62 protein-coding genes (2 of these 62 only partly in view) are annotated in these 56,878 nt (G+C 47.1%); 20 read left to right on the top strand and 42 right to left on the bottom strand.

The features are described from left to right. On the bottom strand, positions 1–687 hold the 5' portion of the coding sequence (locus L4D78_RS06655) for a CDP-glycerol glycerophosphotransferase family protein (RefSeq protein ID WP_428466181.1). 351 nt of this gene lie to the left of the window's left edge; the window shows 687 of its 1,038 coding nt (coding positions 1–687); its start codon is at positions 685–687; the stop codon falls past the left edge of the window. A 205-nt stretch (positions 688–892) separates the two neighbouring features. Between L4D78_RS06655 and waaA the strand changes: the two genes are divergently transcribed. Continuing rightward, on the top strand, positions 893–2,167 hold the full coding sequence (gene waaA, locus L4D78_RS06650) for a lipid IV(A) 3-deoxy-D-manno-octulosonic acid transferase (protein ID WP_428466180.1): 1,275 nt from the start codon (positions 893–895) through the stop codon (positions 2,165–2,167). Here the strand turns inward: waaA and L4D78_RS06645 are convergent. Next, positions 2,164–2,868 carry a 3-deoxy-D-manno-octulosonic acid kinase gene (locus L4D78_RS06645; protein WP_428466179.1) on the bottom strand — a complete coding sequence of 235 codons (705 nt, stop codon included), beginning with the start codon at positions 2,866–2,868 and terminating at the stop codon, positions 2,164–2,166. The two genes, waaA and L4D78_RS06645, sit on opposite strands and share 4 nt — an antisense overlap. 91 nt (positions 2,869–2,959) lie before the next feature. Between L4D78_RS06645 and L4D78_RS06640 the strand changes: the two genes are divergently transcribed. Then, positions 2,960–4,000, top strand: coding sequence for a glycosyltransferase family 9 protein (locus tag L4D78_RS06640; RefSeq protein ID WP_428466178.1), 1,041 nt, complete (start codon positions 2,960–2,962; stop codon positions 3,998–4,000). A gap of 24 nt (positions 4,001–4,024) precedes the next feature. Beyond that, positions 4,025–4,510 (top strand): pantetheine-phosphate adenylyltransferase, encoded by a 486-nt coding sequence (coaD, locus tag L4D78_RS06635; RefSeq protein WP_428466177.1) that lies wholly within the window; start codon positions 4,025–4,027, stop codon positions 4,508–4,510. 46 nt (positions 4,511–4,556) lie between these two features. Here coaD and L4D78_RS06630 read toward each other — a convergent pair whose 3' ends face one another. The 6 genes from L4D78_RS06630 to radC all read right to left on the bottom strand — a co-directional run bounded on the left by L4D78_RS06630 (position 4,557) and on the right by radC (position 8,529). Further along, positions 4,557–5,561, bottom strand: coding sequence for an NAD-dependent epimerase (locus tag L4D78_RS06630; RefSeq protein ID WP_428466268.1), 1,005 nt, complete (start codon positions 5,559–5,561; stop codon positions 4,557–4,559). Between the two features lie 154 nt (positions 5,562–5,715). Beyond that, on the bottom strand, positions 5,716–6,525 hold the full coding sequence (gene mutM, locus L4D78_RS06625; protein WP_428466176.1) for a bifunctional DNA-formamidopyrimidine glycosylase/DNA-(apurinic or apyrimidinic site) lyase: 810 nt from the start codon (positions 6,523–6,525) through the stop codon (positions 5,716–5,718). 50 nt (positions 6,526–6,575) lie between these two features. Further along, positions 6,576–7,070 carry a hypothetical protein gene (locus L4D78_RS06620; protein ID WP_428466175.1) on the bottom strand — a complete coding sequence of 165 codons (495 nt, stop codon included), beginning with the start codon at positions 7,068–7,070 and terminating at the stop codon, positions 6,576–6,578. 194 nt (positions 7,071–7,264) lie between these two features. Then, the gene (gene rpmG / locus L4D78_RS06615) at positions 7,265–7,432 is read right to left on the bottom strand and encodes a 50S ribosomal protein L33 (protein ID WP_004405486.1); all 168 of its coding nucleotides are present in this window, start codon (positions 7,430–7,432) and stop codon (positions 7,265–7,267) included. Between the two features lie 13 nt (positions 7,433–7,445). Further along, positions 7,446–7,682: a 50S ribosomal protein L28 gene (rpmB, locus tag L4D78_RS06610; RefSeq protein WP_045039707.1), complete on the bottom strand. Its 237-nt coding sequence runs from the start codon at positions 7,680–7,682 to the stop codon at positions 7,446–7,448. Positions 7,683–7,854: 172 nt separating this feature from the next. Then, positions 7,855–8,529 (bottom strand): RadC family protein, encoded by a 675-nt coding sequence (radC, locus tag L4D78_RS06605; protein ID WP_428466174.1) that lies wholly within the window; start codon positions 8,527–8,529, stop codon positions 7,855–7,857. A 279-nt stretch (positions 8,530–8,808) separates the two neighbouring features. Between radC and coaBC the strand changes: the two genes are divergently transcribed. Together coaBC and slmA are read left to right on the top strand one after the other, a co-directional pair. Beyond that, positions 8,809–10,023 carry a bifunctional phosphopantothenoylcysteine decarboxylase/phosphopantothenate--cysteine ligase CoaBC gene (gene coaBC / locus L4D78_RS06600; protein WP_428466173.1) on the top strand — a complete coding sequence of 405 codons (1,215 nt, stop codon included), beginning with the start codon at positions 8,809–8,811 and terminating at the stop codon, positions 10,021–10,023. Positions 10,024–10,229: 206 nt separating this feature from the next. Beyond that, positions 10,230–10,820 (top strand): nucleoid occlusion factor SlmA, encoded by a 591-nt coding sequence (gene slmA / locus L4D78_RS06595; protein ID WP_428456585.1) that lies wholly within the window; start codon positions 10,230–10,232, stop codon positions 10,818–10,820. Between the two features lie 129 nt (positions 10,821–10,949). On the opposite strand, the gene pyrE is transcribed toward slmA, so the two are convergent. Then, positions 10,950–11,591, bottom strand: a complete 642-nt coding sequence (pyrE, locus tag L4D78_RS06590) for an orotate phosphoribosyltransferase (RefSeq protein ID WP_428466172.1) — start codon at positions 11,589–11,591, stop codon at positions 10,950–10,952. Between the two features lie 117 nt (positions 11,592–11,708). Continuing rightward, positions 11,709–12,425, bottom strand: a complete 717-nt coding sequence (gene rph, locus L4D78_RS06585) for a ribonuclease PH (RefSeq protein ID WP_428466171.1) — start codon at positions 12,423–12,425, stop codon at positions 11,709–11,711. A gap of 275 nt (positions 12,426–12,700) precedes the next feature. On the opposite strand from rph, the gene L4D78_RS06580 reads away from it, so the two are divergent. From L4D78_RS06580 to recG, 6 genes are all read left to right on the top strand, one after another. After that, entirely contained in the window at positions 12,701–13,564 is an 864-nt protein-coding gene (locus L4D78_RS06580) for a YicC/YloC family endoribonuclease (RefSeq protein ID WP_428466170.1), read from the top strand. 207 nt (positions 13,565–13,771) lie between these two features. Then, the gene (gene gmk / locus L4D78_RS06575) at positions 13,772–14,398 is read left to right on the top strand and encodes a guanylate kinase (protein ID WP_428466169.1); all 627 of its coding nucleotides are present in this window, start codon (positions 13,772–13,774) and stop codon (positions 14,396–14,398) included. A gap of 53 nt (positions 14,399–14,451) precedes the next feature. After that, positions 14,452–14,727 carry a DNA-directed RNA polymerase subunit omega gene (rpoZ, locus tag L4D78_RS06570; RefSeq protein WP_036821454.1) on the top strand — a complete coding sequence of 92 codons (276 nt, stop codon included), beginning with the start codon at positions 14,452–14,454 and terminating at the stop codon, positions 14,725–14,727. 18 nt (positions 14,728–14,745) lie between these two features. Next, on the top strand, positions 14,746–16,848 hold the full coding sequence (gene spoT / locus L4D78_RS06565; protein WP_428466168.1) for a bifunctional GTP diphosphokinase/guanosine-3',5'-bis pyrophosphate 3'-pyrophosphohydrolase: 2,103 nt from the start codon (positions 14,746–14,748) through the stop codon (positions 16,846–16,848). 84 nt (positions 16,849–16,932) lie between these two features. Continuing rightward, on the top strand, positions 16,933–17,646 hold the full coding sequence (gene trmH, locus L4D78_RS06560; protein WP_428466267.1) for a tRNA (guanosine(18)-2'-O)-methyltransferase TrmH: 714 nt from the start codon (positions 16,933–16,935) through the stop codon (positions 17,644–17,646). Between the two features lie 12 nt (positions 17,647–17,658). Then, positions 17,659–19,740: an ATP-dependent DNA helicase RecG gene (gene recG, locus L4D78_RS06555; protein ID WP_428466167.1), complete on the top strand. Its 2,082-nt coding sequence runs from the start codon at positions 17,659–17,661 to the stop codon at positions 19,738–19,740. 101 nt (positions 19,741–19,841) lie between these two features. Here recG and envZ read toward each other — a convergent pair whose 3' ends face one another. Both envZ and ompR read right to left on the bottom strand, forming a co-directional pair. Continuing rightward, positions 19,842–21,206: a two-component system sensor histidine kinase EnvZ gene (gene envZ / locus L4D78_RS06550; protein ID WP_428466166.1), complete on the bottom strand. Its 1,365-nt coding sequence runs from the start codon at positions 21,204–21,206 to the stop codon at positions 19,842–19,844. Between the two features lie 3 nt (positions 21,207–21,209). Further along, complete coding sequence (gene ompR, locus L4D78_RS06545; protein ID WP_428456577.1) at positions 21,210–21,929, bottom strand: osmolarity response regulator transcription factor OmpR; 720 nt, start codon at positions 21,927–21,929, stop codon at positions 21,210–21,212. Positions 21,930–22,265: 336 nt separating this feature from the next. Between ompR and greB the strand changes: the two genes are divergently transcribed. Together greB and L4D78_RS06535 are read left to right on the top strand one after the other, a co-directional pair. Further along, positions 22,266–22,751, top strand: a complete 486-nt coding sequence (gene greB / locus L4D78_RS06540; RefSeq protein WP_428466165.1) for a transcription elongation factor GreB — start codon at positions 22,266–22,268, stop codon at positions 22,749–22,751. Positions 22,752–22,876: 125 nt separating this feature from the next. Continuing rightward, positions 22,877–25,198, top strand: coding sequence for a Tex family protein (locus L4D78_RS06535; RefSeq protein WP_428466164.1), 2,322 nt, complete (start codon positions 22,877–22,879; stop codon positions 25,196–25,198). A gap of 104 nt (positions 25,199–25,302) precedes the next feature. Here L4D78_RS06535 and L4D78_RS06530 read toward each other — a convergent pair whose 3' ends face one another. The 3 genes from L4D78_RS06530 to bioH all read right to left on the bottom strand — a co-directional run bounded on the left by L4D78_RS06530 (position 25,303) and on the right by bioH (position 27,040). Beyond that, positions 25,303–25,764 (bottom strand): ATP-dependent Lon protease, encoded by a 462-nt coding sequence (locus L4D78_RS06530; protein WP_428466163.1) that lies wholly within the window; start codon positions 25,762–25,764, stop codon positions 25,303–25,305. Positions 25,765–25,804: 40 nt separating this feature from the next. Next, positions 25,805–26,164 carry a hypothetical protein gene (locus L4D78_RS06525; RefSeq protein ID WP_428466162.1) on the bottom strand — a complete coding sequence of 120 codons (360 nt, stop codon included), beginning with the start codon at positions 26,162–26,164 and terminating at the stop codon, positions 25,805–25,807. A gap of 111 nt (positions 26,165–26,275) precedes the next feature. Beyond that, on the bottom strand, positions 26,276–27,040 hold the full coding sequence (gene bioH / locus L4D78_RS06520) for a pimeloyl-ACP methyl ester esterase BioH (RefSeq protein WP_428466161.1): 765 nt from the start codon (positions 27,038–27,040) through the stop codon (positions 26,276–26,278). A gap of 35 nt (positions 27,041–27,075) precedes the next feature. On the opposite strand from bioH, the gene L4D78_RS06515 reads away from it, so the two are divergent. Both L4D78_RS06515 and nfuA read left to right on the top strand, forming a co-directional pair. Next, positions 27,076–27,798, top strand: a complete 723-nt coding sequence (locus L4D78_RS06515) for a ComF family protein (RefSeq protein WP_428466160.1) — start codon at positions 27,076–27,078, stop codon at positions 27,796–27,798. A gap of 94 nt (positions 27,799–27,892) precedes the next feature. Continuing rightward, positions 27,893–28,471: a Fe-S biogenesis protein NfuA gene (nfuA, locus tag L4D78_RS06510; RefSeq protein ID WP_428456692.1), complete on the top strand. Its 579-nt coding sequence runs from the start codon at positions 27,893–27,895 to the stop codon at positions 28,469–28,471. A 160-nt stretch (positions 28,472–28,631) separates the two neighbouring features. On the opposite strand, the gene L4D78_RS06505 is transcribed toward nfuA, so the two are convergent. The 6 genes from L4D78_RS06505 to L4D78_RS06480 form a co-directional block, all read right to left on the bottom strand. Further along, the gene (locus L4D78_RS06505) at positions 28,632–29,024 is read right to left on the bottom strand and encodes a 3D domain-containing protein (RefSeq protein ID WP_428456570.1); all 393 of its coding nucleotides are present in this window, start codon (positions 29,022–29,024) and stop codon (positions 28,632–28,634) included. A gap of 104 nt (positions 29,025–29,128) precedes the next feature. Continuing rightward, positions 29,129–30,478, bottom strand: a complete 1,350-nt coding sequence (gene dinF, locus L4D78_RS06500) for an MATE family efflux transporter DinF (RefSeq protein ID WP_428466159.1) — start codon at positions 30,476–30,478, stop codon at positions 29,129–29,131. 128 nt (positions 30,479–30,606) lie between these two features. Then, positions 30,607–31,539, bottom strand: a complete 933-nt coding sequence (gene cyoE / locus L4D78_RS06495) for a heme o synthase (RefSeq protein WP_428466158.1) — start codon at positions 31,537–31,539, stop codon at positions 30,607–30,609. Between the two features lie 3 nt (positions 31,540–31,542). Next, positions 31,543–32,583: a COX15/CtaA family protein gene (locus L4D78_RS06490; RefSeq protein ID WP_428466157.1), complete on the bottom strand. Its 1,041-nt coding sequence runs from the start codon at positions 32,581–32,583 to the stop codon at positions 31,543–31,545. A 12-nt stretch (positions 32,584–32,595) separates the two neighbouring features. Continuing rightward, positions 32,596–33,144 (bottom strand): cytochrome oxidase, encoded by a 549-nt coding sequence (locus L4D78_RS06485; RefSeq protein WP_428466156.1) that lies wholly within the window; start codon positions 33,142–33,144, stop codon positions 32,596–32,598. Continuing rightward, a complete protein-coding gene (locus L4D78_RS06480) occupies positions 33,141–33,776 on the bottom strand; it encodes an SURF1 family protein (protein ID WP_428466155.1) in 636 nt (211 codons plus the stop codon). The genes L4D78_RS06485 and L4D78_RS06480 overlap by 4 nt, the downstream gene beginning before the upstream one ends. A 71-nt stretch (positions 33,777–33,847) precedes the next feature. Between L4D78_RS06480 and L4D78_RS06475 the strand changes: the two genes are divergently transcribed. Then, complete coding sequence (locus L4D78_RS06475; protein WP_428466154.1) at positions 33,848–34,054, top strand: DUF2909 family protein; 207 nt, start codon at positions 33,848–33,850, stop codon at positions 34,052–34,054. A 46-nt stretch (positions 34,055–34,100) separates the two neighbouring features. On the opposite strand, the gene L4D78_RS06470 is transcribed toward L4D78_RS06475, so the two are convergent. The 6 genes from L4D78_RS06470 to lexA form a co-directional block, all read right to left on the bottom strand. Then, the gene (locus tag L4D78_RS06470; protein ID WP_428466153.1) at positions 34,101–35,003 is read right to left on the bottom strand and encodes a cytochrome c oxidase subunit 3; all 903 of its coding nucleotides are present in this window, start codon (positions 35,001–35,003) and stop codon (positions 34,101–34,103) included. Positions 35,004–35,012: 9 nt separating this feature from the next. Continuing rightward, entirely contained in the window at positions 35,013–35,570 is a 558-nt protein-coding gene (locus L4D78_RS06465; RefSeq protein ID WP_428466152.1) for a cytochrome c oxidase assembly protein, read from the bottom strand. Between the two features lie 11 nt (positions 35,571–35,581). After that, complete coding sequence (gene ctaD, locus L4D78_RS06460) at positions 35,582–37,189, bottom strand: cytochrome c oxidase subunit I (RefSeq protein WP_428456561.1); 1,608 nt, start codon at positions 37,187–37,189, stop codon at positions 35,582–35,584. A gap of 12 nt (positions 37,190–37,201) precedes the next feature. Continuing rightward, positions 37,202–38,347, bottom strand: coding sequence for a cytochrome c oxidase subunit II (gene coxB / locus L4D78_RS06455; protein WP_428466266.1), 1,146 nt, complete (start codon positions 38,345–38,347; stop codon positions 37,202–37,204). Between the two features lie 205 nt (positions 38,348–38,552). Continuing rightward, positions 38,553–39,350, bottom strand: a complete 798-nt coding sequence (locus tag L4D78_RS06450; RefSeq protein ID WP_428466151.1) for a class I SAM-dependent methyltransferase — start codon at positions 39,348–39,350, stop codon at positions 38,553–38,555. A 114-nt stretch (positions 39,351–39,464) separates the two neighbouring features. Next, the gene (lexA, locus tag L4D78_RS06445) at positions 39,465–40,085 is read right to left on the bottom strand and encodes a transcriptional repressor LexA (protein WP_428466150.1); all 621 of its coding nucleotides are present in this window, start codon (positions 40,083–40,085) and stop codon (positions 39,465–39,467) included. A gap of 279 nt (positions 40,086–40,364) precedes the next feature. Between lexA and plsB the strand changes: the two genes are divergently transcribed. Beyond that, positions 40,365–42,815 (top strand): glycerol-3-phosphate 1-O-acyltransferase PlsB, encoded by a 2,451-nt coding sequence (gene plsB, locus L4D78_RS06440; RefSeq protein ID WP_428466149.1) that lies wholly within the window; start codon positions 40,365–40,367, stop codon positions 42,813–42,815. Positions 42,816–42,983: 168 nt separating this feature from the next. Here plsB and ubiA read toward each other — a convergent pair whose 3' ends face one another. Beyond that, a complete protein-coding gene (gene ubiA, locus L4D78_RS06435) occupies positions 42,984–43,835 on the bottom strand; it encodes a 4-hydroxybenzoate octaprenyltransferase (RefSeq protein ID WP_428466265.1) in 852 nt (283 codons plus the stop codon). Continuing rightward, positions 43,832–44,377 carry a chorismate lyase gene (locus L4D78_RS06430; protein ID WP_428466148.1) on the bottom strand — a complete coding sequence of 182 codons (546 nt, stop codon included), beginning with the start codon at positions 44,375–44,377 and terminating at the stop codon, positions 43,832–43,834. Before L4D78_RS06430 ends, ubiA begins: the two co-directional genes overlap by 4 nt. Positions 44,378–44,546: 169 nt before the next feature. On the opposite strand from L4D78_RS06430, the gene L4D78_RS06425 reads away from it, so the two are divergent. After that, the gene (locus tag L4D78_RS06425) at positions 44,547–44,957 is read left to right on the top strand and encodes a flagellar basal body-associated protein FliL (protein WP_428466147.1); all 411 of its coding nucleotides are present in this window, start codon (positions 44,547–44,549) and stop codon (positions 44,955–44,957) included. A 93-nt stretch (positions 44,958–45,050) separates the two neighbouring features. On the opposite strand, the gene glpD is transcribed toward L4D78_RS06425, so the two are convergent. From glpD to ftsY, 10 genes are all read right to left on the bottom strand, one after another. Then, entirely contained in the window at positions 45,051–46,565 is a 1,515-nt protein-coding gene (glpD, locus tag L4D78_RS06420) for a glycerol-3-phosphate dehydrogenase (protein ID WP_428466146.1), read from the bottom strand. 196 nt (positions 46,566–46,761) lie between these two features. Next, positions 46,762–47,523 carry a DeoR/GlpR family transcriptional regulator gene (locus tag L4D78_RS06415; RefSeq protein ID WP_428456555.1) on the bottom strand — a complete coding sequence of 254 codons (762 nt, stop codon included), beginning with the start codon at positions 47,521–47,523 and terminating at the stop codon, positions 46,762–46,764. Positions 47,524–47,639: 116 nt separating this feature from the next. Beyond that, on the bottom strand, positions 47,640–49,010 hold the full coding sequence (glpT, locus tag L4D78_RS06410) for a glycerol-3-phosphate transporter (RefSeq protein WP_428466145.1): 1,371 nt from the start codon (positions 49,008–49,010) through the stop codon (positions 47,640–47,642). A gap of 265 nt (positions 49,011–49,275) precedes the next feature. After that, positions 49,276–50,121, bottom strand: coding sequence for a rhomboid family intramembrane serine protease GlpG (gene glpG / locus L4D78_RS06405; protein WP_428466144.1), 846 nt, complete (start codon positions 50,119–50,121; stop codon positions 49,276–49,278). A gap of 59 nt (positions 50,122–50,180) precedes the next feature. Further along, positions 50,181–50,510 carry a thiosulfate sulfurtransferase GlpE gene (gene glpE / locus L4D78_RS06400; RefSeq protein WP_428466143.1) on the bottom strand — a complete coding sequence of 110 codons (330 nt, stop codon included), beginning with the start codon at positions 50,508–50,510 and terminating at the stop codon, positions 50,181–50,183. A gap of 27 nt (positions 50,511–50,537) precedes the next feature. Further along, complete coding sequence (locus tag L4D78_RS06395; protein WP_428466142.1) at positions 50,538–50,807, bottom strand: hypothetical protein; 270 nt, start codon at positions 50,805–50,807, stop codon at positions 50,538–50,540. A 170-nt stretch (positions 50,808–50,977) separates the two neighbouring features. Beyond that, positions 50,978–51,838, bottom strand: coding sequence for an RNA polymerase sigma factor RpoH (rpoH, locus tag L4D78_RS06390; protein WP_428466141.1), 861 nt, complete (start codon positions 51,836–51,838; stop codon positions 50,978–50,980). 122 nt (positions 51,839–51,960) lie between these two features. After that, the gene (gene ftsX, locus L4D78_RS06385) at positions 51,961–52,887 is read right to left on the bottom strand and encodes a permease-like cell division protein FtsX (RefSeq protein WP_428466140.1); all 927 of its coding nucleotides are present in this window, start codon (positions 52,885–52,887) and stop codon (positions 51,961–51,963) included. Next, positions 52,877–53,545: a cell division ATP-binding protein FtsE gene (gene ftsE / locus L4D78_RS06380; protein ID WP_428466139.1), complete on the bottom strand. Its 669-nt coding sequence runs from the start codon at positions 53,543–53,545 to the stop codon at positions 52,877–52,879. The genes ftsX and ftsE overlap by 11 nt, the downstream gene beginning before the upstream one ends. Before the next feature lie 3 nt (positions 53,546–53,548). Next, positions 53,549–54,901: a signal recognition particle-docking protein FtsY gene (gene ftsY / locus L4D78_RS06375; protein WP_428466138.1), complete on the bottom strand. Its 1,353-nt coding sequence runs from the start codon at positions 54,899–54,901 to the stop codon at positions 53,549–53,551. 131 nt (positions 54,902–55,032) lie between these two features. On the opposite strand from ftsY, the gene rsmD reads away from it, so the two are divergent. Beyond that, complete coding sequence (rsmD, locus tag L4D78_RS06370) at positions 55,033–55,638, top strand: 16S rRNA (guanine(966)-N(2))-methyltransferase RsmD (RefSeq protein ID WP_428466137.1); 606 nt, start codon at positions 55,033–55,035, stop codon at positions 55,636–55,638. Continuing rightward, positions 55,635–55,901: a DUF1145 domain-containing protein gene (locus tag L4D78_RS06365; protein ID WP_428466136.1), complete on the top strand. Its 267-nt coding sequence runs from the start codon at positions 55,635–55,637 to the stop codon at positions 55,899–55,901. The genes rsmD and L4D78_RS06365 overlap by 4 nt, the downstream gene beginning before the upstream one ends. A gap of 78 nt (positions 55,902–55,979) precedes the next feature. Here the strand turns inward: L4D78_RS06365 and L4D78_RS06360 are convergent, their stop codons facing one another. The 3 genes from L4D78_RS06360 to L4D78_RS06350 form a co-directional block, all read right to left on the bottom strand. Then, the gene (locus tag L4D78_RS06360) at positions 55,980–56,219 is read right to left on the bottom strand and encodes a YecH family metal-binding protein (RefSeq protein ID WP_428466135.1); all 240 of its coding nucleotides are present in this window, start codon (positions 56,217–56,219) and stop codon (positions 55,980–55,982) included. A gap of 98 nt (positions 56,220–56,317) precedes the next feature. Beyond that, entirely contained in the window at positions 56,318–56,647 is a 330-nt protein-coding gene (locus tag L4D78_RS06355) for a putative signal transducing protein (protein WP_428466134.1), read from the bottom strand. A 76-nt stretch (positions 56,648–56,723) separates the two neighbouring features. Further along, positions 56,724–56,878: the 3' end of a lysoplasmalogenase gene (locus tag L4D78_RS06350; RefSeq protein WP_428466133.1), read on the bottom strand. Its footprint extends 469 nt past the window's final position; only the last 155 of its 624 coding nucleotides appear in the window; its start codon lies off the right edge, out of view; it ends in the stop codon at positions 56,724–56,726.

The following is a 56,878-nucleotide window of genomic DNA, read 5'->3' as shown; positions in this document are numbered from 1 at the left end:
ATGCAGTAAATCAACCACATGACTGCTATCAAAAAATTGTAAATTCTCGTTTTCCAATTCACGGTATTTAACAACAGTCTCCGCTGCCATTTTGGGATGTAGGGTGATCAGCCAGCGCCATTTATCATCTTGGCTCAAAATCTTAAGTTGCTCATAGACAAGCTCCGCACAAGATAAGCTCGGTGTAAAAGTAGAGGCAAAAAGAATCTGCGGCCGCTGACGATCATCGGCTTCGCTCGTTTCGTGATTAAACAAGCTATCAAGCTTCAACCAACCAGTCTCAACAACGTTGAAATAACCGCGCTCCTCAGCCAATAATTGCAAAGTCCCTGTCCTTTCATGACCCTCGGTACAGTACAAGTCAAATAACCCGCGTTCAGGATAGGTATTTCCACGCTTGCTTTCATTGAGGCCATGAAAGACTTGAACTTTTAAGCCTGGAATAAAAGCTGGGATCCGATCACCAGGCGCAAAAACAGCGTCAGGCATATAAGACACCGCTTCAGAAATTCCACTCAACCTATCTTCTTCTGGCAACAAGAAGTCCTGAGAGACATCTTTACCAATGAGTAACCACTTCACCTCATGGCCGTGCGCTTTCACATAAGCTTGCAGTGGCCGAAGAATAGCAAACGAATAGTTTTGCTCAACATAGAACAAAAAACGATAAGGTTGAGTATTGTCCATATAAATATCTGCACCCTGATCCGTGGACTTCAGTATCAAGTAAATCCACGTTGGCTGTTGCGCCGAAAGCGATAATAATGCAGGCAATGATACCAGAAATTTAATCTTAACTTAGTTTTGAAGGTGAAAGTCACCTAAAAGACTTCAACTAATCACTGCATCCTTTAAACTGATACTGTTCTTACAACCGATATAATGGGGCGATATGCTTGTTCGTTGGATTTATACCCTACTTTTAACCCTCTCAGCTCCATTACTCCTCGCGGGTCTCTATAAAAAGAAGCCGGGTAAACCGACCTTTGGCTCTCGCTGGAAGGAGCATTTTGGTATGACTCCTGCCATCTCTGGTCAAAACCCTATTTGGATTCATGCTGTCTCTGTCGGTGAATCAATTGCAGCGATTCCAGTCATAAAAGCACTAAAAGCCCAATATCCAGAGCAAGCAATCATTGTTACCACCACCACCAGTACTGGTGCACAACAGGTAGAAAAGCTTGGTGATTTGGTTGAACACCGCTATATGCCGATTGACTTTGCCTGGTGTATCAAAGGGTTTATAAAGAAAGTAAAACCATCGGCAATGCTCATTATGGAAACTGAGTTGTGGCCAAACACATTAGCGACAGTACATCACGCAGAAATTCCAGTTATCGTCATGAATGCCCGCTTATCTGAACGATCAGCCAAACGCTATGCTCGTTTCCAGACGGTGTTTAATCTAATAGCTAAACATATAGACCACTTCCTGTGTCTACATACCGAAGATGCCAAGCGCTTTGAAAAATTAGGTGTACCTCAAGCACGGCTCAGTGTGACGGGTTCGGTTAAGTTTGATATCCAAATTGAGCCGCAATTAAAAGAACAATCGCAGCACCTTCGCCAACAACTTGGTCAAGAACGACCGGTTTGGATCGCAGCGAGCACCCACAAGGGAGAAGACGAAGGAATACTAAAAGCGTTTAAGCAGGTTAAACAACAGCACCCAAGGTGTTTATTAATGCTTGTTCCTCGTCACCCAGAGCGCTTTGATGACGTTGCCAAGCTATGTCGCGATCAGCAATTAAACTGCATACGCCGCACAGCAGGACAAGACGTTGATAGCAGTACTGACGTATATCTGGCTGATACCATGGGAGAGATGCTGTTACTAATGGGAGCGGCTGATATTACCGTCATGGGGGGAAGTTTCATTGGTGATAAAGTGGGCGGGCACAATATGCTAGAGCCAGCAGCACTCGCCAAACCTATTATCACAGGCCCGAGTTATTACAACTTTGCAGATATCACTCAGCAACTTGAAGCTGCTGAGGCATTAACGATTTGCGCTGATGCCACTGCACTGGCCCAACGCTTATCTGCATTATTCGCCAGCCCTGAACAATGCACGGCAATGGGTACCGCAGCATTAGCCATCGTAAAACAGAACCAAGGGGCTGTGGCCAAAACACTTAAGGTGCTTGAACAGCAACTTAGTCCCTAATTTACACTGTAGCCATCGAGTAGCCATTGCCAGCACTGCGCATCAAACTTAATGCCCCGCTTGCCCTGCTCTTTGACAAAGGAGCGATGCAAGCGAGCTAAATTACTCTGCTTCCATTTTTCACCGGCTTGCTCATAGCATTTATCAAAATCAATTAGCCAAATCTGCTGTTTACTATCGAGCAATACATTGTGGCTATTGAGATCGGTATGGCAAACCTGCAAATCATGCATTTTTCTGATCATGGTGCCAATAGCTCGCCAATTTTCTTTCGGTAACACTGAGCGCTCCAACAATGCCACCAAATCTTTAGCCGCAGGAATCTTCTCAACGAGTAAGTCAGCACGATAGGTTAGCCCTTGCCTGATAGCCCTTGCCGCAACAGGACGTGGTACCCTGACACCGCCTTGCGTCAATTTATTCAATAATTTGAACTCCTCAGCGGCCCGGGTTTTATCCCAGCCAGTAAACCAGTAAGCATCTTCCACCAATTTACCAAACAGACCACCACGGCGGTAATGGCGTAGAGCCATCTCAATATTGTCCCCTCGAACAAACCAAGTGGTCCCCCTCCCCTGAGCTGAACCAATAACCCTGCCTTGCTGCTGCCAAAAAGTTGGGTCGAAGCACTGTTGCGGATCTTCAGCCAATAATTCAGGGGCGAACCAGATCCTCTGGTTTCTACTTGTTAACTGTTGCACGCTTTATCTCCAAGCTAAAGGGACAGAGTATTTTACAATCACTTGCTTCAACTGCATAATTTCCTATCAGAATCATTAACAGGTATTTGTCATGGCGCTTTTCAGCACCCCGCCACGCTCACTTTGTATTCTTAGGCTGTCTGCTATTGGCGATGTCTGCCATGCCATTGCCGTTGTCCAGGCAATTCAATCACACTGGCCAACGACTGAAGTCACCTGGGTAACCGGTAAAATTGAAGCTCAGCTTATTGGCGATCTTCCCGGTATTAAGGTCGTTGTGTTTGATAAAAAAGCAGGGCTTGACGGAATGAAAGCCGTCTGGCGCGCACTCAAAGGCCAGAAATTTGATGCGTTGCTGCATATGCAAGCTGCTTTAAGAGCCAGCGCCCTATCATTAGGTATCAAAGCCAAGTACCGGGTTGGGTTCAGTAAAAACCGAACCAAAGAAGGTCAATGGCTATTTACCAACCGCCACTTACCCAATACCGATAGCTTCCATGTGTTAGACAACTTCGCTGATTTCGCACGCTACTTAGGCGTTCCTTTCGACAAGCCACACTGGAACATCCCATTGGACGATGAAGCACAAACATTCGCCAAAGAGCAAACCCAAGGGCAACCCACACTGATCATCTCTCCTGCCGCAAGTAAAGATGAAAGAAATTGGCTAACAGAGCGCTATGCTCAGCTCGCTGACTACGCAACCGAACAAGGCATGCAAGTCATCCTTTGTGGCTCACCAGCCCCGCGAGAGTTAACGCTGGGGCAAGATATTGAGCAATTAACCCAAAAACCGATAACGAATTTAATTGGTAAAACCAGCCTCAAGCAGCTGACAGCTTTACTTGGTGCAGCTGATGCTGTTGTCGCTCCGGACACTGGACCTGCACACCTTGCTACCACTCAAGGCACAGCGGTTATCGGCCTTTATGCCCATAGTAATCCAATACGCACAGGTCCCTACAATAGCCTTGACCTAGTTGCCAGTGTGTATGAACAACATGCCAAAAAGCAACATGGGAAAAGCGTGGAGGCCTTAGCTTGGGGAACCCGAGTTAAAGGAAGTGACTTGATGCAAGATATCTTACTAAGTGATGTGACAGCGAAGCTCGATCATATTATTAATAATTAAGAATTTAAATTTTTGGTAACCGTTATGACAACCCGCGTAATCTACCCTGGCACTTTTGATCCCATTACCAATGGCCACCTTGATCTTATCGAACGTGCAGCTGCGATGTTTGACCATGTTGTGGTTGGTATTGCTTACAGCCCAAGTAAGAAGCCGTTATTTGACTTACATGAGCGCGTTGATTTAGCCAAACAAATTACCCAACACCTCGACAATGTCGAAATTGTCGGCTTTTCTGGTCTGTTGGTCGATTTTGCCAAAGAATATCAGGCCAACATACTCGTACGAGGACTCAGGGCTGTCTCTGATTTCGAGTATGAGTTTCAGTTAGCCAATATGAACCGCCGTCTGATGCCAGAGCTAGAGACAGTATTTCTAACGCCGGCTGAAGAAAATTCATTTATTTCTTCAACCATCGTTAAAGAAGTCGCCCTGCATAAAGGTGATGTCAGTCAGTTTGTTGACCCGATCATCACAGAAGCACTGTTGAAAAAACTCGCAAAAAAATAATAAAAAAAGGAGGCTTAGCCTCCTTTTTCTTGTCTAATATTTAAAATCAAGCTTGATAGTAGCCACGATACCAATCAACGAAAGCCTGCACACCCTCAGTCACCTTAACCTCAGGGGTATAGCCTGTTGCATCAAATAGATCTTGTGTATCAGCATAGGTCGCATACACATCACCCGGCTGCATCGGCATGAAGTTTTTCTTCGCCTCGATACCCAAAGCCCCTTCGAGCGCTTCAATGAAGTCCATCAATTTAACTGGGCTACCGTGGCCAATGTTATATACACGGTATGGCGCAGAGCTGGTCGCTGGTGAGCCGGATTCAACAGTCCAGTCAGGCGACGCTTGCGGGATCACATTCTGAATACGAATGATACCTTCGACAATATCATCGATATAGGTAAAGTCTCGGCGCATATCGCCATTGTTGTAGACATCAATTTGCTCACCGTTGACAATTTTTTTGGTGAACTTGAATAATGCCATATCCGGGCGCCCCCACGGGCCATATACCGTAAAGAAACGTAGACCCGTTGTCGGTACGCCATAAAGATGCGAGTAGGTATGGGCCATCAGCTCATTGGATTTCTTTGTCGCTGCATACAATGAGATAGGATGGTCAACACTATCGGCAGTATCAAACGGCATCTTCTGGTTAAGCCCATAAACCGAGCTAGAGGATGCATATACAAGGTGTTCAATTTTGTGATGACGACAACCCTCTAGGATCGTCAGGTGCCCTACCAAATTACTATCAGCGTATGCCATTGGGTTATCGATAGAGTAACGGACACCAGCTTGGGCGGCTAAATGAATAACGCGGTCAAACTGCTGCTCTGCAAACAAATTGGCCACACCTTCACGATCGGCTAAGTCCAAAGCAACAAAGGTAAATTGAGGATGGGCAATGCGAACTAACCGATCTTGCTTCAAAGAGACATCATAATAATCATTGAGATTATCAATACCGATAACCTCATGCCCCATCGCACATAGACGCTCAACCACAGCACTGCCAATAAAGCCCGCAGCACCAGTAACCAAATACTTCATCATCTATCTACACCTTAAATTCATGCCAAATAAAAAACTGCTATCTATGACAAAATCATAGCACTATGCCCCGATTGAAAACAGGCATCATCCAAAAAATCACCATCAATACCACTGAGCGCGGAGTTAAGAAATTCTGAACACCTAACCTATTCTACTTCTGGCACTTAGTACAAAAAACAGAAGCTCGTTGTCCGATTTTCATCTCTTCAAGCGGCTTATTGCACTTAGGGCAAGGCAGCCCACCTTTGCCATACACTTGTAACTCTTGGGCAAAGTAACCCGGCTTTCCGTCACTGTTCTTGAAATCTTTTAGCGTGGTGCCCCCTTGCTGGATGGCAAAAGTCAGAACAGCTTTAATGTCTTCTACTAAGAGCCTCAAACGCTCTGCTGAAATCGTCCCAGCGGCACATTTAGGATGAATTCCGGCACTAAACAATGATTCATTGGCATAGATATTACCGACACCAACCACGACATGGTTGTCCATAATAAATTGCTTTATCGTTGTTTTTTTACCTTTGGCTTTATTGAACAAATAATCACTGGTGAAAACATCACTTAAAGGCTCAGGGCCAAGCTTAGACAGCACCGAGTGCTCTCCCCCTTGATCTTGCCACAACCATGCACCAAAACGGCGAGGATCGTTATAACGCAGCAACTCACCACTAGAGAGACACAAATCAACATGGTCGTGCTTTTCAGGCGGGGTACCTACTGGCAAAATTCGCAAGCTTCCTGACATCCCCAAATGCACAATTGCATAACCAATATCCGTTTCAAGTAACAGATACTTAGCTCGTCGCGTAACATTGCGGATCACCTGCCCTTCAATTTGGTTTATCTCATCGGGGATTGGCCAGCGTAGTTTCGGATTACGCACCACGATTTTACTGACAGTTTGACCGATTACATGCGGTGAGATCCCCATACGGCTAACTTCAACTTCCGGTAACTCAGGCATAGCACCCTCTTCATTATTGTTATTAAGTGATTATGGTGACTATCGAAAAATTATTCTGCAACGGGAAACAGGTATGCCTTATCCACGGAAACCGCGAGCCATTCCCCTTGCCAGTTTTGGAGTAACCAAAACTTGGGTAACTGATAAATAGTCACTTGCGCAGGCTCTGATTGCTGCTCTAACCAAACATCGATTTTTAGCGGAAGTATCAACTGCGGGGCAAGTTGCTCCATCATCTCTGCAGTAACAGGTGTACCAGCCAATGTTCGCCAATGAGAAACAAGTTCTGGTATATCAACACCAATCGCAGGCTCAGCAACCCAGCCTGATAACTGCCGCTCAAGAGTAACGGTGGGGAGTTGCAATTTCACCACTTCAACGTCAATAGGCAGCAAGCGAGTTAAATTGGCATCATACACAGTATCGACACTTGGCTCAGAGCCTGAGATCCGAGCTTTCAGCAGTTCAGGCAACTGAATTATCGCAATAAAGCACACAACCCCAATGATAATGACGTTATTCCAACCTCGGCGCGACAGCCTCATAGATACACTCCGATAAAACAAAACCATAGCATGGCAGTTATTCCATCACATGGCGATGTATACAAGCAATGTCTCAGTAAGTAACTGTGCAGAAAATCGATAAGAAGGAGGGGGAGTTAGATAGGAAACACAAAAAAAAGGTATAAAAAAACCCAGTTAGCAAACTGGGCTTTTATCAAAGGGCTGTAAATCAATTACTTGATTTTAGCTTCTTTGTACATAACGTGCTTACGAACAACTGGATCAAATTTCTTGATCTCAAATTTGCCCGGCATGTTACGCTTGTTCTTATCTGTAGTGTAGAAGTGGCCTGTACCAGCTGATGATACTAGACGGATCTTCTCACGAATGCCTTTAGCCATTCTTCAAATCCTCTTAAACGTTCTCGCCGCGAACACGCATCTCTGCAAGAACGGTATCAATACCTTTCTTGTCGATGATACGCATACCTTTAGCAGTAAGACGTAGTTTAACGAAGCGTTTTTCGCTTTCTACCCAGAAACGATGAGTTTGCAGGTTCGGCAGAAAACGACGCTTGGTGGCATTACGTGCGTGTGAACGGTTGTTACCCGTTACAGGACGCTTGCCAGTTACTTGGCATACTCGGGACATTACTGTCTTCTCCAAATCGTTTCAGCTCGATATCTACCATGATTAATTCAATGCGAAAAAGCTTTTCACATATAATCATAGCTATCAAAGGTCGCGCATTATACTAAGTCAAAACCAGTTGCTCAAGTCCCGAGCAGTCCTTTCTCAACTTTTTAAGCAAAATATGTCTATTTTATAGCCAACCTTGCTCTGCAAAAGAAGTGATTTCTCCGTCACCGACAACAAAGTGATCCAGAACCCGAATATCCACCAACGCTAATGCATCACTAATGCGGCGGGTAATTCGGCGATCTGCTTGACTCGGCTCAGCTACGCCTGACGGGTGATTATGCGCTAAAATGAGCGCGGCTGCATTAAGTTCCAGTGATCTTTTTACAACTTCTCGTGGATAAACACTCGCAGAATCGATTGTTCCTTCAAAAAGTACCTCCCCAGATAGCACCCGATGCTGGTTATCAAGAAATAAAACAAAAAAAGCTTCACGGTGACGATCGCGCAAAATACGGCTTAAATATTTTCTCGTTGACTCAGGGCTGGTCAGCGCATCCCCTTTTTTTATAATTTCTGCAAAATGGCGCTCACTCATTTCCATTACGGCCTGTAATTGAACAAATTTCGCCGGCCCTAACCCTCGATGCTGACAAAACGCCTCTTTATCGGCGCCTAATAATGCCCTTAACGAACCAAATTCATTCAGCAGATAAGTGGCCAATTCAATGGCATTCATACCTGTAATGCCTGTGCGTAAAAAAATCGCCAACAATTCAGCATCTGATAACGCGCCAGCTCCACGTTCAAGTAGCTTTTCTCTCGGCCTTGATGCTGCCGGTAATAACTTTAATGACATGGCATCCTTCTCGCTCTCCTCTTTATAGAAGATTAAGCTCACGAGGAAAGTCACTCTCAAACAAGTCAGCCTCATGGGTTTCCGAGCCTAGGCGCAATAAATCAAACAAAGCATGACGTATACCAATCACAAAATGTTACGTCGTTCACAGTTACTCTCTGTCGGCTGACCGTGCTTTCCCCTATAAAGAAGGAATACAGGGTTTATTTGGTGACTGGCTTTTTTTGATGGTAAAGTTTGCCGCAATGACATTTCGGATATCGATGAGCAGGCGGCAAGATGCAAACTTTGGCAGGAAAAAAAATACTTCTCGGGATCAGTGGCGGGATTGCTGCGTACAAATGCGCGGAGCTTACTCGACGTTTAATTGAACGTGGCGCTGAAGTACGTGTGGTCATGACCAAGGCGGCTCAAGAGTTTATTACGCCATTGACCATGCAAGCCGTCTCTGGCCATCCAGTCTCTGACAGTCTCTTTGATCCAGCCGCAGAGGCATCGATGGGACACATTGAACTCGCCAAATGGGCGGATTTAGTTCTGCTAGCTCCTGCAACCGCCGATCTTATTGCCCGTATTTCAGCAGGCATGGGCAACGATTTACTCAGCACCCTGTGCTTAGCCACCGACTCTCCGGTCGCTATCGCACCGGCGATGAACCAACAAATGTACCGTAATGTCGCCACCCAAGAGAATATTGCAACCTTAGCACGCCGCGGTTATACCCTCTGGGGCCCGGCGAGCGGTGAGCAAGCTTGTGGTGATATTGGCCCTGGCCGTATGCTCGAGCCAATGCAGCTGGTTCACCATACTGAAGCGTTCTTTCAACCTGCTGATTGGCAAGGTATCAATATCACCGTTACCGCAGGGCCAACCTGCGAAGCTATCGACCCTGTACGCTACCTCACCAACCACAGTTCAGGCAAAATGGGGTACGCCATTGCTGAGGCCGCTGCAAAACGCGGTGCCAACGTAACGCTGATCAGCGGTCCCGTTCACCTTGCAACACCACAAGAGGTGAATCGTATTGATGTTCGCAGTGCCGAAGACATGCACCTCAGTGCCATGGCTCATGCAACACAAAGCGATATTTTTATCGCTTGTGCAGCCGTAGCTGATTTTCGCCCTGCCAATATAGCCGAGCAAAAAATGAAGAAACAGGTCGGCAAAGACGAAATGATATTAAAGCTGATTAAGAACCCAGACATTGTGGCTAGCGTGGCAGCACTCACGGACAACCGTCCGTTTACCGTCGGCTTTGCTGCAGAAACCCAAGACGTTGAACAATATGCGCGTGGTAAACTCACACGTAAGAACCTCAACCTGATCTGTGCCAATGACGTCTCACAGCAGGGCCAAGGGTTTAACAGTGATAGCAATGCACTTCACCTTTATTGGCCAGAAGGCGATAAAGCACTCCCTCTCGCCAGCAAAAACCAGCTCGGTCAGCAATTAATGGCAGAGATCGTCAGCTTGTATCAAAACCATAAAAACTAACCTGCCGAAGCTGACTATCGTCAAATTGATGACGAATTAAACGAATAAGATCAAATATAAAGCCCAATCCTCAAGATTGGGCTGTTTTTGTCGATAAAGAGATCACTATCAGTTAGCAACGCTTTTCACAGCAACAATCCACCGCTAAAATAAGCGGGTTTCACGCCCTCGGGTGGCAGTCTCAATTTGAAAAGGAACGGTTATTCATGGCTGGCAACAAGAAAAACAACCGCCGCGAAGAAATATTACAAGCACTGGCGCAGATGCTGGAATCAGCTCAAGGCAGCCAACGTATCACGACCGCTAAACTGGCTGCACAGGTCGGTGTTTCCGAAGCCGCTCTTTATCGCCATTTCCCAAGCAAGGCGAGAATGTTCGAAGGCTTGATTGAATTTATTGAAGATTCAATCACAACCCGCATCAACCGCATTTTAGATGACGAGAAAGATACGCTGAATCGCCTGCGTATGGTGTTACAGCTTATCTTGGGGTTTGCCGAGCGTAATCCAGGCTTAACGCGTATCATGACAGGCCATGCTTTGATGTTTGAGCAAGACCGTTTACAAGCACGTATTAACCAGCTTTTCGAACGTATTGAAACCCAACTGCGTCAAATTTTACGTGAGCGAAGACTCCGTGAAGGAAAAGGCTTCCCAGTTGATGAAAGTATTCTGGCTGCACAACTATTAGGCCAAGTAGAAGGTAGCTTAAATCGCTTCGTACGCTCTAATTTCAAACACAAGCCAACCGCCAGTTTCGATGACTACTGGCGCTTATTAAGCGCAGAGCTTGGCTAAGAGCAGAGGCGGGATCCTAGTTCCTGATTCCTAGAAATAGCGAACATAAAAAAGCGAGAGGTTTTCACCTCTCGCTTTTCTGTTTATGGTTCTGGCTTCTGCTTTTCCTAGGAACTAGGTTCTCGAATCTTATACGCCGTATTCGGCACGGTATGCCTTCACCGCGTCCAGATGCGCTTCCATACCCTGCTGCTCAGAAAGGTAGCTCACAACATCACCCAGCGAGACAATCGAAATAACTGCACAACCAAAGTCGCGTTCAACTTCTTGAATCGCAGATAGCTCGCCTTTGCCTTTCTCTTGACGATCGATAGCCACCAACACACCCGCTAAATCAGCACCATTCGCCTTAATGATTTCCATTGATTCACGAATGGCTGTACCTGCGGTGATCACATCATCAACCAGCATGATACGACCTTCCAATGCGCTACCGACTAAATTACCGCCTTCACCGTGGTTTTTCGCTTCCTTACGGTTAAAGCAGTATGGAGTATCAACATCATGGTGATCCGCCAACGCAACAGCGGTTGTTGTCGCGATTGGGATCCCCTTGTATGCAGGGCCAAAGAGTACGTCATAGTCAATTTTTGCATCCACCAAAGCCTCAGCGTAAAAACGGCCTAGTCGAGCTAAATCACGACCTGTATTGAATAGGCCCGCATTAAAGAAATACGGACTCTTACGGCCTGATTTCAGAGTGAACTCACCAAACTTCAATACACCTTTCTCTAGAGCAAATTCGATGAACTGACGCTGATATGCTTTCATGGTTTCTCCTTACAATTACGATAAAGTGCTTACAAACGCACACTAAATTTTTATAAAGCCACTGCACTTACAAAATTTAGACAAAAAAAAGCGGCTCCAATAGGAACCGCCTTAAAACTAACTAGCCAACGATCGCTTCTGAACGTCGATTATGTCGTCAATGCCGCTCTTGGCCAGAGCCAGCATTGCCAATAATTCTTCATGACTAAAGGCTTCACCTTCTGCCGTGCCCTGAATCTCGATCATCTTACCTTCTTCGGTCATCACGACATTCATGTCGGTTTCAGCCGCTGAATCTTCTAGATACTCAAGATCGCAGATTGGTTCACCTTTATAGATACCAACCGATACCGCTGCAACCATGCCTTTCAGTGGGCTTTTCTTGATAAGCCCTTTTTCAAGCATATAACTAATTGCATCAACCAAGGCAACCATTGCACCAGTAATCGCAGCAGTACGGGTACCGCCGTCGGCTTGAATCACGTCACAGTCAACGGTGATCATTTGCTCACCCAGCACTTCCAGATCTACCGCAGCACGTAAGCTACGAGCAATTAGGCGCTGAATTTCCATGGTGCGGCCACCTTGCTTACCGCTTGCCGCTTCACGGCGGTTACGCGAATGTGTTGCGCGCGGTAGCATGCCATATTCTGCGGTCACCCAACCTTGGCCTTTACCTTTTAGCCAGCGCGGTACATTTTCTTCTACGCTTGCCGTACAAATTACTTTGGTATCACCAAACTCGACTAATACAGAGCCTTCGGCATGAGCTGTAAAGTGACGGGTAATAGTAATAGGACGAACCTGGTTGGTACTTCTTCCGCTTGGACGCATCGGGGATTCCCTTTAGCTGGATGACATTAACCGGCGATTATAGCCACAACCGCTAGGTTGTGCACGCGAAACCCTTGCTCGGCCGGCAAAGAATCAACCAATACCGATTTTCCCAGCAAGAAGGCAAGCGACCCTGAGATATCTTTTATAATCAATGGAAAGTATAATCAGCTCTTCATAGAAACTGCGCTACCCGTTTTTTGTCATCGTTTAGGGGATCTCGCCACTAAATGAAATATGCAGTTATCTCACTTTATTGAAAGGGCCATCAGCCAATGATTCATAGCATGACCGCTTATGCTCGTCGCGAAGTAAAAGGCGATTGGGGCACAGCCATTTGGGAAATCCGTTCGGTAAACCAACGTTACCTAGAAACTTACCTACGCATGCCAGAGCAGTTTCGTAGCCTAGAGCCTGTTCTTCGTGAGCGTTTCCGTAAACGCTTAGCCCGCGGTAAAGTGGAATGTAACCTGCGCTTTGAAGCTAACCCTGCCGCTAGCAAAGAGCTAACGATTAATGAAGAGTTAGCCAAGCAAGTCATTAAAGCCGCTACATGGGTAAAAGACACATCAGGCGAAGGTAACATTGGTCCATTCCAAGTATTGAATTGGCCAGGTGTGATGGAAGCCCCAGAGCAAGACTTGGATGCTATCAATAAAGATTTACTTGTCGGCTTTGATGCTGCTGTTGATGATTTCATTGCCGCGCGAGCTAGCGAAGGCGAAAACATGAAAGATCTCATCGTCCAGCGCCTAGATGCTATTTCAGTAGAAGCCGCCACCGTACGCTCAATGATGCCAGAAGTCATTAAGTGGCAACGTGAACGCATCATGACTCGTCTCGAAGAAGCGAAAGTGGAACTTGATGCTAACCGCATTGAGCAAGAACTGATCATGATGGCACAAAAAAGTGACGTCGCAGAAGAGCTTGACCGTCTGGATTCACACGTAAAAGAAACCCAGAAAATCATGAAAAAAGGCGGGGCTTGTGGTCGCCGTTTAGATTTCATGATGCAAGAGTTCAACCGTGAGTCAAACACGCTGGCATCGAAATCAATCAATACCGAGATCACCGCAGCGGCTGTTGAGCTAAAAGTTCTGATTGAACAAATGCGCGAGCAGATCCAGAATATCGAATAATTAGCACGGCATCGTGCAGCAGATAAAGGTGGCATCAAGCCACCTTTTTCTTTTCAGCATCATGATTGGCATGAAATAGTGACAAAATCCATCTAGGCTTGATCTAACTGGCTGCAAAAAGATGAATTTTCAAGCAATCAGCCAATTTCAATTATGCGCAGTTCATGATAATCTGCGCGCCCTTCTATCACTGAGTGAAAATAGGCAATGAGCAAAGGTACTCTATACATCGTGTCGGCCCCAAGTGGCGCTGGTAAATCAAGTTTGATTAACGCACTCCTTGAAACTAACCCGACCTATGACATGAAAGTATCCGTCTCTCACACGACGCGTGGTATGCGCCCAGGTGAGAAAAACGGCGTTCATTACAATTTTGTCAGCGTAGAAGAATTTACTGAACTAACAGAAAAAAGTGCTTTTTTAGAGCACGCTGAAGTATTTGGTAATTTCTACGGCACTTCTCGCCTTTGGATTGAAGAGCAGCTAAACAAAGGGATCGACGTATTCCTCGACATCGACTGGCAGGGTGCGCGTCAAATCCGCAAACAAATGCCGCAAGCGAAAAGTCTGTTTATCTTGCCACCATCAAAAGAAGAGCTAGAGCGCCGTCTAAATGCTCGAGGTCAAGACAGCGAAGCTGTTATTGCTCGCCGTATGCAAGAAGCGCGTGCAGAGATCTCTCATTTTAACGAATACGATTACGTGATCGTGAATGATGATTTCGATGCTGCCTTAATGGATTTTAAAGCCATTATTCGTGCAGAACGATTGAAGCAAGACAAACAAGCTGCTAAATATAACAGCATGCTAAATGCATTACTGGCGGAACAGTAAGTATTTTTGTACAATTTTCCCTCTTTATTTATAGATAACCACTGGAGTCCTCCATGGCACGCGTAACCGTTCAAGACGCTGTTGATAAAATTGGCAACCGTTTCGATCTGATCCAAATTGCTTCACGCCGCGCTCGTCAGATGCAAACTGGCGGTAAGGATCCATTGGTTCCAGAAGAAAACGACAAGTACACAGTGATCGCACTTCGTGAAATCGAAGAAGGCCTAATCACTAAAGATATCCTAGATGCTCGCGAGCGTCAGGAACTGCAAGAGCAAGAAGCAGCAGAGCTAGCAGCAGTTAGCGCTATTGCAGGCGACCACCGTTAATTCAGGGAACCGGGCGAATTGTATCTTTTTGATAGCCTGAAAGAAGTCGCAACAGAATACCTGCCAGAGTCTCAAATTGAGGCTCTTAGGCAGGCCTATCTCGTTGCGCGTGATGCTCACGAAGGGCAGACTCGCTCCAGCGGCGAACCGTATATCATCCACCCCATTGCTGTAGCTCGTATCTTGGCGGAAATGCGCCTCGACTACGAAACGCTAATGGCAGCCCTACTCCATGACGTTATCGAAGATACTGAAGTCACCAAAGACGATCTCGATAGCCGTTTTGGATCGACCGTAGCGGAACTGGTAGATGGTGTCTCTAAGCTGGACAAACTAAAGTTCCGCGACCGCAAAGAAGCGCAAGCCGAGAACTTCCGCAAAATGATCATGGCCATGGCCCATGATATTCGCGTTATCCTTATCAAACTGGCTGACCGCACGCACAACATGCGCACTCTCGGTGCCCTGCGTCCGGACAAACGCCGCCGTATCGCCCGCGAAACATTAGAGATATTCTCTCCGCTGGCGCATCGCCTTGGTATCCACAACATCAAAACCGAGCTTGAAGAGCTGGGTTTTGAAGCCTTATACCCAAATCGTTATCGGGTACTAAAAGAGGTCGTGGCTGCTGCAAGGGGTAACCGAAAAGAAATGATTAATAAGATCCACGCTGAAATCGAGGGCCGCCTCGAAGATGCGGGGATCATCGGCACGGTACTTGGCCGCGAGAAAAACTTGTATTCCATCTATAACAAGATGAAAAACAAAGAGCAGCGGTTCCATTCGATCATGGACATTTACGCCTTCCGCGTACTGGTTAAAGATCTGGATACCTGCTACCGCGTATTAGGACAAGTCCACAATTTGTATAAGCCTCGTCCAAGCCGGATGAAGGATTATATCGCCATACCAAAAGCCAATGGCTACCAGTCTTTGCACACCTCACTTGTCGGCCCTCACGGCGTTCCGGTTGAAGTACAAATTCGTACTGAAGACATGGATCAAATGGCAGATAAAGGGGTCGCGGCACACTGGGCGTATAAAGATGGCGAAAGCTCAAGCACCACAGCGCAAGTTAAAGCACAGCGCTGGATGCAAAGCCTGCTTGAGCTACAGCAAAGTGCGGGTAGCTCATTTGAGTTTATCGAGAACGTAAAATCCGATCTGTTCCCAGACGAAATTTATGTCTTCACCCCGAAAGGGCGCATTGTTGAACTGCCTGTTGGCGCAACAGCCGTCGACTTTGCCTATGCGGTACATACCGATGTCGGTAATGCCTGTGTAGGGGCGCGTGTTGAACGCCAACCTTACCCATTAAGTAAACCACTCAAAAATGGCCAGACCATTGATATTATCAGCGCACCGGGTGCTCGCCCGAATGCCGCGTGGTTGAACTATGTCGTCACCTCACGCGCACGGACCAAAATCCGTCAGGTGCTGAAAACCATGCGCCGCGAAGAATCAGTGACACTTGGCCGCCGCCTGCTCAATCACGCATTAGGTGAGCTTAGTATCGACCAGATCGACGCTGACAACTTGCATCAAGTGTTGACTGACTTGCGCCTAGCAAACCTTGAAGATCTCTTAACAGAGATTGGCTTGGGTGAGCTCATGAGTATTGTCATTGCCCGTCGTTTATTGGGTAGTAGCGATGAACTCTCTGAAAAAGAAACCGATCACCACTTGCCAATTCGCGGTGCTGACGGGATCTTGCTAACGTTTGCTAATTGTTGCCACCCAATTCATGGCGATCCGATTATGGCACACGTTAGCCCAGGCAAAGGCTTAGTGATCCACCGTGAAGAATGTTCCAACATTCGTGGCTATCAGAAAGAACCTGATAAATACATGGCAGTTGAATGGAGTGAGGACTTCGAGCAAGAGTTCGTCACCAACCTCAAAGTGGATATGCAAAACCACCAAGGTGCTCTAGCCGATTTAACCAATACCATTTCGGCAACTGGCTCAAACATTCAAGGCTTGGCTACCGAAGAAAAAGACGGTCGCCTCTATACCATTACGGTAAGGCTAACCACCAAGAGCCGTATTCACTTGGCCGAAATTATGCGTCGGATCCGAGTTATGCCAAATGTGGTTCGTGTTTCCCGGCAGAAAAACTAACTAACGAAAGAGACTTACATCTCTTTCGAACATCTACTCAAACGCCCGTTTTCGGGCGTTTTCTTTATGGCAGAAAGCAACACTATGACACCTGATCGCTTCGAACGAATTCAATCTGTTCTTGTCACCCGCCAGCCAGATCTCACAGTCTGCATGGAAGAAGTCCACAAACCCAATAACGTTTCAGCCATCATTCGTACGGCCGATGCCGTTGGGGTCCATAAAGTCCATGCTGTATGGCCTAAAGATGGTATGCGAGTCCTCAGCCACACCTCAGCAGGTGCTCGTAATTGGGTCGAACTCGAGACCCATGATTCAATGGTCAATGCTGTTAGCACGCTCAAAGCACAAGGCATGCAAGTACTCGCGACTAACTTATCTGACACCGCGATTGATTTTCGTGAAGTGGATTACACCAAGCCGACTGCGATTATCTTAGGCGGCGAAAAAAATGGGATCACCGCTGAAGCCCTATCGATGGCCGATCAAGATATCATCATCCCCATGGTTGGCATGGTACAGTCGTTAAATGTGTCTGTTGCCAGTGCGTTGATCTTATATGAAGCACAGCGCCAGCGCCAAAACGCCGGTATGTATAACTTGGCAAAGACCCAGTTGCCGGATGAAGTCGTCCACCGTATTCTATTTGAACGCGGTCATCCCGTATTGGCGAAAGTTGCCCGCCGTAAGGGGTTACCTTACCCGCCACTCGACGAAGCAGGCCAAATTGATGCCGACGAGCAATGGTGGAACATTATGCAGGCAACGGAACCAAAAAAAACCAAACATTTACCCTAGATGGAATAAGTCATGAGCGGACAATTACTTGATACCATAGCCCTAACAGAATTATCTGGGGTCGGTGCCAAAATGGCAGAAAAGCTGGAGAAAGTGGGCTTGCACACCGTGCAGGATTTACTGTTCCACCTGCCGCTCCGCTACGAAGACCGCACGAGGATCTGGCCAATCGCCAGCGCCATGGCAGGTCAACACCTAACTATTCAGGGTGAAGTGCTTAGCAGCAGCATTACTTTCGGCAAACGCCGTATGTTCACCGTGAAAATAAGTGATCAGACTGGCAGTGCCACCCTGCGCTTTTTCAACTTTAATGCTGCAATGAAAAACAGCTTCGCAGACGGCAAACAAATCAAAGCCTATGGAGAGATCAAACGCGGCAAGTTCGGCCTTGAAATTATCCACCCTGATTACAGAGTATTTTCCGAACCCACCGAGCTCAGTGTAGAAGAAACCCTGACCCCCGTTTACCCAACCACCGACGGTTTACGCCAATTGACCTTGCGTAGCCTGACCGATCAAGCGCTACGACTACTCGATAAATCAGCCGTTCGTGAACTGCTACCAGAAGGGCTTTATGATCGCCAAATGACGCTTTCACAGGCGCTGCACCTCATGCACCGCCCTACGCCCGACGTATCGCTAGACCAACTGGATGAGGGTAAGCACCCTGCGCAGCAGCGATTAATCATGGAAGAGCTGCTGGCGCAAAATTTATCGATGCTCGCCGTTCGCCATAACAGTCAACGTCATGCCGCTTGGCCGCTTGCCAATCGCAATACGTTAAAACAACAGCTACTCGATAGCTTGCCGTTTAGCCCAACAGGTGCTCAGCAACGCGTCGTCAATGATGTTGAAACCGACTTGCTTCAACCTCACCCCATGATGCGTCTCGTCCAAGGTGATGTCGGCTCAGGCAAAACGCTGGTAGCAGCCCTTGCCGCTTTGAGAGCCATCGAGCATGGGTATCAGGTGGCACTTATGGCACCAACAGAACTCTTAGCCGAGCAGCACTCCATCAATTTTGCCAACTGGCTCAATCCAATGGGGATCAACGTGGGCTGGCTCGCAGGCAAGCTAAAAGGTAAGGCACGAGAACGCGAGTTGGCGAACATCGAAAGCGGTGAAGCCAAAATGGTGGTCGGCACCCATGCTTTGTTTCAGGAGCAGGTGGTCTTTAATAACCTCGCATTGGTGATCATCGACGAACAGCACCGTTTTGGTGTGCACCAACGATTAGAACTACGTGAAAAAGGCGCCAATGATGGCCGCTTCCCGCACCAGCTCATCATGACGGCGACCCCTATTCCGCGTACGTTGGCCATGACCGCCTATGCTGATTTAGAGACCTCTGTTATTGATGAACTACCGCCGGGGCGCACCCCCATCCAAACCGTTGCACTACCCGACTCACGCCGTCAAGAAATCATCGAGCGTATTCGTGGCGCCTGCCTGAATGAAAATCGCCAAGCCTATTGGGTCTGTACCCTCATTGATGAGTCGGAAGTACTGGAAGCACAAGCAGCATCTGATACTGCCGATGAGCTCACTGCACAGCTACCCGAGCTGAATATTGGCTTGGTCCATGGCCGTATGAAGCCAGCAGAAAAGCAGGCTGTCATGAAGCGCTTCAAGGACGGTGAACTGCATTTACTGGTCGCGACAACCGTGATCGAAGTGGGCGTCGATGTACCCAACGCCAGTTTAATGGTGGTTGAAAACCCTGAACGCCTTGGTCTTGCCCAACTCCACCAGCTACGAGGCCGTGTTGGACGAGGTAGTGTCGCTAGCCACTGTGTCCTGCTCTATCATGCCCCGCTGTCAAAAACTGCCCAGAAGCGCCTAGGCGTATTACGTGACAGCAGTGATGGTTTTGTTATTGCTCAGCGCGATCTGGAAATCCGAGGCCCGGGCGAGTTGCTTGGTACTAAACAAACCGGTATTGCAGACTTTAAAGTGGCGGATTTAATTCGTGACCAGCACCTGATCCCTCAAGTGCAAAAGCTCGCTCGTTATCTACACGATAATTATCCAAGCAATGCGGCAGCCATTATCGACCGTTGGCTGGGCCAGCGCGACAATTACTCAAATGCTTAGCCTCTTTACGTCATTCAGTCGCAAATAAATACCAACAAAAAAGCCAGTGCATTACTGCACTGGCTTTTTATATAGTGAATCAATAAGCTACCAACAATAAACTAGCTTAGTTTCTTACCGCTAGTACTCACCAACGGTAAACTCACTTGTACCTTTAAGCCACCTTGGCTGCGGTTAGTTACCTGAATGCTGCCTTCGTGTTGGTCAATGATACGCTTCACGATAGCTAGCCCAAGCCCTGTACCTTCGTTATCAGATCCCCTCGCTGAATCACCCCGAGTTAACGGCTGAAACATCTTTGCGACCTGATCAGGCGCAATGCCCGGACCATCATCCTCAACACAGTACCACGCCATTTTGCGATCGGCGGTAACACCACTGGAAATTTTCACCCAGCCATTGCCATAACGCAGTGCATTCACCACCAAATTAGCAACAGAACGTTTAATCGACACACCATTGGCCTGAATAAAACCCTGAATTTCAGCAAGTTCAAGCTCAATTTTACGTTCGTAGCCGCCTTCGGTTTCGGCGATCTCTTCCAGTAAAATATTAAGGTTAAGCTCTTCTTCCGCCTGCTTCTTGGTTGATTTCAGATATTCCATAAACTGACTGATGATCTCATTACACTCTTCCGTGTCTTTGATCATGCTCTCAGCCAAATAACCATCTTCCGGCGACATCATCTCTGTTGCCAAACGAATACGGGTCAAAGGCGTACGCAAATCATGGCTAACACCAGCCAGTAGTAAAGCACGGTCGTCTTCGAGTTGCTTGATCCCTTCGGACATATGGTTGAATGCCTTGGTCACAGCCCGGATCTCCGAGGCGCCTCGTTCAGGCAACACTGGTGGCGTTTCGCCACGTGCCACCTGTAAGGCCGCATTTTCCAAAGCAACTAATGGCCGATTCTGAATTCGAATAAACAACCACCCCCCCGCAATCACCATAAAGGCAATGATCAGGCTGTAATGAAACAGCGGAGAGAAGTCATCTTCTTGTAGCTCTGATAGCGGAATCCGCATTAAGTAACCAGGAATCGCATCGCTTTTCATCCAGAGTACATAACTCTCGGTCCCGAGCACCAACCGCACCTCAGTCGGAGAATCAAGTTCATCCGTCATTTCATCACTGAGGTACTCAATAACCGTCGCTTTATTAAACTCTTCGAGATCAACATCATGCTTCGGTTCTGAGCCGTCTTCGGCGTGCAATGTTACCCCTAGTTGCTCAAGTAACTGGCGCCTTAATGGCGTATCGAGGTGGAAAGAATGTCCGTCAGCAAGCTGAACATCTTCTTTGAGCATTAACCTGACTTCGTAGGCCAAAATTCGATTAAATTGTTGAAGGCTCGGTAATAGCGCGTAATTTAAAACGGCCAGATACGAGAAAATCTGGCTTGAAATCAACAAGCCAGCCAACAAGATCAGCGTACGGGTGAAGGTACTACGGGGCGAAAATCGCATGGCTTACGCCTCGCTACCATCCGGTACAAATACGTAACCCAAACCCCACACCGTTTGGATGTAGCGAGGACGACTTGGATCTTCTTCAATCATTCGGCGCAAGCGCGAAATCTGAACATCAATTGAACGTTCCATTGCTGAATATTCACGGCCTCGAGCCATGTTCATCAATTTATCACGCGACATCGGCTCACGAGCATTGGTAACTAACGCTTTTAGGACAGCAAATTCGCCAGAGGTCAATGGCATCGATTCTTCGCCACGGAACATCTCACGCGTACCTAAGTTCAAGCGGAAATCGCCGAACTCGATCACTTTACTGTCAACACTTGGTGCACCGGGTGCTTCAATCGTTTGACGTCGTAGTACTGCACGAATACGGGCAAGTAACTCACGAGGGTTAAATGGTTTCGGTAGATAATCATCAGCACCGACTTCTAACCCAACAATACGATCAACCTCATCGCCTTTCGCGGTAAGCATTAAAATAGGCAACATGTTATTGGCGTTACGCAAGCGGCGACAAATAGACAGGCCATCTTCACCTGGTAGCATCAAATCCAACACCATCAAGTGGAAAGTTTCACGCGATAATAAGCGATCCATTTGCTCACCATTGGCCACACTGCGCACCTGAAAACCTTGCTCAGATAGGTAGCGCTCAAGTAGCGCACGTAGACGCATATCGTCATCAACAACCAGAATCTTATAATTTTCCTGCATATATCACCTTACTTGCATCGATCTACATTATCGTGCTTTGTGCGTATTCTACTCGACACACCCATCGGTTAGCTGAAAATTGCCGCTAAAATAAGCGCAAAATTGTTACCGATTATGTCCAGCACGTCGGTATAACTGATATCACGATCTTATTACTTCACCGCGACAATATATCTTCTACCTATTAAACTAACTTAAATTCAACGAACTATCCAAAACAATACGTGTTACAAGCCCGAACTATTGATCTCTGTAACCCTTAGGTAGAGTATGGTGTATGGTGCATCTTTCATTTCTGTTCAGCTTTCACCCATTCAACAGGATCCGAGCCCAAGTATGAAAACCAATTTAATCACCCGTGAAGGTTACACCAAGCTCAAAAAAGAGTTGGACTTCCTTTGGCGAGAAGACCGGCCAGAAGTCACTAAGAAAGTGACTTGGGCCGCCAGCTTGGGCGATCGTTCTGAGAATGCCGATTATCAATACAATAAAAAACGCCTGCGTGAAATTGACCGCCGTGTTCGCTATCTTCGTAAACGACTCGAACAGGTTCAAGTTGTTGATTACTCTCCTCAACAAGACGGTAAAGTCTTTTTTGGCGCGTGGGTCGAGATTGAGAATGAAGACGGTGAAAACATGTCATTCCGCATCGTTGGACCCGATGAAATTTACGGCCGAAATGACTATATTTCAATAGACTCTCCAATGGCGCGTGCGCTGTTGAAGAAAGAAGTCGATGACGAATTCGAAGTCAGTACACCAGCAGGAAAAAAAGAATGGTTCGTCAATGCCATTCGCTACCCCGATGCCCAGACAATTTAAAGAGGCTCGGATCAACAAGAAAGAGCCAGCTTCAGTAACTGACAGGCTTCTAACACACCACTCCTTGTCTACGGTAGAAACCCTCGTAGAATGGTTCCCTCAATAACAACATGAGAAACAAGCGGATGAGCAACACGATCAACCAGATGATTGCCAGTGAATTAAATGTTCGCAATGAGCAGGTCACGGCTGCAGTCACGCTGCTCGACGATGGCAACACCGTCCCTTTTATTTCCCGTTACCGTAAAGAAGTGACCGGCGGATTAGATGATACCCAACTCCGTAACCTTGAATCACGCTTAGGTTACCTGCGAGAGCTAGATGACCGCCGTCAGGTGATCCTAAAGTCCATTACTGAACAGGGTAAAATGACCCCTGTACTTCAAGCAGAAATTCATGATGCCGACAGTAAAACTCGCCTTGAAGATCTGTACTTGCCTTATAAGCCTAAACGCCGTACCAAAGGGCAGATTGCCATTGAAGCGGGTTTAGAGCCGCTAGCAAACTCGTTATGGAATGACCCAAGCCAAACGCCAGAGACACTAGCAGTCCAGTATATTAATAGTGACAATGGTATTGCTGATACCAAAGCGGCCTTAGATGGTGCTCGTGCCATCTTGATGGAACGATTTGCTGAAGATGCAGCATTACTCGAAAAAATCCGCCGCCAGCTACAAAACAATGCAGAATTAACCTCTCGCTTAGTCGACGGTAAAGAGCAAGAAGGCGCCAAGTTCAAAGACTACTTCGAATACAGTGAGGCGCTGAAGAATGTACCATCTCACCGCGCGTTAGCACTCTTCCGAGGCCGTAATGAAGGTGTCCTGCAGGTTTCATTGAATGCAGATCCACAACAAGAAGAAGGTGTACGTGGATCGTACTGCGAAATCATGATTGCCAACCACTACGGTATTACATTGGGCAGCCAGCCAGCCGATGCATGGCGTAAGCAGGTGATCAGCTGGGCATGGCGGATCAAAATTCTGATGCACATGGAAACCGAGTTGATGAGTGCATTGCGCGAAAAAGCCGAAGACGGTGCGATGCAGGTGTTTGCAGATAATCTCAAAGATTTGCTGATGGCAGCCCCTGCAGGTCCACGAATTACGCTCGCACTTGACCCTGGTTTACGTACTGGCTGTAAAATAGCCGTGGTTGACCAAACAGGTAAATTACTTGATTTCGCAACTATTTACCCTCATACAGCACGCAGTCGGATTGCCGAAGCTGAAGCGACCCTGCTAGCACTCATCACCAAACATGGCGTTAACCTTATTGCGATTGGTAACGGTACTGCTTCACGTGAAACAGACAGTTTCGTGGCAGATCTGCTCAAAGACAATAACCTCAAAATACAAAGTGTCATGGTGAGCGAGGCAGGTGCATCGGTCTACTCTGCGTCAGAGCTTGCCGCCAATGAGTTCCCGAACCTTGATGTGTCAATTCGTGGTGCGGTATCTATTGGTCGCCGCCTGCAAGACCCACTCGCCGAGTTAGTGAAAATAGACCCTAAATCGATTGGCGTGGGTCAATACCAGCACGATGTCAGCCAAAGCATGCTTGCTAAACGTTTGGATGCGGTGGTTGAAGACTGTGTAAATGCCGTTGGCGTTGATGTAAACACCGCGTCATCAGCCTTGCTCACCCGCGTGGCAGGTTTAAGTACCACCATTGCACAGAACATCGTCAACTATCGTGACGAAAACGGCCGCTTTGAAACGCGTACGACCTTGAAAAAAGTCGCTCGTTTAGGGCCTAAAGCCTTTGAGCAATGTGCAGGCTTCCTCCGAATTATGGACGGCAAGAACCCATTAGATAGCTCTGCCGTTCACCCTGAGTCTTATGCCGTGGTGAAAAGCATTGCCGCAGCCAATAGCAAAGCGGTCGATGCCATTGTCGGCAACACCGATTTCTTACGCAACCTCAAAGCGGCAGACTACACCGACGATAAATTCGGCCTACCAACCGTCACTGATATTATTAGCGAGCTTGATAAACCAGGTCGTGACCCTCGCCCAGAGTTTAAAACTGCGACCTTTGCAGAAGGTGTTAATGAGGTAAAAGATCTGGTTCCAGGTATGGTACTAGAAGGCGTGATCACCAATGTCACCAATTTTGGTGCTTTTGTTGATGTGGGCGTACACCAAGATGGGCTGGTCCATATTTCTGCGTTGTCTGATAAATTTATCTCAGATCCGCGTGAAGTGGTTAAGGCTGGTGATATCGTCAAAGTCAAAGTCATGGAAGTCGACTTACAGCGTAAGCGCATTGGTATGTCGATGCGACTGAACGATGAACCTGGGCAAGAAAAACCCGCACGCAAACCACAAGGTCAACGCCAAGAAGCGCGTCAACCAGCACCGAAACCACGCAACGAGCGAACATCAAACGCCCCGATGGGTGGTGCCTTTGCGGCAGCTTTCGCGAATGCGAAACACAAGAAGTAGTCACCCGTAGCAAAACACGCTATCAAACACAAAGAGCCAGCAAACATGCTGGCTCTTTTTATTTCTCTTGCAGTGTGTCTCAATCACGACAGTACACTTAACCGCTACAATACGACCAAATACTCTGTGGGCGGGTTCGGTATGGTTGATTGCGCGTACTTATGGGCAATCACCCCTTTTGTTCGTTCGGTGGTACTGATCTGCTCAAGCGCTTCGAGTACCTCTCGTGGCAACTTGATGTGCATGGAATAACCCAACTCTGTCACATCAGCCATATAAGTGCCGGCTGAGAGTGCCTTAACTAACTGCTCAAATTCGTCTTGATAACCATACTGTTTTTCCGTAACAGCAAGGTCTTGATAATCAGGATGTTCACTCGGGTCCCATGATGGTTTCTTGAGTTGCTTCTCTTCGCTACTGAGAGGCTTTTCACGAGCGGAAGCAGCCATTTCTGCGGGAGGAGTAATTTTCTCACGTACACGATTATCCCGCGCAGCCTGCTCGGTTGACGGATTGATCGAAGGTGCTATGGTGGGTGCACCGACTTGTACGGGGGTTACTAGCATGCTGATGCATTTCTCCAAACATCAGCCAATGGTAAAAAAACTAGACGATGGCCAATAATACCGTTGCGACTGTACCGATCGCAGAAAGCACCTGCCCGGCGGTATAGAAGTCATCAGTGTTATCTTTTACTTCATCAGGATGATCCATCCCTAGTACGCCATAGGCAAATGACTCGGTTTTGCTGCCCTCGTCATTATCTGAACCATCAGCTTTTATCGCTTGTTGTGCTACGTCTGCTGCCTGCTTTTGCTTAGCTTCTTCAGAAATGGAAACCGTTGTCTGTGCGACTACAGGCTTCGCTTCACCCTGGGCATCTTGCCCAACTCGAGTGGAGGCCGCCGATGCCTTCAAGCTCGACGGCGTATACGTAGCGTTATTATTGATATTTCCAATTGTCATTATGGCCTCTCTATCCTAGAGCAACTCCATTTGTAAGTTATCGGCAACACTTCGCTAAAGTTTAAAAAAATGTTACCAACATGCCACACATGACGTCTCGCTAAATCTAACTTAGCGGATAAATCCCTTTAATACCTGAATAAATTCATCGGGATGTGAAATAAACGGTGCATGAGATGCAGAGGCAAAAATTTGCCGCTGAGACTCTGGGGCTAAATCATCCAGCGCTTTTGCAATTTTCACCGGCACCAAGCCATCAAGCCGACCATAAATACGTAGCCAAGGTTGGGTAATACCTTCAAGCTGATCACGTAAGTCAACCTCTTCCAGCATCTTCAATCCCATCGCCAATGCCTCACGGTTTGGGGCAGGTCGCGATAAAACGGCCTCTTTCAGCCGCTTGATATCCTGCCTTGCCGTCGGGCTACCCATCGCTTGTAGCGCCAAGAAGCGCTCAACCGTTGCCTGAAAATCTTGATCCAGCTGACGTCTAAAATCCGCTAACACCTCGGGTTTGATCCCACGCCATGTGTGTTGTGCTGCAAACCGTGGTGAGCTCGCGACAGTGATCAGTTGGTTTACACGTTCAGGGGCAAGCAATGCCGCCTGAGTCGCAACCAATCCCCCCAATGACCATCCGAGCCACGTTGCAGACTCCGGTGAATTATCAAGCAATTGGCGTGCCATTCCTTCTACATCAGTCGCAGGTAGTTCATGGCTATGACCATAACCCGGTAAATCGACAATATGTAACCGGTAATGCTTAGCCAGTGTAGGCACAAGCTGTTGCCAGGCCGCACCATTCATTCCCCAGCCATGAATGAGAACCAGATCGGAACCTTGACCTTCCGTTTGCCAGTAAAGCTTGGCTGTCATTTATATTTCCTTTATTTCAGCCTCAGGATAGTGGAATGGTATCGCCAATCACCAAGATAGCCAACAGTCTGCTTACACCTTCATACTGCCAACTCTGCCGGCTCCCCATCCCAAATGGAGAAAAGCTCTGGTGCCATCATTGCCGACAGCGGTTTCAACAAACCCCATACTGCCAACGGTGTGGATCCAATACCCTCGCCATGACCCCACATTGCGGTCGATGCCTAACTAAACCGCCGCCTTGGCAACATTTTGTTCGGCTTGGTGAATACCAATTCCCACTGCGAACCTTGGTCCACCAGCTGAAATTTGGGCGTAAATTTTGGCTGGCACAGCCGCTTGGCCATTTGTTGGCTGCACAAATTCAAACTCCTGCCCCTGTTGTTATCCCCGTACCTTTGCATCCGCTTCGCCGGCTTTATCGCAGCTTTAACCAAAGTACGCTGCTGGCTGACGCCATTGCCGAGAAAACCCACAGCAAGTGCTTGCCACAAGCGATCCGTCGCAAGCTATATACTCAACCACAGCACCAGCTAAGCCGGCAGCAACGACAGCGTAATCTGCACGGGGCATTTATACTCAAAGAACAGAGCCTTCCAAACCATGTGGCGATTGTTGATGATGTGGTGACCACAGGCAGTACCGTTGCCGCTATTGCAACCCTGCTACAACAAAGTGGCGTCGAACAAATCGACATCTATTGCCTGTGTTTCACTTCAAAAGTGGAAAGTCATAAAACACCACAAGAATCAGACTGAAATCATAGATTTTCGATTAGGGGGTGATAGATAGGGCATCAAAGAGTAGAATAGAATTAATCTTACTAATTAAGTCAGGTATTACGTCGTGTCTATGATTACTATTACTGATAATGCTCAACAGCATTTCGGCAAACTTTTGGCTCAACAACCAGAAGGTACAAACATCCGCGTATTCGTGGTTAACCCTGGTACTCAAAGTGCAGAGTGCGGCGTGTCGTACTGTCCGCCAGAAGCGGTAGAAACCACCGATACAGAAATCAAACTTGATCTATTCTCAGCTTATGTTGATGAGCTAAGCCTGCCTTTCCTTGATGATGCTGAGATCGACTTCGTTACCGATAAAATGGGTTCACAGCTAACACTGAAAGCACCCAATGCAAAAGTGCGTAAAGTCTCTGATGATGCAACATTGATGGAGCGTGTTGACTATGTGATCCAAACACAAGTTAACCCTCAACTAGCAGGCCACGGTGGTAATGTGTCTTTAGCTGAAATCACGGAAGACGGCATTGCAATCCTCCAGTTTGGCGGTGGTTGTAACGGCTGTTCAATGGTTGATGTAACGCTAAAAGAAGGTATTGAGAAAGAACTGCTTGCACAGTTTGTTGGTGAGTTAACGGGCGTTCGTGATATCACCGAGCATGCTCGTGGTGAACACTCTTACTACTAATCGCTAGCCTGTAAAAAGCCAGATACTAAAAAGCCAGCTGATGTTATCTCTTTCGAGTCAATAACATTCAGCTGGCTTTTTGCGTAATACCAATCTGAAAAGTAGCCACTCTGTTCACAGTAGTTCGGTCACAGAGCGATTATTCTCAGGTTAGCTTAAATTAGGTTTCAACCACTGTGATCGTTACACTACGACGGCCCCAATTACGTGCAGCCTGAATATCTTTACCCATGTAGATATCGATTTTCTTCGTCCAACGCTTGTTCATCTTGTCCATCACGACATATTCGCCGGGCAGACCCGATATTTTCACTTTGGTGCCATGCTTAAAGCCCATTCCCAATAAGTCTCGCGAGACGGCAATGACCTTCATGCCCGGTTTCAGCCTGTCTCCCCAAGCCGCAATCGACGGGTTGGCATTGGTTTGTGCGCGAACGGAATTGTACGCCGTCGCGGTTACTTTAAATGTCTGTCCCTGGATAGCAGCACTTGCTGGCACTCCCCAGCTCACTGCCATTATGGTCAATAAAATACCAAAAAATGCTTTCTTCATCTGTACTACCTATGCAAAAACTGCTCGTATTTTAAACAGATCCCAATTGCAATGGGTAGTTTTTTTTACCACAAAAATGGCATAACTTAGATGAAAAAACCTAACTATTTGTTTACACAGGCAGGTTCCAGGAAAATATTTTTTTGCCACTGATACGCAAAAATAGCCGCTAGCCCAATCCCCCTTACCGCCATAAATCCCAGCATCGCCCCCCACAGGGCATGGTTACCAAAATCAGCTAACCACCACCAAATGACAAAGAAACTGCAGGTGGCAAAAAACATGCTGTTACGCATTTCGCGGCCTCGGGTGGCACCAATAAAGATCCCATCAAGAAGAAAACACCACATCGATACCAGAGGTACAGCAGCCAGCCACGGTAAATAAATGGCTGCCTCTTGCTGCACCGCGGGAATATCTGAGATCAATCCAATAATCTCATGCCCAAACACGGTAAAGGCGAATGTAATGAACAGGGAAATCATCAAACTCCAAAACGTTGTGCCGATCATGGTTCGGCCTAGTTCTTCACGGTTACGCGCCCCAATCGCTTTGCCCACCATGGCTTCCATTGCATAAGCAAACCCATCCATCGCATACGATACCAACATCAAAAAGCTCATCAGTACCGCGTTGGCGGCAACCACATTGTCGCCTAAGGTTGCACCTTGGAATGTCATAAAGGTGAAGGCCAGCTGTAAACACAAACTGCGTAAAAAAATGTCGCGGTTAAGCTTCAGTAACCGCCCGGCTCCCTGCCATACCGAGCTTAATTTCGTTTTTACCGCCGGGAGAGATTGGGCAAGCCATTGACGAGAAACAAACCATAAACCAAGTAGCAGACCGCTATACTCTGCAATTACAGAAGCGGCGGCAGCCCCTTGCACTTTCCAACCCAAGCCAATCACAAACAAGATATCCAGTGCAATGTTGACCACGTTGGTGATTATTAACAGCCACATAGGTAACTTGGCATTTTGCGTGCCGAGCAGCCATCCCATAATGACAAAATTCGCCAAAGCTGCTGGCGCTCCCCAAATACGAATAGAGAAATACTGCTCGGCGTAGGTTTTCACCTCTTCGCTCGCACTACTGAACTGGAAGATCAACTGTGAAACAGGCTGATGGAAGACAATCAAAATAAGCGCCAACAACCATGCCAAAGCGATGCCCTGAATAAAGACCGTAGCTTGGGCATCTTTATTTGAAGCCCCATACGCCTGCGCACTTAACCCTGTGGTCGCCATGCGTAAAAAGCCTAGCAGCCAAAATGTCACATTGATCATGGTGCCGCCTACCGCGACACCACCGAGGTACCAAGCATAATCGAGATGGCCAATCACCGCCGCATCAACTAGGCCGAGTAATGGTACGGTTATGTTTGATAGCACCATCGGCAACGCCAGTGCAAACACCTGACGATGTAAAGAAATATCCCGTAATGCTTTAAACACAACCACCTCGACTCACGCTATATACAAACCGCGATTATCTGATTATTGCCCGAAAATAGAAAGCCCCCGCAACGATTGATCCGTTACGGGGGCGAAAAAAGGCGTGAAACACAGTAGGGATTACAGTGCTACTCAAGCAAGTTTATAAGCCAGTGGTCAGCTAGCAGCACCACGAATAGCGCCAGCAAATGCCATATTGAATACTTAAATGTTGCCCATGCATGTCCGGGTTGGTCGGCAAATTTCAACTTAAGAGCGTAGCCGATAAAGCCAAGGTTAATCACGCTGCTACCCACGAGGTACAGCAAACCATTCATCCCTGTCAGCCACGGCAATAAACCAACCACGGCCAGAATCACGGTATAGAGTAGCACCATGGTTTTGGTAAATTCAATGCCATGCGTGACAGGAAGCATTGGAATACCGGCCTTGGCGTAATCATCTTTTCGGTGAATCGCTAACGCCCAAAAATGCGGAGGAGTCCACGTAAACACTAACATAACCAACAGCAACGCATGGGGATCTAGCTGTCCAGTGACGGCAGTCCAACCCAGTAACGGGGGAGCTGCCCCAGCCAAGCCGCCAATAACTATATTTTGCGGTGTCGCATGCTTTAACCACACCGTGTAGATCAGCGCATAGCCAATCAGACTGGCAAAAGTGAGCCAAGCAGTTAAGGCATTAAGCTGCCACAGCATGACAAACCCCATCACCATCAGTGCCGTAGCAAAGATCACCGCTTTATAGGTTTCTACTCGCCCTTTCGCTAACGGGCGATGATACGTTCGGGCCATTTTTGCATCAAAGCGTCGGTCTAAAATATGGTTGAAAGCCGCCGCTGCTGCCGATTGAAAACCTATCCCTAACAACCCCAACACGACTGCCTTTAAAGGAGGGATCCCCGGTACCGCTAAACACATCCCCACCAAAGCGGTGAGCAGTAACATCGCAACCACTTTCGGCTTGGTCATCGTTAGGTAATCTTGCCAGACTGGCACCCACCCCCGCGTTGTAACTCGTGGTTTAATACTGCCTTTAGCAGCCAATTGTCCTTTTTCCATGGTTTAGCTCTCCCTTGCCTCTGAGCCAGCAGTCGATCGGTGCCAGCCTAGCCTTGTTACCCGTAAACAATAGATACGATAGTTAACAGCAACCATCATCAACAACAGCACAACCCCAACCACGTTATGTCCAACCGCAACAAACAGCGGCAAGCTGGCTAACACATTGGTGATCCCTAAACAGACTTGAACACTTAGTATTCCGACTGTCATCACGGCAGCAGCACGCAACTGCGCCTGTCGCCACAACCGCCATACCAAGATCAATAACAACACACTGGTTATCATCGCCCCAATCCGATGCACGGCATGGATTGAAACACGCTGTTGAAAGTTAAGCACCCCATATTGATAACTATCATGTTTCGGCTGGATGAGATGAAAAGCACTGGCATCAAATTGCTGGAGCCAGTCGACCTCACAAATAGGGAGCTGGGTGCATACCAATGCCGCGTAATTGGCTGCGGTCCAGCCACCGAGTGCAATCTGGCATCCCACCGCAAACAAACAAAGCGCAGCAAAAAATTGAAGTCCTTTCGTGGGGTGTTTAGTTTGAATAAGTGGCCTTGGCTTTTTCTCTAATCGCAGCACCAATAGCAACAACAAACAAGCGGTGGTGAAGCCCCCCAGCAGGTGCCCCATCACAACCACGGGCATCAGTACCAACGTAACCGTCCACATACCCAGTAATGCTTGAAAGATCACCGTGACCAAAAGTAAGGCGGGTAAAAAACGAGGACGCCCAGGCTTACGCCATGCCACGATATTAATCAGTAAGATCAGCAGACCTAGCGTGCCAGCAATGTAGCGATGCAGCATTTCATTCCATGCTTTTTCAGCTTCAACGGGCAAATCGGGAAATAACGCTGACGCCTTGTCCAGCTGCTCCGCCGTTTGCGGGACCGCAGCAAAACCATAGCAACCCGGCCAATCGGGACACCCCAAACCCGCTTCAGTCAAGCGAGTATAAGCGCCCAGTGCAATCACACATAGTGCGAGGGCAAGGGTGAATTTGACCAAGGACTGAAAACCTAACCATTTCATATCCAGCCCTCCTTAGCCGATTTTAGAAATTTTTAGCAACCGCTTGAGATCCCGCAGCAAGTCTTTACCTTGCGCAAGAATTTCCACTTTCCCCTTAACTAAAGGGTATGCCATCATCACATTACCAAGCGGATCAGCGATATAGATGGCCTTCGCACCGTACTCAAGGGTTTTGAGTTGAGTAACCACGTGCTCAGGGACTTGTCGCTGTTCAACCCCTTCAACTTGCTGGCGGATTATATCCGGTTGTGTCGACAAGCTATCTGCTGAGACCAATAACAGGCTACTGACTCTTGATTGTTCGGCACCTACAGCTTGTGGAATTTGGCGTAGGTTAAACAACGCGCCAGAACACTGTTCATCACATTGTTCTGGCAGCAGGTAAATTAATTGCCATTGCTCATTTTCACCAAGCCATTCAGAGGTCAACGGGCTTGCCAGCAACTCACCACGGTTAGTCACGCCCCCTTGATACCAGTTAAGATCAAGAACCAACTTCGCCAGAATGACAGGCAGTGCAAACGCGCCTAGCAGTAATAACAACGTTCCATGTTTCTTCATACCTTGCTCCTTTTTAACCACCACAATGCCGAACCAGAGACAGCAATCGCCAGCAAAAACCATTGCAAGGCATAGGCGTAATGTTTCTGTGGCCCCATCACGACGGGTTGCCATGTTTGTTGTAATGCGACAGGACTGTCAGGTTCAATTTGCAATATCCACGGCTTTAGCGGCAGTGCCATTTTTTCCCCTAGTACCGCCAAATCTAGGTTTTGTACTCGTACAGGCCACTGCGTACCCCATTGTTCCGGCGCCAATTCCAGTAGGTTGGAAGGGGGAGCAATAATACCGGTTACCTTCAACTCACCATGATGCTCAGGTAACGTAGGGATTTGGTCACGATAGGTAGGAGCGGCTATCCAGCCAAGGTTAACCAATACCCAGCCATTATCAGCCGCAAAGGGATACAAAACATGATAACCGGGTCGACCTCGGTATAGCTGGTTATCCAGTAGTACCGCTTTGCTATGGTCGAATTCACCAAGTAACGTCAGGCTGTACCAGCGAGGGTCGCGGGGTAAACTCGCAAGGCTGTAATAGACCTGCTCACTGCGGAATTTAAGTGCATGACTCAGACTTTCTTTTTCCTGAGCTCGTGACATTTGCCACAAGCCAAGCTTGACCAATGTCACGAGTACCGCCAAAGTAAAAAGTATGAAACCGATCCTTCGCATAACCACCTATCAATTTCTGGAGGCTGTCCATGTTGCTAAAAGCCCTAATCGTCTGCTTATTGGTATTCATCATCTTTAATTTATTCAGGGCACTGCCGATGATGCTAACAGGTAAACAAACCCAGCCGATGTCGCGCTTTCTCGGCCGTCGTATCCTTTTCTCAGTCCTACTGTTTGTGCTTTTACTATTGGCATTGGCGGGCGGTTACATTACCCCGAATCCCCGCCCTTACTGATTTGGCGACTAAATAAATCAACCACTCAGGTTTAATTTACCTTCCATCAAAGGATGTAGACAAAGATAAACAAGCCCAACCAAACCACATCGACAAAATGCCAATACCACGCGCCAGCTTGAAACGCGAAGTGTTTCTCTGGGGTGAAATGCCCACGCAAAACCCGCAGCCACACAATAAACAGAATCAACGTTCCTAATGAAACGTGTATCCCGTGAAACCCAGTTAGTAAGAAGAAGGTATTCCCATATACCCCTGAATCTAACGTTAGCCCCATATCTTGATAAGCGTGAATATATTCCACCCCCTGCAGATACACGAACAAGCAGCCGAGCAGAACGGTCAGTAACAAAAATAACTTTAAGCGTGGACGATTATTTTGCTCTAGCGCCGTATGCGCGAAATGAACAGTGACCGAAGATGTGATAAGAATCAAGGTGTTATATAGTGGAAGCCCAATCGGACCCATTGCCTGAGTGACGCCACCATCTGGGGTGGTGACCAATGGCCATTGGGCAATGAACTCGGGCCACAGTACAGCGTGGGTCATTTCATTATTACCAGCACCACCGAGCCAAGGCACAGCAATCATTCGGGCATAGAACAGCGCCCCAAAAAAGGCAGCAAAAAACATCACTTCAGAGAAAATAAACCAGCTCATCCCTTGACGAAACGACCGATCCATCTGGTGGCTATACAGTCCCCCCATCGACTCGGTGATCACATCTCGAAACCAGCCAATCAGCATCAGTAATAACAAACCAGCGCCGGTTAATAACAACCACGGCCCTTGCCCATTAAACAAATTACCAACGGTTGCTCCCGCCCCCATGGCAATCAGAAATAGTGCGATAGCCCCCACAATTGGCCATGCACTGGCCTCGGGAACATAGTAGTGCTCATGTGGAGTTTTCATTGATTCATCGTGTTCAGAATATGGATTCGCCATTATTCAACCTCATTGTGTTTTCGCCGTCACAACCGGCTTGGCGTTGTATAAGGTATAAGCCAATGTCAGGGTATTAATGTCCTCTGGCAGCTCTGGGTCGACATAAAAGACCAGTGGTAAGCTGGCTGTCTCTCCTCCCGCCAAGGGCTGATGATTAAAACAAAAGCATTCAATTTTATTGAAGTATTTAGCCCCTAAACCGGGGCTAACAGAAGGCACGGCCTGACCAATCGTTTCGATTGCCGTCAGGTTGCGCGCTTGGTAATTAATGGTGTGGGTTTGGCCGGGATTAACGACCACCGATTTGATTTCAGGCTCAAATGTCCACTGCATGCCGGGGTTGATATAAGCCACGAATTCAACGGTAACTTCTCGGCTTTTATCAACGCGATCGCTACTTTCAACCGCTATATTTGCTGTTTTCCCGTTAATGCCCGTAATGTCACAAAACACGTCATACAGTGGAACCAGTGCAAACGCAAAGCCAAACATCAGCACTGACATCAACACCAGCGACCATAATGACCGCTGTTTTTTCTTTTCCTCAGAGCTCGATTCAGATGCCATAACAACGCCTCCTAATCAATTTTAGGCGGGGTTGAAAACGTATGGTGTGGCGCCGGAGATGGTACCGTCCACTCCAGTCCTTCAGCGCCATCCCACGGTTTCGCCGCAGCTTTCTCACCCCCTCTCGCACATTTAATAACCACCGCCAGAAAGATAAACTGCGATAGACCAAACATGAAACCGCCAATACTCACCACCGCATTGATATCAGCAAATTGCAGTGCATAGTCAGGGATCCGACGGGGCATACCCGCTAACCCAAGGAAGTGCATCGGGAAAAAGAGGATGTTGACTGAAATAATTGAGCACCAGAAATGCCACTTCGCCAGTTTTTCATCGAACATATAGCCTGTCCATTTGGGTAGCCAATAATAGGCCGCCGCCATGATCGAGAATATAGCCCCCGACACCAGCACATAGTGGAAGTGTGCCACCACAAAGTACGTATCATGGTATTGGAAATCGGCAGGCGTGATGGCTAACATCAGTCCTGAAAAACCGCCGATGGTAAACAATACAATAAAGGCGATGGCAAACAGCATGGGCACTTCAAACGTTAACGATCCACGCCACATCGTCGCTACCCAGTTGAACACCTTCACCCCAGTCGGCACTGAAATAAGCATGGTGCAATACATGAAGAACAGCTCAGCGGCCACTGGCATTCCGGTGGTGAACATATGGTGTGCCCAAACCAAAAAGCTCAAGCCAGCAATTGACGCTGTGGCATACACCATTGAGCTATAGCCGAAGAGTTTCTTGCGTGAAAAGGCAGGGATAATCGCTGAAACAATACCGAAACTCGGCAATATCATGATATAGACTTCAGGGTGACCAAAGAACCAGAAAATGTGTTGAAACATCACCGGATCGCCCCCACCAGCGGCATCAAAGAAACTGGTGCCAAAGTACTTGTCGGTCAGCACCATAGTTACTGCCCCTGCCAGCACGGGCATAACCGCGATAAGTAAAAAGGCGGTAATGAGCCACGTCCAAACAAATAAAGGCATCTTCATGTAGGTCATGCCCGGCGCACGCAGGTTCACAATCGTGACAATGACATTGATCGCCCCCATGATGGAGCTTATTCCCATTATGTGGATAGCAAAAACGAACAAGCCTGTACTTTCAGGGCTGTACGTCGTTGATAGTGGCGCATAAAACGTCCAACCAAAGTTTGGACCGCCCCCCTCCATAAATAGCGAAGCCAACAACATGCTGAAAGCAAAAGGTAAAATCCAGAAGCTCCAGTTATTCATTCGTGGCAGCGCCATATCTGGCGCACCAATCATCATGGGGATCATCCAGTTTGCCAAACCGGTAAATGCAGGCATAACCGCGCCAAAGACCATGATCAGGCCATGAACGGTGGTCATTTGGTTAAAAAAGTTAGGTTCAACTAATTGTAATCCAGGCTGAAATAGCTCAGCTCGGATCACCATCGCCATCGCCCCACCAATCAAAAACATGGCAAAGCTAAACATTAAGTACAGTGAGCCGATGTCTTTGTGGTTGGTGGTAAACAACCAGCGTTTTAAGCCTGTTTGGTGGTGATCGTGATGCTCATGCTCGGTCTGGGTTTCCTCGACCTCGGTTTGCTCACGTAACATATCCGTCATTGTTACTCTCCCCTAAAAGTCTTCACCGTCCATAACAGCTTGCACTTCCGCAGCTTGGATCGTTTCACCCGTATTATTTCCCCACGCATTACGCTCATACGTGATCACTGCCGCCAACTCCTTCAAACTAAGCTGAGGCCCAAAGGCCTGCATGGCCGTTCCTTGTCGACCATGGACGACCACACTGACATGCTCTAGCTTCGCCGCAGGATCAATCGAAATACCTTCTCCTGCCAATCCGGGAAAAGCGCCCGGTATGCCCTGACCATTGGCCTGATGACACATCGCACAACGGGTGTTATAGACTTTTTCACCCAGATCCATCAGCTCTTCCATCGACATCTGCATCGACAGTAAGCGTTGCTCTTCTTCTCGCGCTTCATGCTGAGCCACTTTGGTTGTTTGCAACCAATCATCGTAGTCGCTCTGAGATTTCGCGATAACGACAATCGGCATAAAGCCATGATCTTTACCGCACAATTCAGCACACTGCCCACGATAAATCCCCGGCTTATCAATACGGGTCCAGGCTTCGTTAATAAAACCTGGATTAGCATCCTTCTTCACTGCAAAATCGGGGACCCACCAAGAGTGAATAACATCTTGCGATGTGATCAGAAAACGGACTTTCTTACCAATAGGCAGCACTAACGGACGGTCAACCTCTAGTAGGTAGTTACTACGTTTTTCACGTTGGTTGGTGATTTGTGCTGAAGAGGTAGCGAGGTGTGAATAAAATTGGACATCTTCGTCGAAATAACTGTAATGCCACTTCCATTGTGAACCAGTCACTTGTACCGTCATATCCGCCTTTGAGGTATCTTCCATCGCCAGCAGCGTTTGCGTGGCAGGCACTGCCATCACAATCAGGATGACAAACGGGATCACCGTCCAGAGAATTTCAACTTTGGTACTTTCATGAAATGAAGCGGCTACCGCTCCTTTGGATTTACGGTGATGAATAATGGCCCAAAACATCACCCCAAACACCACCAAACCAATCACTACACAAATGTAGAAAATGGTCATATGGAGTTCAAACACACGCTGACTGACCTCAGTTACCCCCTGAGTCATATTCAGCGGCATAGATTGAGTTTCGGCGTACAACGGCACCGCAAATAAAGCGCCCAAAACGCAGATCAATTGGCGAATCATCATCACCCGGATCCCTCCTGTCCTTTCCTGTTTTTAAGCACCTCCAGATCTAGGAGGCGAAAAATCGCACAGCTTTATTAACACTCTGTTTACAATTAACTTAGGACAGGTTTGACGTAATACCAATTAATTAGTAGGAAAAAAACATGATTCAAGTCATGAAAGAACCTAACATGCCAGTGATAGATATGGAGGGTAAGTAACTCTATAGATGAATGTGCATAAGTGTGGGTAATAAACGGTATTTCAAGCTAGGAATTTTCGCGATCCAACGCTGCCAAGGCTGCCAGCGAGAACACGGATTATCTAATGGGTTGTAACGGCTGACCGACTTCGCCCACGGCAACCAGTCAAGCAGCTGTCGTTGTGGGTCTACGTAACCATGTAAATAATCACCAGCTCCCATTTTTTTAGCCAATGCCGTGTGGCCCAAGCTTCCAGCCAACACCACACACACTTCAGCTTGGCCGTAATGACAACCAACGGTCTGCAGAAAACGGGATACCGCAGCATGATCACAGTGTAGTAATGCTTGGTCGCATAAGATCAGCACTGGCGTCGCTGCAGTATTAGGTAACTCATTTAGCCAAGCCAGATCGGTAATAGAACCCGTCACCATTCGATAACGCTCACTGCGATGGAATAATCGCTGCCGCCAAAGTAGGTTCTCGGTGATATCAATGTCGAACCATCGGCATAAACCATTATCAATTCGGTAGAAACGGGTATCTAAACCGGCACCGATATTAATGATGCGGCCATTTGGATGACGTCGAAGGAAATGCTTAACTTGGCGATCACACAGTCTGGCCAAACTCGCATGCAGTAATTGCTGTTCCGAAAGATAGCCAGAAAGGCAGTCAGGCTTAAGGCTGCACTGACGGCATGCAACAGCCGCGACAGGATCGTAGATCAAACGATCATCATCCAAGCTCTCGCGGCTACGGAGCCAGAGGGGTTGGAGCAGATCGGATGGGATATCGTAGCGTGTGGGATCTGTCATCATCATCTCCTAGCAAGTCAAGAAGATGATAATGACTATCATTAACAAATGCAAAGTATGGACATAACATTCTTACGTCCAAGTACACATTCAGCATAAAATGCTGCGTGGTAATTACATCCAGTCGGTATTGCGGATCACCCCAACAGCAATGCCTTCAATACTCAAATGCTGAGCATTTAGATCAACCACTATCGGTGAAAAATCGTCGTTTTCAGCATGCAGTAACACTTGAGAACCATTTTTCTCTAGTCGCTTCACCGTCACGTCATCATCGACACGGGCAACAACAACCTGTCCGTTATGGACATCCTGAGTCTTATGCACAGCAAGCAGATCGCCATCCATAATACCAATGTCTTTCATGCTCATACCATTTACACGAAGCAGGAAATCGGCACGAGGCTTGAATAAAGCGGGGTCAACCTCGTAATGGGTCTCTACGTGCTCTTGAGCCAAAATGGGCTCACCTGCTGCAACTTGGCCAATCAATGGCAAGCCAGACTCATTAGCTTCATCGTTATTAACCAATAAACGGATCCCACGAGAGGCCCCAGGGATAATTTCGATGACTTCTTTACGGGCCAAAGCCTTGAGGTGCTCCTCAGCGGCGTTGGCAGACCGGAAACCTAATTCACGGGCTATTTCAGCACGTGTTGGCGGCATTCCAGCATCTTCAATTTTTGCTTTGATTAAATCAAAGACTTCTTGTTGGCGCGGCGTTAACGGCTTCATATCCTACCCTGTCTTTTTATACAGTCCACTGTGAGTATATCCAGTGTTAAGTCGCTTGAAAAGGCCATTGTTTAGGAAAACAGCAATTTTAGCCGGAATGCAGGCAAAGCCAGCAAACTCAAAAGACAAAATCGGTTACTATTTGACGCCAAACATAAAATAGCTAAAAACGATCTTGAAAATGATATTTCCCCGTCAAGATGTGCTATTTCGCTGCTTATAGCCCCTCTTTTTCTGCTATCCTTGCCTCGCATTAAGAATTCGAGGCTAATAATAAATATGTCAAGTTGGCAGAAAATCTATCAAAAAATACTGGATTTGCCGCTTTCTCTGCTGGTTAAAACCCATTCAATCCCTGCAGATCCGGTTACCGACCTAGAGCTTGATTTAGAACGACCGATTGTTTATATCCTGCCGTTCCGCTCCAATACCGATCTGATGACCTTGCGCAGTAGCACCCTAAAGTTAGGCTTACCAGATCCTTTGTCTCCCCTTGAGATAGGCGGTCAGTTTTACACTCGCTATGTCTTTATTTCAGACGGCCCAAGTGTCTTTGGCTCTAATAGTGAATTACCGCAGGCATCCATCGAGCTGTTTACCGCCCTACTGGAGCAACATAAACAAGACAGCGAACTTGATATCCAAGTTGTGCCAGCCTCTATCTTATGGGGCCGAAAACCGGGCAAAGAAGATAATCACCGCCCGATCCTACGACCGCTGAATGGCCCTGAGAAACTCTTTACCATCTTGGGCCACGGCCGCGATTGTATGGTGCGTTTAAGCCCATCCGTTTCACTACGCTATATGGCAGACCATCACGGTACTGATGACTCAATTGCCAACAAACTAGCACGTGTTGCACGCATTCACTTTTCACGTCAACAACTTGCCGCATCAGGGCCAAAACTGCCTGATCGCCAAGCCCTGTTCAAACGCTTATTGGCATCTAAAGCCATCGAAAAGGTCGTTGCAGAAGAAGCGGCGAACAGAGATGTGCCGATAGAGAAAGTACGTAAAGAAGCCATCGATATGATGGAAGAAATTGCGACAAATTTCTCATATCCACTGATCAAGCATGGTGAGCGCTTCCTTGGCTGGTTATGGAATAAGCTCTATCAGGGGCTAAACATTAATAATGCCCAGCGGGTGCGTAGACTGGCCCAGGATGGTCATGAAATTGTTTATGTACCGTGCCATCGCAGCCATATGGACTACCTACTGCTTTCTTATGTCTTGTATCGCGAAGGGTTAGTGCCGCCACATATTGCTGCTGGTATCAACTTGAACTTCTTCCCCGCAGGGCCAATTTTCCGCCGCGGCGGTGCGTTCTTTATCCGCCGTAGTTTCAAAGGCAACCGCCTGTATTCGACGGTTTTCCGTGAATACCTGGCCGAACTGTTTGCTAAGGGTTACTCGGTAGAGTACTTCAGCGAAGGTGGCCGTTCTCGTACCGGGCGACTATTGCCTGCCAAGACTGGCATGCTATCAATGACCATTCAGGCGATGTTGCGAGGCCTTAATCGCCCCGTGACATTAGTACCGGTTTATATCGGCTACGAGCATGTTATGGAAGTCGCCACGTATGCCAAAGAGCTGCAAGGCAAACGAAAAGAAAAAGAAAATCTTGGCCAAATTGTCCGTATGTTGCGTAAGCTACGTAACCTTGGTCAAGGCTACGTTAACTTTGGTGAGCCTATCCCACTCAACCACTACCTTAACGAGCACGTTCCAGAGTGGCATAAAGACATCAACCCTATCGAGCCTCAGCGCCCACAATGGTTAAACCCTGTGGTGAACGATTTAGCCGTGAAAATGATGACTCACATTAATGATGCGGCGGCGACCAATGCCCTCACCTTGTGTGGTTTGGCACTGCTATCATCGCGCCAACGTGCGTTAAGCCGAGAAGAGCTAGAACAACAAATTGACTGTTACCTACAGCTGATGCGCCATGTGCCGTACTCTGATCAATTCACCGTGCCAGATGAAGACGCCAAAACGATGGTTGAACATGCTATCGAGATGGATAAGTTTGTCGTTGATCGTGACAGCCTTGGCGAAATGGTGTCACTAAATCGCCAGCAAGCGATTCTGATGACCTATTATCGCAACAACATTATTCACTTATTTGCGTTGCCATCACTGATCGCCAATATTGTGATCCAGCATCAACGATTGCCTGCGCGCGCGATTGTCGAGCAAGTAACACTGCTCTACCCGTTCCTAAAAGCAGAGCTATTCCTGCGCTTTGATGAAAGTGAACTTGACGCGGTCATTGAGTCACAAATCGAAGAGCTGGTTCGTCAACGCTTGGTGTTACGTGACGGTGATGACATCGCGCTTAACAACGCGCGTATCGGCCCATTGCACTTGCTGGGACGTACGATCACCGAAACCCTGCAACGTTATGCAATTGCACTGACACTGCTACGTTCTGAGCCGCAGCTAATGAAAAGTGACTTAGAGCAGCAAAGCCAGATGATGGCGCAACGACTAAGCCGATTGCACGGCATTAATGCACCGGAATTCTTTGATAAAGGCGTATTCTCCACGTTAGTAAAAACATTGCGCAGCGAAGGCTACCTCAACGAAGATTGCCACGCGGTGTCACAACCTGTGGAGCACCTTGCCGATTTACTCGCGGCCTTGGTTTCACCGGAAGTTAAGCTGACAATTCAGGCAGTCATGAACCGTGAAGAGCGTATAGAAGAGCATGATACCAATGCTTAACGCTGGCTTTTCCGTAACATAAAGAGACGAACGGGCTGCCTTGCAGCCCGTTTTTTTCATGTTAAACGGTGGACGTTTTTTGCCACGGGTTTCTCGGTACGATATGAAAAAGACATCACTCATAAAAAAAGCGCCCGTAGGCGCTTTTTTTAATGTGGATGATAAATCTTACCAACACACACTAATTGCAATCCCGATACACACCAGCATACCGACATAGTTATTGTTGAGGAACGCTTTAAAACATGGCTCACGCTCACGACCACGGATCAGCATTTGTTGATAAACAAACAATGATGAAGCCAATAACAATAACCAGAAATATATCTGGGGTAAGGCAAGTAGTGCGCCAATAATAATCAACAACACGACGGTTCCCAACTGAAGAAAACCGACAATCATCTTATCGAAACGACCAAATAAAATTGCAGTCGATTTGATCCCGACATTCAAGTCATCATCACGATCAACCATTGCATATAACGTGTCGTAGGCAATCGTCCATAAAATATTCGCAGCAAACAACAACCAAGCGACCAAAGGCAGCTCACCCGCTTGAGCGGCATATGCCATCGGGATAGACCAACCAAACGCCATGCCCAGCACCAACTGAGGCAAATGGGTATAACGCTTCATGAACGGATACGCTGCGGCCAGCACTAACCCTACGACAGAGAGCATGATCGTCAAGGTGTTCATGGTTAACACTAGCAAGAAAGACACTAGTACTAACAAGCCAAACAGTGCCAGAGCCTCACGTTCAGAGACCTTACCAGAAGGCATTGGTCGCTTCGCCGTGCGTTTAACATGACCATCAAAATTTCGGTCGGCAAAATCATTGATGACACAACCTGCCGCTCGCATGAAAATCACACCAAGTACAAATACCACCAGCACATGCGGATCAGGAATGCCATCAGCGGCTAAAAATAACGCCCACAATGTCGGCCACAGTAACAATAAACTCCCGATCGGGCGATCAAAGCGGGCTAACTGCCAAAATGCTTTCGCTTTGGTCATTTCCAATGTTGAGTCTCCTTATACATAGGTGCATCCTGCAAAAATAATTCGGCCACCAGCATGGGTTTATCATTGATCCATAAACGAGAGCGACGCGCCCACAGCGGATCTGGACCAGTGCTGACATTCGCAACCACCAAAGCATCTCGGCGAGCGGTGCGATCAGTAAAAATACGAAAGCCCAACGGCATTTCACCGAGCTGAGCTAAATCTTGTTCTTGCCCTGTTAATGTTGTTACAGGGATCAAAGTACGAGCAAACACCCAAGGTTGCCCGTCACCCAACAGCACAACTTTACGGAGCAAACAGGCACTATCACCAATTAATGCTCGCTCATCGGGTTGAAGCTGTTCTGGTTCTATTTTTACCTGTTCAATCAATGACACTGTAAATTGAGTACAATGTCGCTCAAAACGACGGGATAACGAATCAAGTTCAAGCAACCAATGCCCAAACTCAGTCCCTTCTATAGCTGCTTCGTGCGGTGCTTGCCATTGGGCACCATCCAGCAAGGGCTTGTACAACTGCTTGAATTTCGACATTTTTCCAATAAAAACTCGACCAATAACAGATCAAATGCTTGGTAGAATCCAGTTAATTTATTACCATGAAGAAACACTATTGTAGCAAGCTGTAACGTGTACGAATATCGTTACGATCGAAAGATGGCAATTCATCACCAGAAAAACATGTAACCCAATGAGTGTACTAATGAAATCAATTCTCTCTAGCATCATGATACTGTTTGCAGCATTTACGACCTCTTTACCTGTTTGGGCAGAAACCAGCGCCCCTTCAGCACAGTACACTTACTACACCCTTGCCCCAGATATCACCACCAATTACACCACGCAAGGTAAAACGCTGGGGTACTTGCGTCTACAAGTTGATTTAATGGTTGCCGATCCCCAGTTGGTTAAATATGTTGATCACCATGCCCCATTAATCCGTGATGCCATAATCAGTATCATAAGTCAGCAATCGGAAGCCCGTGTTAAGTCACTGGCAGGACGAGAAGAAATTCGTCAGGCATGCTTGGCGAAAGTCAATGAATTGCTGATCACCGAAACTAACCAGAAAATTGTTACCGAGCTGCTATTTACCAAGTACCTTTACCAATAAGACTCGCAGCGACTTAGCAATAGAACCCGTCTCTTAAAAACAACAAAGGCGCTTAAAGCGCCTTTGTTGTTTTTTACTTGGTATCACACACCATTAAGCTGCTGGTTGCCGAGCCGCACGTTGGGATTCAATATATTCAGCCACTGCCAGCTTTTGCTGTTCATTGAGATACAGTCCGACCTTGCTACGGCGCCATAGGGCATCTTCGGCATCACACACAAACTCATGCTCAATCAAGTAATCAAGCTCACGCGCATAAAACCCTTCGCCAAAATGCAGACCCATATCCGACTCCTGCTTCACCCCAACCAAGAGTGGTTCAGTTCGGCTGCCATAGTTTGTGACCAAGCGTGTTGCCGTCAGCGATGTCATCCATGGGTAGGTACGTGTGAGCATTTTGATCCGCCATTTGGCATCAAATCCAGCTTCACCACCGGGCAAAAAGCTATCAGCAGTCCAAGGCTGCTTCATCGCCGGGAAGAAAGGATTTAACTTACTCATAGCGCTTTCCGCTAGCTTACGATAAGTCGTTAGTTTGCCACCAAAAATCGACAATAATGGCGCTTCATTGCCTTGCTGTTCAAGATCCAGCGTGTAGTCGCGGGTAATGGCTTGCGGAGAGTCTGACTCATCATCGCATAGTGGGCGTACCCCGCTGTAAGTCCAAACAACATCTTCACGCGCTAGCTTACTCGTGAAATGGTGATTATAAACATCAAGCAGATAGCCGATTTCAGTTTCATCAATCGCGACCTCTCGTGGATCGCCCTGATACTCGACATCCGTGGTGCCGATAATAGAAAAGCGATCGAGGTACGGAATAACAAAGACAATACGGTTATCTTCATTTTGCAAAATATACGCCTGCTCCTGCTCATGCACACGAGGAACAACAATGTGCGAACCTTTAATCAAGCGGATATTGCGTGGCGAAGGGGTGTCTAAGCTTTGATCATAAAATTCTTTAACCCAAGGGCCCGCGGCATTTACCAGAGCGCGGCTACGTCGCTCAAGGACTTCTCCCGTGAGCATATCTCGCAGCGTTACCAGCCAAAGATCACCTTGGCGCACCGCCTTTTCAACCTTACAGCGATTACGTACTTCACCACCACGCTCTGCCACTTCCATCGCATTTAGCACGACTAAACGGGCGTCATCCACCCAACAGTCTGAATATTCAAATCCCTTGGTGATTTCTGGCACCAACACAGAATCAGAACCAAATTTTAAGCTACGACTTGCAGGTAATGTCGTGCGCTTGCCGAGGTTATCATAAAGGAATAACCCCGCGCGGATCATCCATGCCGGACGTAAGTGAGGGCGATGTGGTAAACGAAAGCGCATTGGTCGGGCAATATGAGGTATTTTACGTAATAGCACCTCACGTTCAGCCAATGCTTCCCCAACTAAGCGAAATTCATAATGTTCAAGGTAGCGTAATCCACCATGGATTAACTTTGAGCTGGCCGAAGAGGTTGCTGAGGCAAAGTCTTTCGCTTCATATAGACCAACATTTAGACCGCGACCCGCAGCATCAGCAGCAATGCCCGCTCCATTGATCCCGCCACCCACAACAATAATGTCTAGAATATCACTTGCCACAGCCATGCATTCACCCCAACCGAAAGTATAAAAGTTCCAAAACGCGCATAAATGCTCGATAACGAACATAATAGGCGATTGATTGATTAAGATCATCATTTATATTTTCGTTTTTTCACATATTCATGACCGTGATAACATTTTGGCAAAAAAAAAGGCAGCCTAAGGCCGCCTGTTTAGCTGTTCATTATTAACGTTAAAACTAAAGAATAATTTCCGTATGGATATCATGTTCAGCCAAACGCTTTGCCAATTGCTCTGGTGGCTGTGCGTTGGTAAACAGCATATCAACCTGGCTAATATCACCAAGGTTCACCATCGCATTACGGCCAAATTTAGTATGGTCAGCCCCCAACATAACGCAACGGCTATTTTCAATAATCGCCTGCTTTACCCGTACTTCATGATAATCAAAGTCAAGCAGCGAGCCATCAAGATCGATACCGCTGATCCCCAAAATACCGAAATCCAAACGGAACTGGGAAATAAAATCTAACGTCGCCTCACCCACAATACCGCCGTCGCGATTGCGTACTTCACCGCCGGCAAGGATCACGCGAAAATCATCTTTTCCCGTTAAGATACTCGCAACGTTAAGGTTATTCGTCACAATGCGTAAGTCACTATGCTCTAGTAACGCACGGGCGACAGCTTCAGGTGTTGTACCGATATCGATAAACAATGTTGCACCGTCAGGGATATGTTGCACCATTGCTTGGGCAATGTTGTCTTTTTCCGTCAGCTGCATCACTTTACGTGTGCTATACGATGTATTCACCGAGCTGGACGGGATCGTTGCCCCACCATGATGACGGCGAATTTTGTTATCAGCAGCCAACTCATTAAGGTCGCGGCGAATAGTTTGTGGGCTCACATTAAAACGCTCAACGAGATCGTCAGTGCTGACATACCCTTGCGTTTTAACGAGGTCAATAATTTCCTGATGGCGTTTGCTCTGCTTCACTGCTGGTGCGGCTCCTATTTCATCCAAAACCCTGGCATAAAAACAAGGCTCCGCAATTGCGAAGCCTTAGCATATTACCTAGTGCCACCTAAAGATGCCAACGATGGCGTCTTCAATTATCCATTTTGTTGTGCTTGCTCACTAAGGCGCTCGCGATGCACTTTATTTTCACCTATCAAGGCTAAAACAAGGAAGAAAATAGATAAGCCACATGATGCAGTAATCACCATAAAACCACCATCCCAACCAAAATGGTCAACGGTGTAACCCAAGATGGCGTTTGCCGCAACGGCGCCGCCAAGGTAACCAAATAAGCCCGTTAAACCCGCCGCGGTACCTGCCGCTTTTTTCGGTGCTAACTCCAGAGCATACAAACCAATCAGCATAACTGGGCCATAAATCAAGAAGCCGATAGCCACTAATGCCATCATATCAACCGTTGGATTACCTGCCGGATTGAACCAATAAACCAAAACAGCCACCGTAACCAGTACCATGAACAAGATACCAGCAGGTGCCCGACGGCCTTTGAAGAATTTATCTGACATCCAACCACACAATAGCGTGCCCGGAATACCCGCCCACTCATATAAGAAATAAGCCCATGATGATTTATCAACCGAGAAGTCTTTCACTTCACTGAGGTAAACTGGCGCCCAGTCCAAAACGCCATAGCGGATCAGGTAAACAAAGGCATTGGCAATGGCAATAAACCATAGCAGCTTGTTGTTAAACACATACTTGAAGAAGATTTCCTTCGCGGTCATCTCTTGCTCATGCGATGCATCGTAACTATCCGGATAGTCATTTTTATGCTCTTCAATCGCAGGAAGACCGCAAGATTGGGGAGTATCGCGCATGACTAGCAGGGTAAAGGCAGCAACCAACAAAGCAAAAAATGCCGGTACATAAAAAGCGGATCGCCAGTCATCATTAAACGCCCACAGGCCCAGTAAGAACATCGGCCCAATTAAGCCACCGCCCACGTTATGGGCAACATTCCACACCGAAACTACCTCGCCCCGCTCTTTGCGTGACCACCAATGCACCATGGTTCGGCCGCAAGCAGGCCAACCCATGCCTTGGAACCAACCATTAAGGAACAATAGAATAAACATGGCCGCGATGCTGCCCGTTGCCCACGGCATAAAACCGAAGCACAGCATAATCAACGCTGACATCGTTAAACCCGCGGCGAGAAAGTAGCGCGGGTTAGAACGATCCGAAACACTCCCCATCAAGAATTTAGATAAGCCATAAGCAATCGAAACCGCTGCCAGTGCCACGCCAAGATCACCCCGGCTGTAGCCATATTCCTCAATCAGGTATGGCATTGCCAAGCTAAAGTTTTTACGAACAAGGTAATACCCGGCATAACCAAAGAAAATACCAATAAAGAGCTGCCAACGAAGACGTTTGTAAGTAGAGTCCACCTGCCCATCGGGTAGACGCTCCCGATGCATAGCTGGTGTAAAAATACCAAACATATGATGTTCCTTTTTTATATTGTTTATACGTTATTTTGTTCAAACGAGCGCAAGGTGAGCGAAAATAACCAATATTGCGCAGTGAACGCAAATTATTGCTCTAAAAAAGGTAATTAAATGTGAATAGAATCAAATATGCAGAGATATTCACTAGGATAAAGGACGGTTTTACAGCTTTTTATCTAAATACTTGATCAGTGACGACATATAAACAAAAAAGGTGAACGCAGAGTCTGCGTTCACCTTCCATGAATCGGAATAAGTCTTACGATGAAGGGCGGGCCTTAACGTTAAACAAGGCTAAACCGCAGCCACTGAGTAGTCCAAACAGGTGTGCCATGTTCGCAATCGCCATAAAGGGTTGAACAAAGCCAATCACGAGCCAAGCCAACATGAAAGCGACATAAGGGCGAGGTAGTGACAACCCTTGTTGCGGGTTTAACCAGCCCATCCACCAAATGTAACCCATTAAGGCATATACAACCCCAGATAAGCCACCAAAGTAAATGCTTGAGGCCGGCTCACTCAACCAGAATTGAGCAAAGCCAGAAACCAGCGCGGAGATCAAAAACACCTGCACCAATTTAGCAACGCCACTGTGTTGCTCTAACTGACCACCCAAAATCCACCACCATAGGCAGTTAAACACAATATGCATGGTGGAAAAGTGGATCAATGCATGGGAGAAAAAGCGCCAAAGTTGCCACTGATCACCATTCATTGCCGGAAAATGCATCAGGGAAAAGATTGACTCTCGCATTCCCAATAGCCATAACACATAGATAATTATCGATACGGCCATTACCATCAGGGTAAATGGCCCCGCCTGTGATTTCACTAATTTCAGGAGGTTTGGGTTATTGTAATAAAATTGAGCAGTACGGCTTTCTGCAACCTCCCACGAGGCGGCTTGATACTTAGTTGCACTAGGGTCAGCTAAAAACAAGTGAAGTTCGGCCTCGGCCTCAACGAAGTTCTCACTATTTTCGAGCCAAATTGCAAAGCGCCCTTCAGGTTCTGGCGCAAGGCTCAAAGCGATCCCCCTTGAGGCCATATAATCAATAAAAGCCTGTGCCTGACGCGGGTTACTTAATCCGGCTAAGCGCTGCATTCCACTCTCCACTGGGTCGGTCTATATGACGCCAAGAGTAACAGGCAAGGCCTACTCCCCTAAGCGGCTTGAATACATGGGTATGATTGGCGCTTCCAAGCATCAAAACCGCCATCAAGACTGTAAACACAGTCATACCCTTGGTTGATAAGGTATTGTGCCGCACCTTGACTACTAATACCGTGATAGCACATCACGATAACAGGCTGCTCAAAATCCACCTCATCCATAAAGGCGACCATTGTATCATTGGTTAGGTGAAAGGCACCTTCAGGGTGAGCCAAGGTGTGTGATTGCGGGTCTCGTATATCGACCAGCACGGCATTTGAGGTTTGTTGGCAAAGTAATTCGTACGCCTTCTCGGCGCTAATATGTTCAAACTGATCCATTTCGGTACTGACTCTCTATTATTGTGATCAAACGCTACGATCCTTCTGATGGTCAAAACGTGACGATCGTCCGCTTTTAAGATCGGGCATCCATTCAGGCTTACTTCTATTGTACCCCACCAAGTTACTCACAACCCCATCGAGAATGTATGGGTTAATCCTTTCCTGAACATACTGCTCAAAGCCAGTCAGGGCAAGGCTTATGTTATCGAGATAATCACGGCACAAACTGCAGCGTTCAATTTTCAACCAGCTGTGGAAAAAGCTGTGGATTGCGTTGATAATGTGTTTCTGCAAAAAAGGATCCACTATATGTAGTTAGGATCATAATAAAAGCTGTGGATAAAACCCATGAGATATCCTCAGTAGCACCTATTCTGTGAACTATCTCTCAGATTTTAAGCATAAAAAAACCAGCCAATGGCTGGTTTTTTTGAAATTGAATTTGTGGATAGTTTTCAACGATCCTAGAGCGTATCACCCACCGCTTCTTTCAGCTTTTTCATCGCATTTTTTTCTAACTGGCGGATCCTCTCTGCGGATACACCATAGTGATCAGCCAGTTCCTGCAATGTGGATTTGTTATCTTCAAGCCAGCGAGAACGAACAATATGCTGGCTACGCTCATCAAGCCCAGCTAACGCAGTTGATAGGCGGTTATTTGCATGACTTTCCCAATTACTTTCTTCGTAGCCCAATGCCACATCTGAAGATTTATCTTCAAGGAAATAAACGGGCGCTGTATAGCTATTGTCACGATCATCATCTTCTGATGGCATTTCAAAGGCAGGATCTTGGGCCGCCAAACGCGATTCCATTTCCCGCACATCACTGGCATCGACACCGAGTTGCTCTGCAACCATCTCGACTTCAGCGTTGTTAAACCAGCCAAGCCGTTTTTTCGACTTACGTAAATTGAAAAATAATTTACGTTGTGCCTTGGTAGTCGCAACTTTCACAATACGCCAGTTACGTAACACATATTCGTGAATTTCAGCTTTGATCCAATGAACAGCAAACGATACCAAACGAACGCCAACTTCTGGGTTGAAGCGCTTAACTGCCTTCATTAGTCCAATATTACCTTCTTGAACCAAATCAGCCATCGGCAGGCCATAACCAGAATAGCCGCGTGCAACATGCACAACAAAGCGTAAGTGTGACATTACCATTGCTTTCGCTGAGTTAATATCACCATCAAAGTGAAGACGCTCAGCTAACTCGCGTTCCCGCTCCGCTGACAGCATTGGATAGCCGTTAACGCTCTGGATATAACTATCCAGACTATCAGCAGAAACTAAAGCCATTGAAGTCATCTCTTGTGCCATTCAACAAACCCCGTGTGTTTTTTGTACCAAAGCGAAATTGCTAGAACCCGCAATAATGCCCCGAAAGTGAACATCATTGCAAGTCGGTGGCGTAATTTACACTATTTATAGAACGAAAAACGTCAGATAGGTTCAATTTCTTTTAGGTGGCGTCCTGCAGAAAGACGCGCAGCCAATAAACCAAGGAATACCGAGATCATTAACAAGATCATGGTTTCATCCCAGCTTAGCCCGACCAAACGGAACTGGCTTTCATATAAATCAGCAAGCGTTGCCACCGCACCATCAAGCAGTACTGTGACTAATGCCGTTAAAATCCATGCCCCCGTACCACCGATCATGCCATACCATGCCCCTGTATATAGGTAGGGGCGGAGTATAAAACTATCGGTAGCCCCGACCAGTTTCATGACCTGAATTTCATCTTTTTGGTTGAGCACTTGAAGGCGTAACGTATTGCCTACAATTAAGAAAACAGCAAAAAGCATCAAACCAGAAATGAGCATTGCTAAGGTTGTCGCCAATTGCTTAATCGCGTCGAGGCGCTGCAACCAATCACTGTCTAACCTGACTTCTTCCACCGCTGTTTCGAGACGCAGTTTTGCCGCCAGTTGACTGGCTTTATCACTGGTTTGCCATGCTTCTTCAGGACGAACAATAAGTACTGCTGGCAAGGGGTTATCATCTAACAAACTCAGTGCTTGGTCGAAACCAGCTTGCTGTCTAAACTCAGCAAGGCCTTGTTGAGGGGAAATGTATTCAACCGATGCCACTTCTGTACGGCTCGTTAGCTGATCACGCACGCTGTTAGCAATGGTCTCTGTCGTTCCCTGCTCTAAGTACAGGGTTAATTGCGTAGGGCTTTGCCATACTTGAGCAACGAAGGTAATGTTCTTTGAAAACAGATAGAAACTCGCCGGCAAGGTCAATGCAAAGGCTAAAACCGCGAGGGTTAAAACATTGCCTAATGGCCGACGAAACATATCAGTTAGTGCTTGCTTACATTGCTGTTTATGCAAGCTGAAAAAACCAGTTTTGTTACGCGCCACGGGCGATCTCCCTTAGCATTCCCTGATGTAGGTCCAGTCGGCGATAGTTATGAGTTGTTAACAACGAGGTGTCATGGGTTGCCATTAATACGGTCACCCCTACTCGATTAAACTCTTCGAATAAACTCATAATTTGATTAGATAAAGCAGCATCCAAATTACCCGTAGGTTCATCGGCTAATAGGAGGAGTGGCTTGTTAACAATCGCGCGGGCAATGCCGACTCGTTGTTGCTCTCCCCCTGAAAGTTGGATAGGCAAATAACGGGCTTTATCCAGTAAACCGACTTTATCAAGTGCGGCCGATACCCGCCGCTTAATATCATTCTCTGTTGCCTGTTCGATCCGTAATGGCATCGCAACATTGTCATAAATGCTGCGATTCATGAGCAATTTATGATCTTGAAAGATAATGCCAATATTACGTCGTAAAAAAGGGATCTGCTTATTGCCGATCCGAGTAACATCGTGACCGTTGAACCAAATTTTACCGTCACTTGGACGCTCAATCGCACAAATCAGTTTCAGCAGGGTGCTTTTACCTGCACCTGAATGCCCAGTTAAAAACGCCATATCTGCGGGTTGCAGATGAAAATCTACTTTTTGCAGGGCCTGACGCCCACCTCGATAAGCTTTACTTACCTGCTGAAACCGAATCACGATTTATTCCTCGTCGCTAAATAACGCTTCAATAAACTCATCGGCAGCAAAAGGACGTAGGTCTTCAATCCCTTCACCAATGCCGATATAGCGGATTGGGATAGTAAATTTATCTGCTATGGCAAATATAACGCCACCCTTTGCCGTGCCATCGAGTTTCGTCAGGGTGATCCCCGTGACTGGCGCAACATCACTAAACAGTTTTGCTTGGCTAATGGCATTTTGACCCGTGCCGGCATCGACGGTGAGCATAATTTCATGCGGCGCTTCAGGATCAACCTTCTTCATCACTCGCACAATTTTGCGCAGCTCTTCCATCAGATTGCCTTTATTTTGCAGACGACCAGCGGTATCAGCAATCACGACATCCACATTTTTTGCTTTTGCCGATTCAATCGCATCGAAAATCACAGACGCGCTGTCAGCACCGGTATGCTGGGCAACAACTGGGACGTTATTTCGCTCACCCCAAACTTGAAGCTGTTCAACGGCTGCTGCGCGGAACGTATCTCCGGCAGCCAGCATGACAGACTTACCTTCATTCTGGAACTGCTTCGCCAGCTTACCGATAGTGGTTGTTTTGCCCACCCCGTTTACGCCAACCATTAAAATAACAAACGGCTTCTTGCTGGTATCAACAACCAAAGGTTGTTCAACTTTTGCCAGCATCTCACCCAATTCATCTTTCAATAAGCCATACAGCGCTTCACCGTCTTGCATGTCTTTACGGCTTGCTTTGTCGGTCAGGTTTTCAATGATTTTTAGCGTGGTATCCATGCCGACATCAGCAACCAATAGTTGCTCTTCCAGCTCTTCAAACAGCTCATCATCAATTTTCTTCCCGCGAAATAGCCCCATAAAACCAGAACCAAAATTAGTTTTAGTTCTTTTTAGGCCATTCATCAAACGGGCAAAAAAACCTTCGCTTTTTGGTTTTTCTTGCTCAACAACGTCGTCATTGCTGATGGCTGGATCAATTTCGGCCTCTGCTGCTTTCGCTACAGCTTCCGCTTCTGCCTCGGCTGCTGCTTTCGCCACAGCTTCCGCTTCTGCCTCGGCCGCTGCTTTCGCCACAGCTTCCGCTTCTGCCTCGGCTGCTGCTTTCGCCACAGCTTCCGCTTCTGCCTCGGCCGCTGCTTTCGCCACAGCTTCCGCTTCTGCCTCGGCTGCTGCTTTCGCCACAGCTTCCGCTTCTGCCTCGGCTGCTGCTTTCGCCACAGCTTCCGCTTCTGCCTCGGTCGTCGCTTTCGCTACGTCCGCATCAGTATGAGTGTTCTTTTGTTCGGTTTGCTCGGTTTGCTCTTCAGAGCCAAAACCCAGCCACGAAAATAATCCGCGTTTCTTTTTTTCTGCCATTGGCAAATCCTAGGGCTTGATTGGTACAATTTGCAGCTTAAAAACAAGTGTATACCTTAAGAGGTTTCCTAAATCGCGCATCTTAAGGTGGTTTGGGTATACTATCATTTTCTAAACGGTCGAAGAAATCTATGACGAGACGCAAACAACAAACAGGCCAAAATATGCCAAATAATCGCCGAGAAGGGTTCGTAAGGATCATCAGCGGACGCTGGCGTGGGCGTAAATTACCCGTTCATGATGTCGAAGGTCTTCGACCAACAACCGATCGTGTGAAAGAAACTGTCTTTAACTGGTTGGCTCAAGACTTGTTTGAGGCCAATTGCCTCGATCTCTTTACTGGTAGTGGTAGCTTAAGTTTCGAAGCCCTGTCACGTGGTGCAAGCCATGTCACTATGCTTGAACTGGATAAAAAGGCTGCTGAGCAACTGGAAAAAAACCGAGTTATGATTGGTGCTGATAATGCAAAAGTACACAATATGGATAGCTTGGCATTTCTAAAACAACCAGGCACACCTTGTGATATTGTTTTTATTGATCCACCATTTCGCAAAAACCTACTACCAGAGGTTTTTGCCTTGCTGGAAAAAAATAACTGGCTAACACCACACGCTGTTATTTACATTGAAGCAGAGAAAGAGCTCGGAGAGCTAAGTACTCCAGAGAACTGGTATATGAACAAGGAAAAAACAGCCGGACAGGTTTGTTACCGTTTATTTGAAAGAGAAGAAGCATGAAAGCATTAATATTACTCGCCAAAGCGGCCATTGGCTTTGTTTGGCTCGTCCTATTGTTTAATATTTTCAATCCATTTCCTGGCGTTGCCGCAATGGCGCTATACATTATGACCGCTTTTTTATTCATGATGCATGGCCTACAAATGCTGATTTTTATTGGTGCCTTTGGCGATAAAATCACGATGTCGCGGTGGGAGAAATGGTCAATCTTGATTTTTGGTATCTTTGCTTTACTCGATATCCGCCGTAAACACATGATGTAAAAATAAAAAAACGAGGCTCTTAATGGCCTCGTTTTTTATTTGCTATCGCAGCGATCAGTCTCACTAAAGCATTGATACTTAGTGGCTACACATACGCTCACGATTCGCTACAATGCACTCACCGTCTTGAATAACTTTGCGGCGTTCGAGAAAGAAAGACAACAAAGCATCAAACGTTAGATCTTGTTGACTGCAAGTATGGAAACGAACTTCTTCACCGTATTCGGTCTCCACAGCCTGCTTTAGGCTTGCTATGGTATAGGTCGCATCATCAGCTAGCAGCATATTCAACACAGTATGGGCATGGATCTGGGTCATAACAGTCGTTCTCACAGTATCAGTCAATTGCCATAGTGTAAGAAATCTTGCGGCTCTTCTTGTTGACGTAAGACAATAAATTGCATTTTAAATGTATGTTATTGTCTGTTCGTCGAATCACCCGCTTGTCCGCACTGCCAGCACAGCTCAAACTGCCCTTCATTTAACTCACCGCACTGATGACAATACCATTGTGGATGATCGCTTTTCTCATAGTGACTGATCAGATATTTCGCCTGAGTATACTGATCGCTATCAACCCACAATGTTACTTCAACCACTTCCATCGGAAGCTCGCCTGCCGCGGCAGACAGTCCTTCACCTCGCAGTTGAACATCAATGCCTTCACTTTCGAGCATGCCTTTAACACAATGTGCTTCTAACGCATTGATCGCTGTATACACCTGATACCATTTATCTGATGACATGTATGTCTCCTGTCATTGAGATCACGGCCTGCACAACATAAGAAATCCCCTCCTCAATAGAGGCGATCAGTTCTTACTAACCAAGCAAACTAGCAACAAACAATGATTGAGCAGCAAAATAGCTTCCCATTACCATAACCGTTGAGGATTTAAATGGCCCACGGAAGCGATCAATCGCGAGGCAAAGATCTGACACGATAAAGATGAGTGCCCCACAGAAAGCCAATAAAG

Source organism: Photobacterium minamisatsumaniensis (genome assembly GCF_050336695.1).
Lineage (GTDB): Bacteria > Pseudomonadota > Gammaproteobacteria > Enterobacterales > Vibrionaceae > Photobacterium > Photobacterium minamisatsumaniensis.
The sequence above is the reverse complement of the archived record's forward strand: the minus strand, read 5'-3'. Positions and strand labels throughout refer to the sequence as shown.

What these genes read in the sequence shown, in the direction of transcription:
- gmk (WP_428466169.1), top strand. Translation starts at nt 13,772, where the DNA reads ATGAGCAAAGGTACTCTATACATCGTGTCGGCCCCAAGTGGCGCTGGT.
- trmH (WP_428466267.1), top strand. Translation starts at nt 16,933, where the DNA reads ATGACACCTGATCGCTTCGAACGAATTCAATCTGTTCTTGTCACCCGC.
- rph (WP_428466171.1), bottom strand. Translation starts at nt 12,425, where the DNA reads ATGCGTCCAAGCGGAAGAAGTACCAACCAGGTTCGTCCTATTACTATT.
- L4D78_RS06475 (WP_428466154.1), top strand. Translation starts at nt 33,848, where the DNA reads ATGTTGCTAAAAGCCCTAATCGTCTGCTTATTGGTATTCATCATCTTT.
- L4D78_RS06530 (WP_428466163.1), bottom strand. Translation starts at nt 25,764, where the DNA reads ATGCTAGTAACCCCCGTACAAGTCGGTGCACCCACCATAGCACCTTCG.
- glpE (WP_428466143.1), bottom strand. Translation starts at nt 50,510, where the DNA reads ATGGATCAGTTTGAACATATTAGCGCCGAGAAGGCGTACGAATTACTT.
- envZ (WP_428466166.1), bottom strand. Translation starts at nt 21,206, where the DNA reads ATGCGATTTTCGCCCCGTAGTACCTTCACCCGTACGCTGATCTTGTTG.
- radC (WP_428466174.1), bottom strand. Translation starts at nt 8,529, where the DNA reads ATGTCATTAAAGTTATTACCGGCAGCATCAAGGCCGAGAGAAAAGCTA.
- lexA (WP_428466150.1), bottom strand. Translation starts at nt 40,085, where the DNA reads ATGAAGCCGTTAACGCCGCGCCAACAAGAAGTCTTTGATTTAATCAAA.
- recG (WP_428466167.1), top strand. Translation starts at nt 17,659, where the DNA reads ATGAGCGGACAATTACTTGATACCATAGCCCTAACAGAATTATCTGGG.
- greB (WP_428466165.1), top strand. Translation starts at nt 22,266, where the DNA reads ATGAAAACCAATTTAATCACCCGTGAAGGTTACACCAAGCTCAAAAAA.
- plsB (WP_428466149.1), top strand. Translation starts at nt 40,365, where the DNA reads ATGTCAAGTTGGCAGAAAATCTATCAAAAAATACTGGATTTGCCGCTT.
- L4D78_RS06425 (WP_428466147.1), top strand. Translation starts at nt 44,547, where the DNA reads ATGAAATCAATTCTCTCTAGCATCATGATACTGTTTGCAGCATTTACG.
- coxB (WP_428466266.1), bottom strand. Translation starts at nt 38,347, where the DNA reads ATGATTCGCCAATTGATCTGCGTTTTGGGCGCTTTATTTGCGGTGCCG.
- L4D78_RS06515 (WP_428466160.1), top strand. Translation starts at nt 27,076, where the DNA reads ATGGTATCGCCAATCACCAAGATAGCCAACAGTCTGCTTACACCTTCA.
- pyrE (WP_428466172.1), bottom strand. Translation starts at nt 11,591, where the DNA reads ATGAAAGCATATCAGCGTCAGTTCATCGAATTTGCTCTAGAGAAAGGT.
- ctaD (WP_428456561.1), bottom strand. Translation starts at nt 37,189, where the DNA reads ATGACGGATATGTTACGTGAGCAAACCGAGGTCGAGGAAACCCAGACC.
- rpoH (WP_428466141.1), bottom strand. Translation starts at nt 51,838, where the DNA reads ATGGCACAAGAGATGACTTCAATGGCTTTAGTTTCTGCTGATAGTCTG.
- L4D78_RS06630 (WP_428466268.1), bottom strand. Translation starts at nt 5,561, where the DNA reads ATGAAGTATTTGGTTACTGGTGCTGCGGGCTTTATTGGCAGTGCTGTG.
- L4D78_RS06470 (WP_428466153.1), bottom strand. Translation starts at nt 35,003, where the DNA reads ATGGCGAATCCATATTCTGAACACGATGAATCAATGAAAACTCCACAT.
- L4D78_RS06490 (WP_428466157.1), bottom strand. Translation starts at nt 32,583, where the DNA reads ATGAAATGGTTAGGTTTTCAGTCCTTGGTCAAATTCACCCTTGCCCTC.
- L4D78_RS06485 (WP_428466156.1), bottom strand. Translation starts at nt 33,144, where the DNA reads ATGAAGAAACATGGAACGTTGTTATTACTGCTAGGCGCGTTTGCACTG.
- rsmD (WP_428466137.1), top strand. Translation starts at nt 55,033, where the DNA reads ATGACGAGACGCAAACAACAAACAGGCCAAAATATGCCAAATAATCGC.
- L4D78_RS06525 (WP_428466162.1), bottom strand. Translation starts at nt 26,164, where the DNA reads ATGACAATTGGAAATATCAATAATAACGCTACGTATACGCCGTCGAGC.
- coaBC (WP_428466173.1), top strand. Translation starts at nt 8,809, where the DNA reads ATGCAAACTTTGGCAGGAAAAAAAATACTTCTCGGGATCAGTGGCGGG.
- mutM (WP_428466176.1), bottom strand. Translation starts at nt 6,525, where the DNA reads ATGCCTGAGTTACCGGAAGTTGAAGTTAGCCGTATGGGGATCTCACCG.
- ompR (WP_428456577.1), bottom strand. Translation starts at nt 21,929, where the DNA reads ATGCAGGAAAATTATAAGATTCTGGTTGTTGATGACGATATGCGTCTA.
- L4D78_RS06640 (WP_428466178.1), top strand. Translation starts at nt 2,960, where the DNA reads ATGGCGCTTTTCAGCACCCCGCCACGCTCACTTTGTATTCTTAGGCTG.
- L4D78_RS06465 (WP_428466152.1), bottom strand. Translation starts at nt 35,570, where the DNA reads ATGGCATCTGAATCGAGCTCTGAGGAAAAGAAAAAACAGCGGTCATTA.
- glpG (WP_428466144.1), bottom strand. Translation starts at nt 50,121, where the DNA reads ATGCAGCGCTTAGCCGGATTAAGTAACCCGCGTCAGGCACAGGCTTTT.
- cyoE (WP_428466158.1), bottom strand. Translation starts at nt 31,539, where the DNA reads ATGGAAAAAGGACAATTGGCTGCTAAAGGCAGTATTAAACCACGAGTT.
- ftsY (WP_428466138.1), bottom strand. Translation starts at nt 54,901, where the DNA reads ATGGCAGAAAAAAAGAAACGCGGATTATTTTCGTGGCTGGGTTTTGGC.
- L4D78_RS06360 (WP_428466135.1), bottom strand. Translation starts at nt 56,219, where the DNA reads ATGACCCAGATCCATGCCCATACTGTGTTGAATATGCTGCTAGCTGAT.
- slmA (WP_428456585.1), top strand. Translation starts at nt 10,230, where the DNA reads ATGGCTGGCAACAAGAAAAACAACCGCCGCGAAGAAATATTACAAGCA.
- L4D78_RS06430 (WP_428466148.1), bottom strand. Translation starts at nt 44,377, where the DNA reads ATGTCGAAATTCAAGCAGTTGTACAAGCCCTTGCTGGATGGTGCCCAA.
- L4D78_RS06365 (WP_428466136.1), top strand. Translation starts at nt 55,635, where the DNA reads ATGAAAGCATTAATATTACTCGCCAAAGCGGCCATTGGCTTTGTTTGG.
- glpD (WP_428466146.1), bottom strand. Translation starts at nt 46,565, where the DNA reads ATGGCTGTGGCAAGTGATATTCTAGACATTATTGTTGTGGGTGGCGGG.
- coaD (WP_428466177.1), top strand. Translation starts at nt 4,025, where the DNA reads ATGACAACCCGCGTAATCTACCCTGGCACTTTTGATCCCATTACCAAT.
- L4D78_RS06505 (WP_428456570.1), bottom strand. Translation starts at nt 29,024, where the DNA reads ATGAAGAAAGCATTTTTTGGTATTTTATTGACCATAATGGCAGTGAGC.
- rpmB (WP_045039707.1), bottom strand. Translation starts at nt 7,682, where the DNA reads ATGTCCCGAGTATGCCAAGTAACTGGCAAGCGTCCTGTAACGGGTAAC.
- L4D78_RS06450 (WP_428466151.1), bottom strand. Translation starts at nt 39,350, where the DNA reads ATGACAGATCCCACACGCTACGATATCCCATCCGATCTGCTCCAACCC.
- L4D78_RS06620 (WP_428466175.1), bottom strand. Translation starts at nt 7,070, where the DNA reads ATGAGGCTGTCGCGCCGAGGTTGGAATAACGTCATTATCATTGGGGTT.
- waaA (WP_428466180.1), top strand. Translation starts at nt 893, where the DNA reads ATGCTTGTTCGTTGGATTTATACCCTACTTTTAACCCTCTCAGCTCCA.
- L4D78_RS06355 (WP_428466134.1), bottom strand. Translation starts at nt 56,647, where the DNA reads ATGTCATCAGATAAATGGTATCAGGTGTATACAGCGATCAATGCGTTA.
- rpoZ (WP_036821454.1), top strand. Translation starts at nt 14,452, where the DNA reads ATGGCACGCGTAACCGTTCAAGACGCTGTTGATAAAATTGGCAACCGT.
- glpT (WP_428466145.1), bottom strand. Translation starts at nt 49,010, where the DNA reads ATGTTTGGTATTTTTACACCAGCTATGCATCGGGAGCGTCTACCCGAT.
- L4D78_RS06535 (WP_428466164.1), top strand. Translation starts at nt 22,877, where the DNA reads ATGAGCAACACGATCAACCAGATGATTGCCAGTGAATTAAATGTTCGC.
- nfuA (WP_428456692.1), top strand. Translation starts at nt 27,893, where the DNA reads ATGATTACTATTACTGATAATGCTCAACAGCATTTCGGCAAACTTTTG.
- ubiA (WP_428466265.1), bottom strand. Translation starts at nt 43,835, where the DNA reads ATGACCAAAGCGAAAGCATTTTGGCAGTTAGCCCGCTTTGATCGCCCG.
- L4D78_RS06580 (WP_428466170.1), top strand. Translation starts at nt 12,701, where the DNA reads ATGATTCATAGCATGACCGCTTATGCTCGTCGCGAAGTAAAAGGCGAT.
- rpmG (WP_004405486.1), bottom strand. Translation starts at nt 7,432, where the DNA reads ATGGCTAAAGGCATTCGTGAGAAGATCCGTCTAGTATCATCAGCTGGT.
- bioH (WP_428466161.1), bottom strand. Translation starts at nt 27,040, where the DNA reads ATGACAGCCAAGCTTTACTGGCAAACGGAAGGTCAAGGTTCCGATCTG.